The 57671-nt window shown below is 35.0% G+C and carries 48 protein-coding genes, 3 pseudogenes, 4 riboswitches and 1 other annotated feature (1 of these 56 cut by a window edge); of the genes and pseudogenes, 38 read left to right on the top strand and 13 right to left on the bottom strand.

Annotated elements, in window-relative coordinates; translation table 11 throughout:
* From G9F74_RS13720 to G9F74_RS13710, 3 genes are all read left to right on the top strand, one after another.
* Positions 1 to 1203, top strand: the 3' portion of a protein-coding gene (locus G9F74_RS13720; protein WP_016107438.1) for a hypothetical protein. It extends 63 nt beyond the left edge of the window; the window shows 1203 of its 1266 coding nt (coding positions 64–1266); the start codon falls outside the window, past its left edge; its stop codon occupies positions 1201 to 1203.
* A 142-nt stretch (positions 1204 to 1345) separates the two neighbouring features.
* Entirely contained in the window at positions 1346 to 2572 is a 1227-nt protein-coding gene (locus G9F74_RS13715; protein ID WP_001046090.1) for an ATP-binding protein, read from the top strand.
* A 221-nt stretch (positions 2573 to 2793) separates the two neighbouring features.
* On the top strand, positions 2794 to 3174 hold the full coding sequence (locus G9F74_RS13710) for a hypothetical protein (protein WP_016107439.1): 381 nt from the start codon (positions 2794 to 2796) through the stop codon (positions 3172 to 3174).
* Between the two features lie 28 nt (positions 3175 to 3202).
* Here G9F74_RS13710 and G9F74_RS13705 read toward each other — a convergent pair whose 3' ends face one another.
* On the bottom strand, positions 3203 to 3835 hold the full coding sequence (locus G9F74_RS13705; protein ID WP_000862992.1) for a cyclase family protein: 633 nt from the start codon (positions 3833 to 3835) through the stop codon (positions 3203 to 3205).
* Positions 3836 to 3920: 85 nt separating this feature from the next.
* Positions 3921 to 4033: riboswitch (SAM riboswitch) on the bottom strand.
* 150 nt (positions 4034 to 4183) lie between these two features.
* Here G9F74_RS13705 and G9F74_RS13700 point away from each other — a divergent pair.
* Positions 4184 to 5293, top strand: coding sequence for a PRK06851 family protein (locus G9F74_RS13700; protein WP_016107440.1), 1110 nt, complete (start codon positions 4184 to 4186; stop codon positions 5291 to 5293).
* A 111-nt stretch (positions 5294 to 5404) separates the two neighbouring features.
* A complete protein-coding gene (locus G9F74_RS13695; RefSeq protein ID WP_001208227.1) occupies positions 5405 to 6187 on the top strand; it encodes a nucleotidyltransferase domain-containing protein in 783 nt (260 codons plus the stop codon).
* Positions 6188 to 6303: 116 nt separating this feature from the next.
* On the opposite strand, the gene G9F74_RS13690 is transcribed toward G9F74_RS13695, so the two are convergent.
* Both G9F74_RS13690 and G9F74_RS13685 read right to left on the bottom strand, forming a co-directional pair.
* On the bottom strand, positions 6304 to 7605 hold the full coding sequence (locus tag G9F74_RS13690) for an MFS transporter (protein ID WP_001183101.1): 1302 nt from the start codon (positions 7603 to 7605) through the stop codon (positions 6304 to 6306).
* Between the two features lie 142 nt (positions 7606 to 7747).
* Complete coding sequence (locus G9F74_RS13685; RefSeq protein ID WP_016107441.1) at positions 7748 to 9274, bottom strand: FAD-dependent oxidoreductase; 1527 nt, start codon at positions 9272 to 9274, stop codon at positions 7748 to 7750.
* 581 nt (positions 9275 to 9855) lie between these two features.
* Between G9F74_RS13685 and desB the strand changes: the two genes are divergently transcribed.
* The gene (gene desB, locus G9F74_RS13680) at positions 9856 to 10941 is read left to right on the top strand and encodes a Delta(10) desaturase DesB (RefSeq protein WP_000661208.1); all 1086 of its coding nucleotides are present in this window, start codon (positions 9856 to 9858) and stop codon (positions 10939 to 10941) included.
* Positions 10942 to 10993: 52 nt separating this feature from the next.
* Here the strand turns inward: desB and G9F74_RS13675 are convergent, their stop codons facing one another.
* The 3 genes from G9F74_RS13675 to G9F74_RS13665 form a co-directional block, all read right to left on the bottom strand.
* Entirely contained in the window at positions 10994 to 11686 is a 693-nt protein-coding gene (locus tag G9F74_RS13675) for an amino acid ABC transporter permease (RefSeq protein ID WP_000461553.1), read from the bottom strand.
* A gap of 93 nt (positions 11687 to 11779) precedes the next feature.
* Positions 11780 to 12574 carry an ABC transporter substrate-binding protein gene (locus G9F74_RS13670; RefSeq protein ID WP_000823745.1) on the bottom strand — a complete coding sequence of 265 codons (795 nt, stop codon included), beginning with the start codon at positions 12572 to 12574 and terminating at the stop codon, positions 11780 to 11782.
* Between the two features lie 121 nt (positions 12575 to 12695).
* Positions 12696 to 13418, bottom strand: coding sequence for an amino acid ABC transporter ATP-binding protein (locus tag G9F74_RS13665; protein WP_000616919.1), 723 nt, complete (start codon positions 13416 to 13418; stop codon positions 12696 to 12698).
* Positions 13419 to 13629: 211 nt separating this feature from the next.
* Between G9F74_RS13665 and G9F74_RS30675 the strand changes: the two are divergent.
* From G9F74_RS30675 to G9F74_RS13625, 9 genes and pseudogenes are all read left to right on the top strand, one after another.
* A pseudogene (locus tag G9F74_RS30675) lies at positions 13630 to 13980 on the top strand (HAMP domain-containing protein); the annotation flags it as partial.
* On the top strand, positions 13972 to 14922 hold the full coding sequence (locus G9F74_RS13660; protein ID WP_412677988.1) for a methyl-accepting chemotaxis protein: 951 nt from the start codon (positions 13972 to 13974) through the stop codon (positions 14920 to 14922). The pseudogene G9F74_RS30675 and the gene G9F74_RS13660, both read left to right, overlap by 9 nt.
* A 146-nt stretch (positions 14923 to 15068) precedes the next feature.
* The gene (argR, locus tag G9F74_RS13655; protein ID WP_000711836.1) at positions 15069 to 15518 is read left to right on the top strand and encodes an arginine repressor; all 450 of its coding nucleotides are present in this window, start codon (positions 15069 to 15071) and stop codon (positions 15516 to 15518) included.
* Between the two features lie 269 nt (positions 15519 to 15787).
* The gene (gene arcA, locus G9F74_RS13650; RefSeq protein ID WP_000682324.1) at positions 15788 to 17020 is read left to right on the top strand and encodes an arginine deiminase; all 1233 of its coding nucleotides are present in this window, start codon (positions 15788 to 15790) and stop codon (positions 17018 to 17020) included.
* A 30-nt stretch (positions 17021 to 17050) separates the two neighbouring features.
* Entirely contained in the window at positions 17051 to 18049 is a 999-nt protein-coding gene (gene argF / locus G9F74_RS13645) for an ornithine carbamoyltransferase (RefSeq protein WP_000930304.1), read from the top strand.
* 99 nt (positions 18050 to 18148) lie between these two features.
* Positions 18149 to 19564: an arginine-ornithine antiporter gene (gene arcD / locus G9F74_RS13640; protein WP_000503405.1), complete on the top strand. Its 1416-nt coding sequence runs from the start codon at positions 18149 to 18151 to the stop codon at positions 19562 to 19564.
* A 37-nt stretch (positions 19565 to 19601) separates the two neighbouring features.
* A complete protein-coding gene (gene arcC, locus G9F74_RS13635; RefSeq protein ID WP_000113957.1) occupies positions 19602 to 20564 on the top strand; it encodes a carbamate kinase in 963 nt (320 codons plus the stop codon).
* 200 nt (positions 20565 to 20764) lie between these two features.
* Positions 20765 to 21454 carry a Crp/Fnr family transcriptional regulator gene (locus tag G9F74_RS13630; RefSeq protein WP_001081909.1) on the top strand — a complete coding sequence of 230 codons (690 nt, stop codon included), beginning with the start codon at positions 20765 to 20767 and terminating at the stop codon, positions 21452 to 21454.
* Positions 21455 to 21611: 157 nt separating this feature from the next.
* A complete protein-coding gene (locus tag G9F74_RS13625) occupies positions 21612 to 22295 on the top strand; it encodes a hypothetical protein (RefSeq protein WP_016107443.1) in 684 nt (227 codons plus the stop codon).
* A gap of 122 nt (positions 22296 to 22417) precedes the next feature.
* On the opposite strand, the gene G9F74_RS13620 is transcribed toward G9F74_RS13625, so the two are convergent.
* Entirely contained in the window at positions 22418 to 23752 is a 1335-nt protein-coding gene (locus G9F74_RS13620; protein WP_016107444.1) for an FAD-binding oxidoreductase, read from the bottom strand.
* A gap of 400 nt (positions 23753 to 24152) precedes the next feature.
* Here G9F74_RS13620 and G9F74_RS13615 point away from each other — a divergent pair, with 400 nt between their 5' ends.
* The 4 genes from G9F74_RS13615 to G9F74_RS13600 all read left to right on the top strand — a co-directional run bounded on the left by G9F74_RS13615 (position 24153) and on the right by G9F74_RS13600 (position 31588).
* Positions 24153 to 25817, top strand: coding sequence for a glycoside hydrolase family 13 protein (locus G9F74_RS13615; protein ID WP_016107445.1), 1665 nt, complete (start codon positions 24153 to 24155; stop codon positions 25815 to 25817).
* A 205-nt stretch (positions 25818 to 26022) separates the two neighbouring features.
* Entirely contained in the window at positions 26023 to 27660 is a 1638-nt protein-coding gene (locus G9F74_RS13610) for a PTS transporter subunit IIBC (protein ID WP_000705554.1), read from the top strand.
* Positions 27661 to 27664: 4 nt separating this feature from the next.
* Entirely contained in the window at positions 27665 to 28456 is a 792-nt protein-coding gene (locus tag G9F74_RS13605) for an endonuclease/exonuclease/phosphatase family protein (RefSeq protein ID WP_016107446.1), read from the top strand.
* Between the two features lie 306 nt (positions 28457 to 28762).
* On the top strand, positions 28763 to 31588 hold the full coding sequence (locus G9F74_RS13600) for a YhgE/Pip domain-containing protein (protein ID WP_016107447.1): 2826 nt from the start codon (positions 28763 to 28765) through the stop codon (positions 31586 to 31588).
* Between the two features lie 40 nt (positions 31589 to 31628).
* Here G9F74_RS13600 and topB read toward each other — a convergent pair whose 3' ends face one another.
* On the bottom strand, positions 31629 to 33818 hold the full coding sequence (topB, locus tag G9F74_RS13595; RefSeq protein ID WP_016107448.1) for a DNA topoisomerase III: 2190 nt from the start codon (positions 33816 to 33818) through the stop codon (positions 31629 to 31631).
* A gap of 190 nt (positions 33819 to 34008) precedes the next feature.
* A riboswitch (TPP riboswitch) is annotated at positions 34009 to 34118 on the top strand.
* 72 nt (positions 34119 to 34190) lie between these two features.
* Between topB and thiM the strand changes: the two genes are divergently transcribed.
* From thiM to ilvA, 3 genes are all read left to right on the top strand, one after another.
* The gene (gene thiM / locus G9F74_RS13590; RefSeq protein WP_016107449.1) at positions 34191 to 35000 is read left to right on the top strand and encodes a hydroxyethylthiazole kinase; all 810 of its coding nucleotides are present in this window, start codon (positions 34191 to 34193) and stop codon (positions 34998 to 35000) included.
* Positions 35001 to 35014: 14 nt separating this feature from the next.
* Positions 35015 to 35674, top strand: coding sequence for a thiamine phosphate synthase (gene thiE, locus G9F74_RS13585; RefSeq protein ID WP_016107450.1), 660 nt, complete (start codon positions 35015 to 35017; stop codon positions 35672 to 35674).
* 108 nt (positions 35675 to 35782) lie between these two features.
* Positions 35783 to 36991 carry a threonine ammonia-lyase gene (gene ilvA / locus G9F74_RS13580; protein ID WP_016107451.1) on the top strand — a complete coding sequence of 403 codons (1209 nt, stop codon included), beginning with the start codon at positions 35783 to 35785 and terminating at the stop codon, positions 36989 to 36991.
* A gap of 67 nt (positions 36992 to 37058) precedes the next feature.
* Here ilvA and G9F74_RS13575 read toward each other — a convergent pair whose 3' ends face one another.
* Positions 37059 to 38372 (bottom strand): anaerobic C4-dicarboxylate transporter family protein, encoded by a 1314-nt coding sequence (locus tag G9F74_RS13575; RefSeq protein ID WP_016107452.1) that lies wholly within the window; start codon positions 38370 to 38372, stop codon positions 37059 to 37061.
* Between the two features lie 282 nt (positions 38373 to 38654).
* A riboswitch (cyclic di-GMP riboswitch) is annotated at positions 38655 to 38739 on the top strand.
* 140 nt (positions 38740 to 38879) lie between these two features.
* On the opposite strand from G9F74_RS13575, the gene G9F74_RS13570 reads away from it, so the two are divergent.
* The 5 genes from G9F74_RS13570 (at position 38880) to G9F74_RS13550 (ending at position 43690) form a co-directional block, all read left to right on the top strand.
* Positions 38880 to 40619: a methyl-accepting chemotaxis protein gene (locus G9F74_RS13570; RefSeq protein ID WP_016107453.1), complete on the top strand. Its 1740-nt coding sequence runs from the start codon at positions 38880 to 38882 to the stop codon at positions 40617 to 40619.
* A 61-nt stretch (positions 40620 to 40680) separates the two neighbouring features.
* Positions 40681 to 40782, top strand: a riboswitch (TPP riboswitch).
* Between the two features lie 101 nt (positions 40783 to 40883).
* Positions 40884 to 41204, top strand: coding sequence for an MTH1187 family thiamine-binding protein (locus G9F74_RS13565; RefSeq protein ID WP_000082906.1), 321 nt, complete (start codon positions 40884 to 40886; stop codon positions 41202 to 41204).
* Complete coding sequence (locus G9F74_RS13560) at positions 41176 to 41949, top strand: ABC transporter permease (RefSeq protein WP_016107454.1); 774 nt, start codon at positions 41176 to 41178, stop codon at positions 41947 to 41949. Before G9F74_RS13565 ends, G9F74_RS13560 begins: the two co-directional genes overlap by 29 nt.
* Positions 41946 to 42944, top strand: coding sequence for an ABC transporter substrate-binding protein (locus G9F74_RS13555; protein ID WP_016107455.1), 999 nt, complete (start codon positions 41946 to 41948; stop codon positions 42942 to 42944). Before G9F74_RS13560 ends, G9F74_RS13555 begins: the two co-directional genes overlap by 4 nt.
* Positions 42941 to 43690 carry an ABC transporter ATP-binding protein gene (locus G9F74_RS13550; protein WP_000016055.1) on the top strand — a complete coding sequence of 250 codons (750 nt, stop codon included), beginning with the start codon at positions 42941 to 42943 and terminating at the stop codon, positions 43688 to 43690. The genes G9F74_RS13555 and G9F74_RS13550 overlap by 4 nt, the downstream gene beginning before the upstream one ends.
* A 518-nt stretch (positions 43691 to 44208) precedes the next feature.
* Here the strand turns inward: G9F74_RS13550 and G9F74_RS13545 are convergent.
* Entirely contained in the window at positions 44209 to 46233 is a 2025-nt protein-coding gene (locus tag G9F74_RS13545) for a glycosyl hydrolase family 18 protein (protein ID WP_016107456.1), read from the bottom strand.
* A gap of 371 nt (positions 46234 to 46604) precedes the next feature.
* On the opposite strand from G9F74_RS13545, the pseudogene G9F74_RS13540 reads away from it, so the two are divergent.
* The 8 genes and pseudogenes from G9F74_RS13540 (at position 46605) to G9F74_RS30095 (ending at position 50417) form a co-directional block, all read left to right on the top strand.
* A pseudogene (locus G9F74_RS13540) lies at positions 46605 to 46938 on the top strand (DnaJ family domain-containing protein).
* 15 nt (positions 46939 to 46953) lie between these two features.
* The gene (locus G9F74_RS13535) at positions 46954 to 47268 is read left to right on the top strand and encodes a thioredoxin family protein (protein ID WP_001091216.1); all 315 of its coding nucleotides are present in this window, start codon (positions 46954 to 46956) and stop codon (positions 47266 to 47268) included.
* A 12-nt stretch (positions 47269 to 47280) separates the two neighbouring features.
* Entirely contained in the window at positions 47281 to 47520 is a 240-nt protein-coding gene (locus tag G9F74_RS13530; protein WP_016107457.1) for a hypothetical protein, read from the top strand.
* A gap of 126 nt (positions 47521 to 47646) precedes the next feature.
* Complete coding sequence (locus tag G9F74_RS13525) at positions 47647 to 47790, top strand: hypothetical protein (protein WP_016107458.1); 144 nt, start codon at positions 47647 to 47649, stop codon at positions 47788 to 47790.
* An 80-nt stretch (positions 47791 to 47870) separates the two neighbouring features.
* Positions 47871 to 48452, top strand: a complete 582-nt coding sequence (locus tag G9F74_RS13520) for a TetR/AcrR family transcriptional regulator (protein ID WP_001231936.1) — start codon at positions 47871 to 47873, stop codon at positions 48450 to 48452.
* A 67-nt stretch (positions 48453 to 48519) separates the two neighbouring features.
* Positions 48520 to 49752 carry an MFS transporter gene (locus G9F74_RS13515; protein WP_000645356.1) on the top strand — a complete coding sequence of 411 codons (1233 nt, stop codon included), beginning with the start codon at positions 48520 to 48522 and terminating at the stop codon, positions 49750 to 49752.
* 56 nt (positions 49753 to 49808) lie between these two features.
* Positions 49809 to 50060, top strand: a complete 252-nt coding sequence (locus G9F74_RS13510; protein WP_080001328.1) for a helix-turn-helix transcriptional regulator — start codon at positions 49809 to 49811, stop codon at positions 50058 to 50060.
* Positions 50061 to 50108: 48 nt separating this feature from the next.
* A pseudogene (locus tag G9F74_RS30095) lies at positions 50109 to 50417 on the top strand (hypothetical protein).
* Positions 50418 to 50460: 43 nt separating this feature from the next.
* Here the strand turns inward: G9F74_RS30095 and G9F74_RS13500 are convergent.
* A complete protein-coding gene (locus tag G9F74_RS13500; protein ID WP_000738837.1) occupies positions 50461 to 51744 on the bottom strand; it encodes an MFS transporter in 1284 nt (427 codons plus the stop codon).
* A 107-nt stretch (positions 51745 to 51851) separates the two neighbouring features.
* Positions 51852 to 53165 (bottom strand): alkaline phosphatase family protein, encoded by a 1314-nt coding sequence (locus G9F74_RS13495; protein WP_000356455.1) that lies wholly within the window; start codon positions 53163 to 53165, stop codon positions 51852 to 51854.
* A gap of 153 nt (positions 53166 to 53318) precedes the next feature.
* On the opposite strand from G9F74_RS13495, the gene G9F74_RS13490 reads away from it, so the two are divergent.
* Positions 53319 to 53612 (top strand): YesK-like family protein, encoded by a 294-nt coding sequence (locus tag G9F74_RS13490; protein WP_000383863.1) that lies wholly within the window; start codon positions 53319 to 53321, stop codon positions 53610 to 53612.
* A gap of 93 nt (positions 53613 to 53705) precedes the next feature.
* Positions 53706 to 53911 (top strand) — a binding site (T-box leader).
* A gap of 47 nt (positions 53912 to 53958) precedes the next feature.
* Entirely contained in the window at positions 53959 to 55389 is a 1431-nt protein-coding gene (proS, locus tag G9F74_RS13485) for a proline--tRNA ligase (RefSeq protein ID WP_016107459.1), read from the top strand.
* 115 nt (positions 55390 to 55504) lie between these two features.
* Here proS and G9F74_RS13480 read toward each other — a convergent pair whose 3' ends face one another.
* A complete protein-coding gene (locus tag G9F74_RS13480; protein ID WP_131202420.1) occupies positions 55505 to 56275 on the bottom strand; it encodes an LPXTG cell wall anchor domain-containing protein in 771 nt (256 codons plus the stop codon).
* Between the two features lie 232 nt (positions 56276 to 56507).
* On the opposite strand from G9F74_RS13480, the gene G9F74_RS30090 reads away from it, so the two are divergent.
* On the top strand, positions 56508 to 57671 hold a 1164-nt coding region (locus tag G9F74_RS30090; protein ID WP_260407659.1), incomplete at its 3' end, for an SH3 domain-containing protein.

Raw genomic sequence — 57671 nt, 5'->3', positions numbered from 1 at the left:
GCAGTTTTAGCAATTTTAAATCAAGCGATAGCAAATGAAAAAGATCCAATTTATGAAGTGATAAAGAATGTTACATTTCATTTGGTTGATATAAAACAAAAAGATAGGGCTTATTATGATGAGTTGTTTCCAAATTTGAAAGGTCATTTGTCATTATATGAAATAGACCTTCAAGATGTAGTGAAATTTAAACAGCATTTAACAGAAAAAAGTACGAGTGTTGTTATTGATGTTTCGGGTGCAGATACGATCAGGGTACTGAGCTGTTGTAATGAACTTGGAATCTTTTATATTAATTCAGCTTTGGAAAATGAGGCGGTAGATCAGGACGATAGTTTACTTGGATTTCAGCTTACGGAACGATATACGAGGTTTGAGAAAGAGAAAGAAAAATTTACAAATACAAAAGCGATTATAGGTTCAGGTATGAATCCAGGTGTTGTTCAATGGATGGTTGTTGAACTTATGAAAGAACGGCCGAATGAACAGCCACAAGCATGCTATATTGTAGAACATGATACGTCGTTTTTGAATGATACGGCACTTATAAAGCCGTATACACTTTATACGTCATGGGCAGTAGAGCGATTTCTAGACGAAGCGATATGGAGTTATCCGATGTATATGAGTCATCATCGTCCTCTTTATTTTTATGAGGATGTATATGCTTCAGAGTATAAAGTGAAGTTAGGAGAAAGAGAGTTTTATGGTTGCTTAATGCCACATGAGGAAGTTTTAATTTTAGGGAAAAATTTCAACATGGAAGTTGGTTTTCTTTACCGAATTAATGAGTATACAACAAATGTAATTAGACAGAACTTAGATAAGGTAGAAGATTTATGGAACTGGAATCGTAAAGTATTCAATCCAGCGGAAGAAGAGGTTGCAGGAGAGGATCTAGTAGGTGTATTACTCGTTTATGAAAATGGCGAGACGTATATGTATAACGTAATGAATAGTAGCCAAGTTTTTCATAAATATAAAACGAATGCAACTTACTTCCAAGTAGGGTGCGGAATTTATGCAGGTTTGTGTAGTTTACTTTTAGATCACTTTGGACAAGGTGCTTATTATGTCGAGGAATTATTATTAAATACAGAAAGTAAGTACGGTGAATATTTAAATTTATATATGAAAGATTTTGTAATAGGGCATAATGATTTTACGGATGGACTGCTACATGATAGGGTCAGATGGATATAAGTTGTGACTAGAAAGGAAGGAGAAGTCTCCTTCCTTTCTAGTATTATAAGGTTACGTATTGCCCTGAAAGCAATTTCATACTTATAATTTAAGGAGATAACGGCGGGGATTTTTTTTCGTATCGATCAAGGGGAGTTTTTATATGAACAAATACAAGAGCTTGATTTATGAAGAAAGAAAAGCTTTAAAGGTATTTATATTATTATTCTATATTATATTCTTTTCATATGACGCTATATATTATTTTGTATATCCTGCTATGAATATTAATGGAACAACGGTAGGGTGGCCAGAAGGAAGCCTTGGGATAGGCGTATATATATTTGTAATAGCATTATTCCCTATTTCAATGTATCTTCAAAAAAGAGGTTATGTATATTCTATAAAATATTTATTTTTATTTGGGTACATGTTTATCAATCTTATAAATAATTTAATGATTTATTTGCGAACGGATAGAGCTTTTGAACATGGTAGTATGGTAGAAATGTTATTAATTTTATTTGCACCGGTTTTCGTGAACAGAAAATATTTTTATTTAGTTTCCTTTAGTGTAATTGGAAAGTACGTACTTTTTACATTGATACTACAAGATCTAAAAGTTGTGATTCCGCTTGTCTTATGTGTATTCTATTTCATTATTTCACATTCTTTGTTGAAACGATTTCAATCTTATGTAAGAACGGTTGTTGAAATGATGAACAATATGAAAGAGACAGAAAATTTAGCTGTAATTGGGACTATGTCTACAACAATTGCGCATGAAATCCGAAATCCATTAACGGCTTTGAAGGGGTTTACGCAAATGCAAAAAGAAAGAAACCCTGAAGATATGATGAGCTATGAAATAATGTTACAAGAAATTGAGAGAATTAACGGATTTGTTAGCGAATTGATGTTATTAGGAAAACCGAAACCAACAAATTATGAATGGTGTAACATACGGGAAATCCTTTTATATGTTGTGCAGTTAATGGAAAGTTATGCGAGTCAATATAAAGTGAAAGTTTATTTGCAAATAGATGGAAACTTACCCGTTATAAACGGTGATGATAAACAATTAAAACAAGTGTTGTTAAATATTATTAAAAACGGAATAGAATCAATGCCAGAAGGTGGGGATATTCATATTCGGGCATATGAAAAAACTAAGGGGTATTTGTGTATTGCTGTCGAGGATCAAGGATTTGGTATAGAGGCAGGAAAATTAGAGAAGATTGGAAAGGCTTTTTACACAACGAAGGAGAATGGTACAGGGCTTGGTTTAATGATTACATATAAAATTATTAAAGAACATCAAGGGAGTATCACGATTCAAAGTAGTATGGGTGTGGGAACGAAAGTGGAAATTTATTTACCGACGATGTAGCGAAGTAGAAGAAAATATTTTTCAGAAAAGTGTTCTTCTTGAAACATTTAATAAAATGTTTCAAGAAGGGTTTTTTTTATAAAATACTTCGTTTATAATGGAGGAAAATATCGACATGAGATTGGTTACTCATGTAACGGTTCGGTAGTGTTATGAAAAGAAAAGAAGGGGTGCCCGCGCATCCTTTTTTCTATGCAGATATGATGAAAGAGGTGGTATTGATGGAATTAACATTAAATTCGACTGTATGCTTACACACGATTCAATTTCGAAAAGAGCAAAAGAATTATATTGTAAAAGATACAATTACAGGAGAAAAATATGAAATGCCGCCACTTTGGATTGATGCATTGGCAATGATGCGTGACGGTTTTTTATTGGGAGAAATTGAGGAGAAATTAAAAGAAGAGTATCCAGCAGAAGAAGTAAATATACTAGCATTCACGAGGCAACTGTTAGAGCTAGAACTTGTTGGAATGGTAGATGGGGAAGAGATAGCTTGTACAAAGAAGAAAGAGAAAGATTATTTAGCTTGGGTACGTCTCCGGTTGGAACAATTTTTCCTTAATGTAAATAAAAAATATAGAAGCAAAGGTCAGTGATGATCTTTGCTTTTTTGTAGTCCATATTTTAAAAAATAACAGCGAATGCCCTTGCGAAAGCACCGTCACTATTTTTAATTTTTAAAGGTGCTGCTGAGAAAAAGAAACGTTTCGCTTTAATAGCATCTAGATTTGTTAAGTTTTCAATTAAGAAAATATTATTGCCTAACAGTATGTGATGAATGGGTGATGTTTCTGTCGTTACCTCATCGGGAGAAATAAAATCTAAACCGACTGATTTTACTTTTAATTCAACTAGTTCTTCAGCTAATTCTTCGGAAAGATAAAATGCTTCTTTCTCATAAGCTTCTGTATTCCATTTATTAGATAGATTAGAATGGAAAATGACAATATCGTCTTTTTTTATGTCGGCATTATGCAATACTTCTTTAGGGAGTTTTCTCTCTTGAACATGAGTGACATCGATGAGAACTGCTTCACCTACAAACTGATCAAGGGGCAATTGATCAATCGTTGTTGCACCAGAAATAAAATGCGCGGGAGCGTCGCAATGTGTACCGACATGAACGACCGAATGGAAATCTGTAACTTGATATCCCGTTTCTTCAACGCTTGTAATGGTTTCTAGTTGGATTGTTGGTGTTCCGGGAAATTGAGACATATTATTTTCAAACGTTTGTGATAGATCAATTACTTTCATTTTAAATACCTCCAATATATGTTTTTCAAATAATAAAAAGCCCATCTTTCATGATCAAGAAAGATGGGCTTTACATACTAGTTGCGTTTTATCTTCCAAAATGCAATGCATTTTGCAGGAATTAGCACCTATTCAGTTCTTATAAACTGAGGTTGCTGGGCTTCAAAGGGCCGGTCCCTCTGCCTCTCTTGATAAAGGTTTATTCAGTTTCGGAATTCGAAATATTCATGATATTTAAATTGTAATTCATTTCCTTTTTTCACGCAATACAAATTAGGTGTTCACCCAAATAAAGTTGCTCGCATATTGTAGCTTATGTAAGTAGACTGTTGCGAAGGAGTGAGTGCAGTGACAGGGAATGTGTTAAATTATTATGCTGGTGGTAATACAGCTAGAGGATTTCATAATTTATACGAAGAGAATTTAAAAGGGCTAGATAGGTTGTTTATTTTAAAGGGTGGTCCAGGAACGGGAAAATCTTCTTTAATTAAGGCAATAGGTCGTGAATGGGTTGAAAAAGGATATGATATTGAGCTTTTGCATTGTTCTTCTGATAATAAGTCGGTTGATGGGGTGATTATTCCGAAATTAAAAGTAGGAATTGTTGATGGAACATCACCGCATGTTATTGAGCCGAAAATGCCAGGAGTTATTGAAGAGTATATAAATTTAGGAGTTGCTTGGGACTCAGGTAAATTAAGAAAGCAGAAGGTAGAAATTGAACGGTTTGTATCAGAAGCGAGCAAGGCTTTCAAATCTGCTTACAGATGTTTTAAAGAGGCATTAGTTATACATGATGAGTGGGAGAAAATATATATTAATAACATTGATTTTAATAAAGCAAATGAACTAACAGATCAGCTAATTCAGAAATTATTTGCAGATAAAAAGGGGCAACAATCGATTGTGAAACATCGTTTTTTAGGAGCTGCTACACCGAAAGGAGCAGTTGATTTTGTTCCTAATTTAACAGAAGGATTGCCACATCGTTATTTTATAAAAGGACGCCCGGGCTCTGGAAAATCAACAATGCTCAAAAAGTTATCGAAGGCAGCAGAAGAAAAAGGTTTTGACGTTGAAGTATATCATTGCGGATTTGACCCGAATAGTCTTGATATGGTTATTGTAAGAGAATTAGGATTTGCAATTTTTGATAGTACCGCACCACATGAATATTTTCCAAGTCGCGTGGGTGATGAGATTATAGATATGTATGCTCTTATTGTTAAACCGGGGACGGATGAGAAGTATGCTACAGAAATTCGTGACGTTTCCATTCAATATAAAGCAAAAATGAATGAGGCGATGTCTTTCTTAGCAAAAGCAAAATCAGTTCGTGATAAATTAGAACGAATTTATATTGCTGCTATGGATTTTTCAAAAGTGGATGCATATAAAGAGGAAATTCAAAAAGAGTTTGAACGAATTACCGCTACTGTAATTGAAAAGAAAAAATAGTCTTTGTTAAACTGTCAGAAAAATTCTGGCAGTTATTTTAGTGTGTAGTAAAATTAATAGTATATTTGTCGAATTTCCAAGGAAATAATCAAAAAATGGGGATGGTATGAAATGAGAGAAAAAATTGAATTAGAGTTAGAAAGAATTGAAGAAGAGAATGATGTGAAAATTTTATTTGCAGTGGAATCGGGGAGTCGTGCTTGGGGATTTCCATCGAAAGATAGCGATTATGATGTTAGGTTTGTTTATATACATCCGGTAGAATGGTATTTATCAATTCATGATAAACGTGATGTAATTGAATATCCAATTAGTGATGACTTAGATATAAGTGGCTGGGATATTAAAAAGGCATTACAACTGTTTGCGAAGTCAAATCCAGCTTTACTTGAGTGGATTCGATCACCAATTTTTTATTCGAAAAACTCTAACTTTCCAGAGCAGCTTCAGCAAATGAGTGAAAAGAATTTTGATCCAAAAGCAACGATATATCATTACTTACATATGGCTTCAAAAAATTATCGTGAATTTTTGCAAGGCGAGAATGTAAAGTTGAAAAAGTACTTTTATGTATTACGTCCTATTTTAGCTTGTCAGTGGCTAGAAGAGAAAGGGACATTACCTCCAGTAGAATTTAATCGATTGATTACAGAACTATCTATAGAACGTAGTGTATTGAATGAGATTGAGAAGTTGTTAATAAAGAAAAAAGCGGGTACGGAATTAGATGTTGGATTGAAAATTCAAGTGTTAAATCAATTTTTAGAAGAACAAATTGATTATTATCAGCAATACGTGAAAGGGATTGAAAAGGGATTAGGGATTGATATTGAGAGTTTGAATACACTATTTAGAAATATGTTGTTTGAAGTAAATAAAAAAGAGCACAAGTAAATTTGTGCTCTTTTTTTATCCCGCTATTTGTGGGAGCCTTACTGCCCGTAAACGCCTGATTGGTGTGGACTAATAATCAGCTGGGGATGCACCTCAACACTGATTAAAGTTTCACTTTATTTTGTAGGAATAAAGAAAACAGATATAGCTGCGATAAGACCTGCAAAAGAGAATAAGTAAAAATTCCATGCTAAGTCATATTGCATTGTCATAATAATACCGACAAGAATAGGTCCAGCAATTGCACCAACTCGGCCAAGTCCAAGTCCCCAGCCTAAGGAGGTAGCTCGTATATGTGATGGGAAGTATTGTGTTACATAAGCATTTAATATTTGAGTAATACCGACTGATCCAATTCCAGCAAGACCAATTAAAAGATAAATGATTGTAACAGATGGTTTAATTGTTAGTAGTCCAATACATATGGCTGCCATAAGATAGGAGATGCTAATAACAATTTTTGCTCCTATACGATCGGCAATCGCCCCAGCAAATAATGCGCCGATAGCTGCAGTAATATTTAGCATAAGTAGAAATGATAAACTAGATCCAAGAGGATATCCTGCCTGACGCATCATCTGTGGTAACCAAGTATTTAAACCGTATATTAAAAACATTCCCATTATATAAGTGATCCAAAAAAGTAGCGTTGCTTTTATGTATTCTTTTGAGAATAACGTAAGAAATCCATTTTTCTTTTGTATATTAGATGGTGCTTCAGAAATTTCATCTTTTACATGGAATTCAATTTGAAAGCGATTAAGAATTTTGTTCACTTCTTCTTGTCGATTCCGCGATAATAAAAATTGAATGGACTCAGGTAAATAAAGAATAATGAAAGGAATGAGGAGTAGCGGAATCATTCCGATGCCAAACATAATTCTCCATCCGAAATCTTCTAACATAAACATGGATAAAATAGCACCTAACACGATACCTAAAGGATAGCCGGTAAACATAAGAGCATAAATAAAAGATTGCCGTTTTTTTGATGAATATTCAACAGTAAGTGCGGAAGCCGTTGGGATAACACCGCCTAATCCGATTCCTCCGATAAATCGAGATAGCCCAAATAATTCAGGAGAAGGAGCAATTGCAGCTAAGCCCATTGTGATAGAAAAAAGAGCTAAACAGCATATAAGTGTCCACTTTCGTCCAATTAAATCTGTAATGGTTCCGATTAGAATAGCGCCAATAAACATCCCAAATAGAGCATAGCTGGCAATTGTTCCAGCTTGAGCTGGTGATAGTGCCCAGCTGTTGTCTTCTAAAAGCTTTGGCAGAACGGCACCGTAAATACCTAAATCATATCCGTCAGCTAGAATGGCGAGCCAACAAATAAAAACAACAAGTTTTGTAATAGAGCTTGAAAAGATAGTTTCTGTAGATTCTAGATGAGGTGGAGCAGAAGGTTGCATAGTATTCACCCCTTTTATTTGTAGATGAATATATTATTTTATTTACTGTTAATATTCCCCTTCTTATGTCGAAATTTATATGAAAAGGTGTCATGAAAAACAAAGAAGTTCAACAGGATTCTTGTTGAACTTCTTTGTTTTTTTATTCGTTATCAACTCGTTTTAATGGTTGATCTGCTGGCCCTTCCATAACATCGCCATTAATTGAAAAACGAGAACCGTGGCAAGGACAATCCCAAGTACAATCACCGTTATTCCATTCAACTTCACAGCCGAGGTGTGTACAAGTCGTATCGACGATATGTAGTTTTCCTTCTTTATCTTTATAAGCACCTGCTCGTTTACCGTTGACATGTACAACGGATCCTTCGCCAACTTCAAGATCCTCTGGTTTACGTAATGCAGTTTCAAGTTTCCCTTCAATTAAATGTTTAGCAACATCAATGTTTTGAGAAAGGAATGTTTTTATATCTGGATTTGCATGAAAGCGTGATGGTGCAAACAGCTCTTTATATGGGCTGTGGACTTTTAGAATGGAATCCTTCAGTAAATGAGCTGCAGCAGTTCCTGTTGTCATTCCCCATTTGCGATATCCAGTTGCAACAAATATATTTGGATTGCTTTCGTTAATATGTCCGATATAAGGGAGCTTGTCTAGCGTAATCAAATCTTGCGCTGACCATCTATAGGGAACTTCATCTACTCCAAAAGTTGCTTCAGCAAAAGAATAGAGTGCTTCATAATGAAGCATCGTATTTATTCCCTGTCCCGTTTTATGGCTCTCTCCGCCAATCAAAATCAACTTTTCTCCATTGTTTGTTATATAGCGTAAGGAGCGTTTTGGATCATCAATACTTAAATACATGCCACCTGGATAATCTGTTTTTGCTTTTATTGCAAGAGCATAGGAGCGTTCTGCGTACATTCGCGTAAAGAAAAAGCTATTCGCATCATAAAAAGGAAAGTGAGAACAAGAGACGACATATTCACAAGTGATGCGATGCCCCTCTTTTGTAATTACTTGTGGATAATCTCCTTTTTCCACATCCATAGCTGTTGTTTGTTCATAGACCTTTCCTCCCATCTCCACAAACTTTTCTAAAAGTGTTTTCAAATAAAGGAGGGGGTGGAATTGCGCTTGATTTTTCATTACAAGTGCAGATTGTACTGGAATAGGAATCGATAGAGATTGAACATAGTCACAAGGTATATTTAATTTTTGATAAGCTTCATATTCTTTCGATAAATTTCTTAAACCGTTATCAGTAGTTGTATACAAGTATGAATCTTCATTTGAAAAATTACAGTCGATTTTATATGTTTGCACAGTGTCATTTATGAATTGTAGAGCATGATTATTTGATTCATAGTAAAGCCTGGCTTTTTCCACACCGAAATGATTTATTAATTCGTCGTAAATAAGATCATGTTGTGCTGTTACTTTTGCTGTTGTATGCCCAGTTGTTCCATTTAAAATAAGACCAGAATCAATTAAAACAACGTCGATGCCTTCTTTTGCAAGTAAATAGGCAGTAGTAATACCCGTAATACCAGCACCGATAACAGCAACTTTCGTCTTTATATTTTCGGATAAACGAGGAAAAGTAGGGAACGGAGTAGATTCAATCCAATAAGATAAGGGCAGTTGTGGAAATGTATCACTTGTCATTGTGGAAACCTCCTAATTTTAGAACAATTTTCCTTTTAATATTTCCATATTATATGAAATTCATGTGCGTTATTTTAGAAGGAGTCTATTTTTATTAAAAGAGGGATTAAATTATTTTAATATAATTAATTTGATTGGGCATTATGAAGAAGTAGCATGTATATAAAACTAAATTTAAGTGATTCCATTTATTGATTACATAGAGGATTCTTGAATGAGATAGAGTCCATGGTATTTAAGTATATGTATATATATAGTGGATAAATCCGTATGAAATCTATACTTTTTTTTTAGTGAAATAAAGTATGATTATAAAAATATAACCAACTTTTATTACTAGGTCATAAAAGTTGTTGACAATATAGAAATTCTATTGTTATGATTCATCATGTGGAAAGGTTGATAGAGAGTAAAAAGAGAAATGTTTTTCATTGATAATAAAAGCGAAAAATAAGTGACGATAGAGTGAGTATATTTTCCTTATAATAAATGCTTTTTGGATCACCTAGTAAAATCAATCTGGAAGCAAGAATTAATATATGCAAGTTGCGCAGGGCGCGGCATAAGAAAGGGGCAAAAGGATGAAGGAGCTTCATACGTTTGGGTGGTATGCAGCACGTGTATCACCACATTTGCCAAAAAAAGCATTTAAACCAGTTCCTACTCGTTTATTTGGTGGACTGGCTTATTTACTTGTGGCATTAGCGGGGTTAATAGCGATTGGTGTATTTGAATTGAATGTGTGGGCAAATCTAGGAATTGCGATTGTTCTCGGACTATGTTTTGCTTCACTTGGGTTTTTAGGGCATGAAATTTTACATGGGACAGTTGTAAGAAAGGCATGGCTTCGTGATTTCTTAGGCGCGATTGCATTTATGCCATTATCAACAGGACCAAAACTTTGGAGAAAGTGGCATAATGCAACGCATCATGTTCATACACAGCATGAAGAGAATGATCCAGATGCATGGCCGACACTTGAGAAGCTTAAAAAAAGTAAGTTTTTAAGTTGGGTATATCGTATGCCTCTTCATGTACGTTCATTCTTTAGTTTCCTGTCACTAACAATTCAATTTACATTGCATTCAACTCGAATGTTCTTTCATTTTATAAAAGAATTTAAGTCATCGAATCAAAAATCTGTATGGCTTCAACTTCTTTTGCCTTGGACAGTTTGGATTAGTTTATTATTTATTATGGGACCTGGAAAATGGTTATTTGCATATGTGATTCCGTTGTTAATTGCTAACTTTATTGTAATGGCATATATCGCAACAAATCACCGCTTAAATCCAATTGTTCCAGTAAATGATCCGTTAGCAAACTGTTTATCAGTAACAGTGCCGCGCTGGGTAGACGTTTTACATTTCAATTTCTCGTATCATACAGAACATCATCTGTTCCCTGCTATGAGCTCTAAATACTATCCGTTAGTAAAAGAGAAGATTAAAGAAATGTGGCCGGAACGCTATCACGAAATGCCGATGACAAAAGCATTGGCAGCACTTTGGAATACACCACGTGTGTATTATCACGGAAGTGAATTAGTTGATCCGCATAGAGAACATTTCTACGGTTCTTTAGGAAATGGATTAGACCCTCATAATATTTCATATCGTGAGGAACATATAGAAGAAAAAGAGAGTATTAAAAAAGTAAATCAGTAAAAGTTGATATATTTTGCAGTGAAAAAGCAAGCCATCTCAGGCTTGCTTTTTTTTATAAAGAAACTTCTTTTTTATTCTTTGTATGGACTTGGATAGAGTTTGTCTCTTTGCGCTGTAATCGTTTTTCTAAAAGGTTAACAAAATAAGTAAATAGGAGAACGAGTACGAGATAATATAAACCAACGATTACATATGTATCTAATTGTTGGAAGTTACTTGCGGCAATTGATAAACCCGATCCCCATAATTCGGACAGTCCTACGTAAGCAACAAGTGAGGAATCTTTCAATCCAATAATAAATTGATTACCTAGAGGAGGAAGAGATAGACGAAATGCTTGTGGTAATATAATTCGGCGCATCGCCAAAGGGTAAGGCATGCCTAAAGAGCGAGCAGCTTCTAATTGTCCACGGTCAACGGATTGAATGGATCCACGGAAAATTTCGGTAATATATGCACCGTTATGAATTGCTAAAGCAATTGCTCCTGCCCAAAAAGGGGTGAACACAACAACAGATGTAATACCAAAATAGAGAATTGCGATTTGAACAATTAAAGGTGTACCACGAATAATGGCGATGTAGACATGAGCGATACTATTTAGAACTTTATTGTTAGAGATTCGAAAGAAAGCGAATAGTAATCCAATTAATGAGCCGAGTACTAGGGAAGTTAATGTTAATTGTAATGTGACAATAGTAGCTTTTAAGAGTGTGGGGTAGGTAGAGATAAAAATTTCAAACATGCGTTTCACCTCATAGTGTATAGATTTTAGTAGGGAATGAAATACCCCACATAAAAAGTGGGGCATGATTTATGGAATCTTTGAATAGTTAACTTACTTCGTTTTTGCCTCTTCTCCAAGAATATTACGACCAAACCATTTTTTACTAATCTTTTCGTACGTACCATCTTTAATGATTTCATCTAAAGCTTTATTTACTTTTTTAACCATTTCTTTATCATCTTTGCGAATAGCAATTCCCATTTCATCAAGATTTAATGGTTTTCCAGCTTCTTTTATATTTGATTTACCTTCTTTAATCATTCGAAGACCAACCATTTGATCAGTGATTACTGCGTCCACACGCCCAGGCTCTAAGTCCATAAGAGCGGTAATATCACTATCGTATTCTGTAATTTGATCTGTATGTTTTGAAACAAGAGTTTTAAAGGTACTAGCTTTTACAACACCAATTTTCTTTCCTTTCAAATCTTCTGGAGAAGAGATAGACGTATTCTTTTTAGCTACGAAAATCTGGGCACCAGAGCGATAATATGGGTTTGAGAAACTAACAGCTTTTAATCGTTCTTCTGTAATGGCCATACTTCCTAATATCGCATCATATTTTTTTGATTGTAGACCTTGAATTAGCGTTTCCCACGGATTTGTAATAGGAGCGGGTTTCATTCCCATCTTTTTCGCGAGCGCCTCACCTATTTCTACATCAAATCCGGCAAGTTTTCCGTCATTTTCTTTATAGTTAAAAGGTTTGTATAATCCACTCATCGCATAACGAAATTCCTTTTCACCATTTGATGAAGTAGTCGAGCTTTCCTTACTACAGGCTCCTAGTATGAAGGATGTACATAGTGTAATACTCGCAACAATGGTTAATAGTTTTCTTTTCATAAAACCCCTCCTATATATTGATCATACGGATGGTTTTAAGTATGTTATCGAGATATTTTATTTGGACAATTAGTTGTGCACCGTATGAATGTATTTCTTTACGTTTGAAATAGAAGTTACATTATAAAACGTTACGTAAAAATTGTTTTGCTCGTTCATGTGATGGAGCTGAAAAGAATTGCGCTGGTGGAGCATCCTCTACAATTTTTCCGTCATCCATAAAGATGACGCGATCAGCTACATCTCTTGCGAAATTCATTTCATGAGTAACAATAACCATTGTCATTCCTTCTTCAGCAAGTTCTTTCATAACTTGCAATACTTCTCCAACGAGTTCAGGGTCTAAGGCTGAGGTAGGTTCATCAAATAGCATAATTTTAGGATTCATAGCAAGAGCTCGTGCAATCGCAACGCGTTGTTTTTGACCACCTGAAAGTAGGTGAGGAGTTACATCCGCCTTATCTTGTAGGCCGACTTTTTGTAGGAGTTGATTCCCAACATCCTTCGCGTCTGCTTTCTCCAATTTTTTTACGTGAATAGGTGCTTCTATGATGTTTTCTAGTGAGGTCATATGAGGAAAGAGGTTAAAGTGTTGAAAAACCATACCGACATTTTCACGGACTTTGTTTAAATTTGAATGCTTTGGATCAATTCGTTCACCTTGTAAGTGAATTTCACCTTCATCGTACATTTCTAAAAAGTTAAGACAGCGAAGTAATGTACTTTTGCCGGAACCACTGGCACCGATTAAAACAACAACTTCTTTTTCTTTTACTTCTAAATCAATTCCTTTTAAAACATCAAGTGAGCCAAATGATTTTACTAGATTTCGAACTTGAATCATACAAAACCCCCAGCCAAAAATATATTTTACAAATGTTGCCCCTTATTTCTGTTATTAGTCATAAATTGTCAGAATCCTTTATTTTTTTCAGGGGGATTTAATATTCAAAGAAATAATGATTTTTAAAATCCCTATATCTTTCTATAACGAAAATATGGATAATAATATATAGGTAGTACTTATATTGCTTATAAGAAGGGGGAAAGAAGAGATGGGAAAAGAAAGAAAAACATTTTCCTTTGGCTTGCGTATACAGCTTATGTTATTTACTACAGTTTTAGCTTTCATTACATATTCAACAAGTTTAATTTTCATTTACGTTATATATGATTATTTTCAAAGTTATGTAAGTCAAACTGTTTATAATATTATCGTTATGTTATTAGGTGTAGTATGGTCTGGAATTTTAGCGTATGGGGCAGCAATATTTTTAATTAAACCACTTCGAAAGTTGGAAGAAGCAGCAAGGAAAGCGGCTGAAGGTGATATTCGTGAAGATGTCCCATTGCCAAAGACCGATGATGAGATAAAATCTTTAAGTGTTGCATTTAATATGATGCTAGGGAACTTAAGGGGCATGGTAAAAAATATCGATACTACATTTTCGTATACAAATAATCAAGTTCAGCAAATTAGAAAACAAACAGGTGAAGCGACAAAGCAAGCACAAGGTGTGTCTGAAACCCTTGCGGAGATTTCTTCCGGTGCCGAGCAATCAGCAGCATCGATTCAAGCGATCGTTTCTACTGTTGATACAACGACTTCTATTGCAAATGAAGTAGAAGGAAAAGCAAAACAGTCTGACGAGTTGTCTTCAGAAATGGTTCAAGCTTTAGGACAAAGTACACGTGTCTTTACTTCTTTAATTCAAGGTATTCAAACATTGGCGAGAGAAAATGAAGATTCGATGGAAAATGTACAGAAATTAGAAGAGCGAATGAAACAAGTTGAACACATTGTTTCTGTTGTGAGTGAGATTGCTAGCCAAACAAATTTATTAGCACTCAACGCTTCTATTGAGGCAGCTCGTGCAGGGGAGCATGGAAGGGGCTTTGCGGTTGTAGCAGAAGAAGTACGTAAACTTGCTGATGAAAGTGATCATTCCGCAAGAAACATATCGCAGTTATTACGGAATATGCAAGATGAAGTACAGCAAGTCGCATTGAAAATGACAGAGCAGGTGAAGACAGCTAAAGAAGAGGCAAAACGCGGAGAAGCTACAGAATTAATTTTAAAAGAAATGTCATCAAGTGTTATGGAAGTAGCCGATGCAACTAAGCAAATTAGTAGTTATATGAATGAACAAGTGAATCACATTCATCAAACAGGAGCACAAACAAAGGCTGTAGCAGCAATTGCGGAAGAAACGTCAGCTGGTTCACAAGAAGTGGCACGTGTGACGTTGCAGCAGTCTAAAAATATGATAGCAATCGATCAATTATTAAAAGACTTAGAGAAGCAATCAGCGGATTTAAAACAAACAATTGAACGGTTTTCAATGTAAAAGGAAGAACAGAATGCTGTTCTTCTCTTTTTTATTTAGTTTGATTTAATATTTACAGTTAAACTATGAACGTTTCCGCAACATTCTTTTCTGTCCCTTTCGGATGAAAATTATAGCGAGCTATAATATTAAAAGGGGTGTCTTTTATGAAAAAAGAAAAAAGACAACGATTAATTAAACAATTTGTAAAGGAGTATGAAATAGAGAAGCAAGAAAGATTAGTAGAATTGTTAGCAAAAAAAGATGTATTAGTAACACAAGCTACAGTTTCTCGAGATATTCGTGAGTTAAATTTAACGAAGGTACCTTCTCAAGAAGGATTAATGATATATAAATTTTTCTCAGAAGAGCATTTACAAACTGATATAAAGTTAAAGAAAAAATTACGAGAGGTTGTTGTAAAAATTGATTGTGTAGATCAATTAATGGTTATTAAAACATTACCCGGTAATGCACATGTTATTGGTGTTTTGTTTGATGAGCTAGATTGGAAAGAAAAAATAGGATGTGTATGTGGAAATGATACATGCCTTATCATTTCTCAGTCAAAATCAGATAGGGAGATTTTAGAAGAAAGGTTAAATTTAATTATTTAGATGCAAAATCCTGTTTTTAATAAAAATTAAAAACAGGATTTTTGTTTAAATACGGAAGTTAAATATTCAACATATATGCGTAATATATGTGTTTTTTTATTGAAAAATCGGGATGAAGTGTTATAAAAATACAAATTCATATGATTTTAAAAAAATAACTTGTTTAATATTTCACAATGATAATGTGGATGCTTTCACAAAGATGAAGGCGCGTAGCATTTATTATGTACTTGTAAGACATCAAACATATTTAAAAGGAGGTACAACAAATGAAGCATCCGATACATGTTACTTCAGAGATTGGGGAATTACAAACAGTTTTATTAAAACGACCTGGTAAAGAAGTGGAAAACTTAACGCCAGATTATTTGCAACAATTATTATTTGACGATATTCCATACTTACCAATTATTCAAAAAGAGCATGATTATTTTGCACAAACATTACGCAATCGGGGTGTTGAAGTTCTTTATTTAGAAAAACTAGCTGCTGAGGCATTAGTAGATAAAAAACTTCGAGAAGAATTTGTTGATCGTATTTTAGAAGAAGGACAGGCTGACGTAAATGTTGCACATCAAACTTTAAAAGAATATTTACTTTCCTTTTCAAATGAAGAATTAATTCAAAAAATTATGGGTGGTGTACGGAAAAACGAGATTGAAACAAGTAAGAAGACACATTTATATGAATTAATGGAAGATCATTATCCGTTTTACTTAGACCCAATGCCTAATTTATATTTTACTCGTGATCCAGCAGCTAGCGTGGGCGATGGCTTAACGATAAATAAGATGAGAGAACCGGCGCGTAGACGTGAATCATTATTCATGGAGTACATCATTAAATATCATCCAAGATTTGCAAATCACAATGTACCAATTTGGCTAGATCGTGATTATAAGTTTCCAATTGAAGGTGGCGATGAGCTAATTTTAAATGAAGAAACAATTGCAATTGGAGTATCTGCCCGTACGTCAGCTAAAGCAATTGAACGTTTAGCTAAAAATCTTTTTAGTCGACAAAATAAAATTAAGAAAGTGTTAGCAATAGAAATTCCAAAATGCCGAGCATTTATGCATTTAGATACAGTGTTTACAATGGTTGATTATGACAAGTTTACAATTCACCCAGCCATTCAAGGGCCAAAAGGAAATATGAATATTTATATTTTAGAAAAAGGTCCAGATGTGGAAACTCTTAAAATTACACATCGCACTTCTTTAATGGAAGCATTAAAAGAGGTATTAGGTTTAAGTGAATTAGTTCTTATTCCTTGTGGAGGAGGAGATGCAATTGCTTCCGCTCGTGAACAATGGAATGATGGTTCTAATACATTAGCAATTGCGCCAGGTGTAGTTGTTACATATGATCGCAACTATGTATCCAATACGTTATTGCGGGAACATGGTATAGAAGTCATTGAGGTGCTAAGTTCGGAATTATCTCGTGGGCGTGGGGGTCCACGTTGCATGAGTATGCCAATTGTTCGTAAAGATATTTAGTATAAATAACGGAGAAAGTAGGGATGAAGTATGTTAATGACTAGACCAAATTTAAAAGGAAGAAGTTTTCTAGCTGAAAAAGATTTTACACAAGAAGAATTGCTATATTTTCTAGATTTAGCAGCAGAATTAAAAGAGAAAAAGAAAAACGGTGTCCCACATCATTATTTAGAAGGTAAAAATGTAGCGCTATTATTTGAAAAAACCTCTACTCGTACGCGATGTGCATTTACAGTAGCATGTACAGATTTAGGTGCGAACCCTGAATATTTAGGGAAAGGTGATATTCAGCTTGGAAAAAAAGAATCCGTTGAGGATACAGCAAAAGTGTTAGGACGTATGTTTGACGGAATTGAATTTCGTGGATTTAATCATGAAACTGTAGAATCTTTAGCACAAAATTCTGGTGTACCGGTTTGGAATGGATTAACAGATATGTGGCATCCAACACAAACACTTGCAGATTTATTAACAATTAGAGAACATGTAGGGAAATTAAAAAATGTGAAGCTTGTTTACGTTGGAGATGGACGAAATAATGTTGCTAATAGTTTACTAGTTGGTGGAGCGATTGTTGGAATGGATGTACGTATTTGTACACCGGAATCTTTATGGCCAGAGCAAGAAGTAATTGATTTAGCAAAAAAATATAATGAACAGGTAATGATAACAAGTAATGTGGAAGAAGCTGTTGCGAATGCAGATGTAATTTATACAGATGTATGGGTGTCTATGGGGGAAGAAGAAAAATTTGCTGAACGTGTTGAGTTATTGAAACCTTATCAAGTAAATATGAAAATGATTAAAGAAACAGGGAATGAAAACGTGATTTTCTTACATTGTTTACCCGCATTTCATGATGTGGAAACGATGTATGGTGAGGAAGTTTATGAGAAATATGGGTTGAGGGAAATGGAGGTAACTGACGAAGTATTCCGCAGTAAACATTCAAAAGTATTTGATCAGGCTGAAAATAGAATGCATACAATTAAAGCGGTTATGGCAGCTACTTTAGGAAACATGGAGTAAAGAAGAAAGGGAGTCTTCCTTTCTTCTTTCTCCTCCTTTAGACACTATCATTCACTATTGCTTTTGTATTGTTATTGCAATTAAAGAGAGGTGAGTGGAATGGGTGAAGATAAGAAATTAGGGTTGTTTACATTAACGGCGCTTGTAGTGGGGTCTATGATTGGCGGTGGAGCATTTAATTTAGCAAGTGATATGGCAAAAGGTGCTGGTGCTGGAGCCATTATTATTGGTTGGGTTATAACAGGAATTGGGATGATTGCGCTTGGATTATCTTTTCAAAATCTAACTGTAAAGCGGCCAGATTTAGATGGTGGTATTTTTAGTTATGCAAAAGCAGGATTTGGTAATTTTATGGGGTTTAATAGTGCGTGGGGATATTGGCTATCTGCCTGGCTTGGTAATGTAGCTTACGGCACATTATTGTTTTCTTCATTAGGTTATTTCTTCCCAATCTTTGAAGGCGGTCAAAATGTAGCATCCATTATTGGTGCAAGCGTATTATTATGGTGTGTTCACATGTTAATTTTACGTGGAGTTCAATCAGCGGCACTTGTGAATTTAGTAACTACAATCGCAAAATTAGTACCTGTATTTGTATTTATTGTCATAGGAATCTTCGCATTTCATATTGATACGTTCCTAGATGGATTTTGGGGACAAACTGGTTCTTTTTCATGGGGAGCAGTTGGCAGCCAAGTTAAAAGTACAATGCTTGTAACTTTATGGGTGTTCATTGGGGTAGAAGGGGCTGTTGTTTTATCTAGTCGAGCAAAAAATAGAAGTGATGTAGGGAAAGCAACGGTTATTGGCTTAATTGGTACACTCATCATTTACATTTTAATTACATTACTGTCTCTTGGACTTATGCAGCAAGCAGATATTGCTAATTTAAAAAATCCGTCTATGGCTTATTTATTTGAAAGTGTTGTTGGAAAATGGGGTGCTATCTTTATTAATTTAGGTTTAGTTATCTCTGTATTAGGTGCTTGGTTAGGTTGGACTTTACTCGCATCTGAAATTCCGTATTTGGCGGCTAAAGATGGAGTATTTCCAAAATGGTTTGCAAAAGAAAATAAAAATAAAGCTCCAATAAATTCATTATGGATAACAAATGGCTTAATTCAAATGTTCTTATTAACATTCGTCGTTTCCGATCAGGCGTATAACTTTGCATTCTCATTAGCATCTTCAGCTATTTTAATCCCATATGCTTTTTCAGCATTTTATCAACTGAAGCATAGCTTAAAGTCTGAAGAAGCGGATCGAAATAAAAATATAATAATTGGTTTGATAGCAAGTATGTACGGTGTGTGGTTAGTTTATGCAGCTGGTTTAGAGTATTTATTATTAACAATGACTTTATATGCGCCAGGTATTTTTATTTTTTACAATGTTCAAAGGCAAAAGAGTTCGAAGCAAATATTTACTCGAGTAGAATTAGCATCATCGGTAGCAATTGGTGCTTTAGCATTCTTTGCGATTTATGGATTAATTACAGGCAGTATTACTTTATAAAGCGTTGTGAAATCGAAATCAACTGGAGGGCTGAAATATGGCACGAAGAAAAATTGTAGTTGCACTAGGGGGAAATGCGATACAGTCTGGGAAAGCTACTGCGGGAGCACAGCAAGAAGCGTTAGAAAAAACAGCGGAACAACTTGTGAAAATAATGGAAAATGATGTAGATATAGTAATTGCGCATGGAAATGGTCCACAAGTGGGAAATATTTTATTACAGCAAAAAGCTGCAGAAACGGAAAAGACACCTGCAATGCCATTAGATACTTGTGGTGCAATGAGCCAAGGGATGATTGGATATTGGATGGAAAATGCGATTGAAAAGGCATTGAAAAAAAGGAATATAAAAAAAGATGTAGCAACGGTTATAACACGCGTTGTCGTGGATGAAAAAGATGAGGCATTTAAAAATCCAACTAAACCAATTGGTCCTTTTTATACAGAAGAAGAGGCCAGAAGATTAATGGAAGAAACAAAAGCAGTGTTTAAAGAAGATGCTGGCAGAGGGTGGAGACGTGTTGTTCCATCACCGAAGCCTGTAAGTATTCATGAACATAAAGTAATTAATTCTTTAGTTGAGGATGGAAATATAGTGATAGCTGTTGGTGGTGGTGGAATTCCAGTAATTGATTCTGAAGAAGGGTTAAAAGGAACTGAAGCGGTTATCGATAAAGATTTCGCTGCGCAGAAATTAGCTGAATTAGTAGATGCCGATACGCTCGTAATTTTAACTGCAGTTGATCATGTGTATGTAAATTATAATCAACTGAATCAAAAGAAATTAGAGCATGTCACAGTGAATCAATTAGAAGAATACATGGAAGAACAACAATTTGCTGCGGGAAGTATGCTTCCAAAAATTGAAGCTGCTATTAATTTTGTTAATACAAATCCAAAAAGAAAAACAATTATTACGTCTTTAGAAAAAGTATATGAAGCACTAGAAGAAAAAGCTGGTACTATTATTTCTAAACAGAATGTATGCATGTATGTTTAAATAATTATGTACGCTATTTATTAGTAAAAAAGAATGGAGTTAGTAACTTCATTCTTTTTATGTATTAATATTTTTTGTAATCATTGTTCATAAAGTTTTCATGATGAAATCTGAATATATAAGTTAGTTATGATAAAATTTAATTTGAATACGCTTTCTTGATTTTTCGCTCCAACATACAGCAAGAGAGAGGGAATCTTATGAATAGACGGAACGTAGTTAAAGATTTAAAGCAATTTGAATTATTTGCTCATTTAACAGAAAAGAAATTGAAAGGTTTGACGGAGTTTGTCTATTGGCGAACTTATAAAAAGGGTCAATTTTTATTTTTAGAAGGGGATTCAAGAGAAAGAATTTACTTCATGTTAGATGGTTTTGTAAAGTTAGAGCGGGTAAATCAAAGTGGAAATTTATTATATGATGACTATGTAAAGCGGTATTCTATTTTTCCTTATGGTGGTATGTTTACAGACAGAGGATATAACTATACGGCAGAAGCGATGACAGATGTAGAGGTATATTATATTCCGACAGTAATTTTTGAAGATATGGTGAAATCTAGTAGGACGCAATTAATGTACGTTGTTCAGCAATTATCATCAATATTAAAACTAAACGAAAATCGAGTGCAAAACATTACAATTCCTAATGCACAAGATCGAGTCATTCAAACATTAAATTATTTAATGCAAGATTTAGGAGAACAGAGTGGCGAAACGATTGTAATTTCATGCCCACTTACAACAATTGAAATATCGAAAATATCTGGTACGTCTCGAGAGACGGTTAGCGGCGTATTAAAACAATTAAAAAATGATAGTATTGTTACAATTCTGGATAAAAAAATTACAATACATAATCCAACATATTTTGAGGAAATCTCTATGTGAAAATTGCATATGGATTTTCTAATTCATACTGTATATTAATAAAGTTCTTTATATATTTATAAGGAGCTTTTTTACGTTATCCTCTATAAAAAGATTGTATAGCATGGTAATAATAGCTAAAATCGATAATAAAAAAGTAAGGGGAAGGAGAGAAAGAATGGTCCGAATTGAGTATGATCGATTAGTAGCTATTTGTTACAGTATAGGGGTTTTGTTATTATTAAAAATTCCAAACGATAATGAATTAATTGGGGAAAAACTATTCAATTTCTTTAATGTTCCGGTATATACATATACTTATATGGATTATAAAGTCTCAAATATAGTAATCGTTTCTTTCATACTACATGTAATCGCATTTATATTATTTGTAAAATGGTTAGTAAAAAAGAAAGCTAGTACATTTAGAACAATGAATAAGATAAAAGTAGTAGGCATTAGTATTTTGATTTTAATGATGCCTTTTATGCTAAATAACATCCTCCAGACATTGAATAAAACATGGTACTACGCAGGAAAAACAGGGGTAGAGGCGATAGAATATAAAAAAGAAGATAGTCAATGTAGAATGGAGAAGAATGGAGGGGATATTGAACAAAAGTGCATTGTTACTTTAAAAAATTATCGTAATCATTCACAAGCATTAAAAATTGTTTTATATGATAATGCAACAGAAACTTCCAAAAGTTATCCAGTACCGAAACCAGTCTATTTACAAAAACATGAGACAAAGCAATTGGAATTTCAAATTCCTGTTGCTTATAATAGCGGTATTGAAAAAGATAAAGTACCAAATATTAAATTACATTCATTGCATAAAAATGATGAGAAATACAATTAATCCGTAATTGAAAGTTTATGAGTAGGAGCAATAATTTGAAAAGATATAGAAAATCAACTTGAATCATCCAACATGCTGCGAGGTAACGGCATATTGGATGATTTTTTATTTTATCCCCTTTTTTACGTATGAAAGGGTGGGATACTTTGTTGAAAACGAAAAACATTGCAAGGATCATATATGGTTTTCACTTTACGTAATCTGTGAAAGTTAGAATTATAGTAACTAGTTTGCCAATTTTTAATGTCGATATCGGGCCAATTGACATAATCACCTAGTGTATAAGGATATAAGCTTTCTCTTAAATCTTTAACCCAGCGTATATTTCGATTTTCTTCATCATCGCATTTCCAAGAGGTAATGTATTCTTGCGCAATAATTGCTTTGCGATGGAAATAAGCTGTTTCAGTAGGCGAAATATTTTCCACAGCACCTACGAGCGATTGGTGCCAAATACTCGCATCTTTATTTGGTGCATGAGAAAGAAAATATTGCATAATCTGAATGCCTTTAAGAGGGATAGGTTTATATACGTAGGAACCGGAGCGCTTGAAGTTTTCAGGGATGTTACCACTGTTAAAAAATTCAACAGCCTTTATATAAGGAACTTCATCTATAAAGAGAGAGGGGGTACCGGTTTCAAGAAGTGGTGATAATAAGGAATGGAGTTCAGAGAGAGAGCCAACAAACTCACCTTGTGCTTCAATTTTATTTTGTTGCTTTGCGAATAATTCAATTGATGAAGTGAGACGTTCATCTATATAAGGCGCCCAGTTTTGCCAAGCTTGAAATGCAGCGATAAAATCTTCCCATTCCCATGTGATGGAGAAGATTGATACATTTTTTATAGGATGTACTCGAAAAGTTAAAGAAGTAACAATTCCGAAGTTTCCACCACCACCGCCGCGGCAAGCCCAAAACAAGTTAGGGTTTTCTTGTTCGTTTGCACGAATGATTTTTGCACCCAATTTACCGCATGCTTGTACCATTTCAACTTCTACTAATTGATCACATGTTAATCCAAATAAGCGTGAAAGCATACCGATACCACCACCAAGTGTTAATCCAACAATTCCAACACTTGCACTTGTACCAGCCGGTATTGTAACACCATAATTCCAAAGTTCTTTATAAACCGTACCAAGATTTGCACCAGCTTCAATTGTTGCTGTTAATTTATTTGTATTAACAGTAATGCGATGCATTTCACTCACATCAATAATAAGTCCTCTATTTAAAAGAGAAAAATTTTCATAGCTATGACGTCCGCTTCTTAAGCGAAATGGTATATGACGTTCACGTGCCCATTTTAAGGCATTACACACATCATTTTTATTTTGGCAAAAAACAATAATACAAGGGAGTTTTGGAATACTTAAATTTAAATTCATTCGGGCTACGTCATAGTCAGGATCTGAGGGAACAACGATACGACCTGTTAATTTTGTTTGTTTCAATTTATCACTCCTTTCTAAAATAAGCAGTGCTTTTTATTAATATATGAAAAGAGTATGTAACGTGCGTGGACAAGAGCAGGTAAGAATGAGATTTACCTTTGTGAGAAATAAATAAAGTGAAGGCTAATAATCAGTGGGAGTTTTGTTCCTCCCCCACTGATTATTAGCCTTCACCAATCGGACTTTAACGGGCAGCCCGATCCCCACCGAACTTCTTTGCTTTCGCTGAATTTTGAGGTGGGGTTCTTACTGCCCGGCCAATAGCGGGATAAAGCATAAGAATAAGGAATCTACATAGAGTTCAATGAAAACAGTTGCAAACTATTCATATTTTGTTATGATAGTGTTACGAAAACGTTTGCATAAAATTTCCGATGGGATGCAAAAGGAGAGAATGACTATGAATAAGACATGGTGGAAAGAAGCAGTTGCTTATCAAATTTATCCACGAAGCTTTATGGATTCAAATGGTGATGGTATTGGAGATTTACAAGGTATTATTGCAAAGCTGGATTATTTAAAAGATTTAGGTATAGATGTAATTTGGATTTGTCCAATGTATAAGTCTCCCAATGATGATAATGGTTATGATATTAGTGATTATCAAGATATTATGGATGAGTTTGGTACAATGGCGGATTTTGATGCTTTATTAGATGAAGTTCATAAGCGTGACATGAAGCTTATTATTGATTTAGTTATTAATCATACAAGTGATGAACATCCATGGTTTATTGAATCTCGTTCATCTAAAGACAATCCGAAGCGTGATTGGTACATTTGGCATGATGGTAAAGATGGTGCGGAACCAAACAACTGGGAAAGTATTTTTAATGGTTCGGCATGGGAATATGATGAAGTAACAGAACAATATTATTTACATTTATTCTCACGTAAACAACCAGATTTAAACTGGGAGAATAAAGAAGTTCGTGAAGTGTTATACGATACAGTTAATTGGTGGCTTGATAAGGGAATTGATGGTTTCCGTGTTGATGCAATTAGCCATATTAAAAAAGAAGATGGCTTCAACGATATGCCAAATCCAAAAGAATTAAAATATGTACCATCTTTTGATAAACATATGAATGTGGATGGTATTCAACCTTTATTAGAAGAGTTAAAAGAAAATACATTTTCTAAGTACGATATTATGACTGTTGGTGAAGCGAATGGCGTTAAGATTGAAGATGCTGAGCTTTGGGTTGGAGAAGAGCAAGGTAAATTCAATATGGTATTCCAGTTTGAACATTTAAGCTTATGGGATGCAGAAAAGAAGAAAGACCTTGATGTTGTAGGATTGAAAAAGGTATTAACGAAATGGCAAAAAGGATTAGAGAATAAAGGATGGAATGCTTTATATATCGAGAATCACGATAAGCCACGTATCGTTTCAACGTGGGGAGATGATAAACAATATTGGCGTGAAAGTGCAACAGCTCTAGGAGCGATGTATTTCTTTATGCACGGTACACCGTTTATTTATCAAGGACAAGAAATTGGTATGACAAATGTTCAGTTACCAAATATTGAAGATTACGATGATGTAGCAATTAAAAATTTATATCGAGAGAAAATTGCAGAAGGCGTATCACATCAAGATATGATGGAAATTATATGGGCTTCTTGCCGTGATAATTCACGTACACCTATGCAGTGGAACGATGAGATGAATGCTGGTTTCACAACAAGTGCACCTTGGTTTGGCATGAATCCAAATTACAAAGAAATTAATGTTGAAAAGCAAAAAAATGACGAAAAGTCTATTTTCAATTTCTATAAGACAATGATTGCCTTGAAAAAAGAGCACGATGTATTGAATTATGGTACGTACGATTTACTTTTAGAGGACGATCCACAAATTTATGCATATACACGTACGTTACAGGATGAAAAAGTCATTGTAATTAGTAATATCTCAAAAGAGGAAGCTGTGTATAATGAGCCTTTATTCGCACTAGAACGCAAACGTTTGCTTTTAAATAACTATGAAGTTGCGGAACATGAACAATTAACTACAATCACGTTAAAACCTTATGAAACAAGGGTTTATCGCATTTCATAATACAAAAGGATGCTCCTTGAGCATCTTTTTTTATGAAAAAAAATAAATTTCTATTGCAATGTGAAAACGCTTTTATTAAAATAGATTTATGAAAACGGTTGCGTAACAAAAAAGATAAAGCAATATGAGGAATCGTTTTCATAAGAGAAACAGAAATTATAATTTAAATCATTATGTTGTTATAAATAAAGGGGAGGAAGAACAGATGAAAATTACGTCTTTTGATTTTTGGCAAAAGTTCGGGAAAGCATTATTAGTTGTTGTAGCTGTAATGCCAGCAGCTGGTTTAATGATTTCCATCGGTAAGCTAATTGGAATGTCTGCTGGGGATATTAACGCAGTTCATACTATTGCTCGTGTAATGGAAGACATCGGTTGGGCAATTATTACAAATTTACACATTTTATTTGCAGTAGCAATTGGGGGATCTTGGGCGAAGGATCGCGCAGGTGGTGCATTTGCAGCACTATTAGCATTCGTCTTAACAAATCGAATTACAGGAGCAATATTTGGCGTAAACGCTCAAATGTTAGCGGATTCAAAAGCGACAGTTTCTTCAGTATTAGCAGGAGATTTAGTTGTAAAAGATTACTTTACTTCTGTACTTGGTGCACCAGCATTAAACATGGGAGTTTTCGTAGGGATTATCACAGGTTTCTTAGGAGCTACTTTATATAACAAATACTATAACTATAATAAACTGCCACAGGCATTAGCATTCTTTAATGGAAAACGATTCGTACCATTCGTTGTAATTGTTTGGTCTACAGTCACTGCGATTGTATTATCACTTTTATGGCCATTTATCCAAAGTGGATTAAATGAATTTGGTCGCTGGATTGCAGCATCTAAAGATAGTGCGCCAGTTGTTGCGCCATTTGTATATGGAACGTTAGAACGTTTATTATTACCATTCGGATTACATCATATGTTAACGATTCCGATGAATTACACAGAGCTAGGCGGAACATATACGATGTTAACTGGCTCAAAAGTTGGACAAATTGTAGCAGGACAAGATCCATTATGGCTTGCATGGATTACAGACTTAAATAATTTATTAGCAAGTGGAGATACGAAAGCATATAACGATTTATTAAATAACGTTGTACCAGCTCGTTTCAAAGCTGGACAAGTTATCGGCTCAACAGCAGCGTTAATGGGGATTGCTTTTGCGATGTTCCGTAATGTTGATAAAGAAAAACGTGCAAAATATAAACCAATGTTCTTATCAGCAGCATTAGCAGTATTTTTAACAGGTGTAACAGAACCAATTGAATTCATGTTCATGTTTATTGCACCAGTACTATATGTTGTATATGCTATTACAACAGGACTTGCATTTGCATTAGCAGATTTAATCAACTTACGTGTTCACGCATTTGGATTTATTGAGTTAATTACTCGTACACCGATGATGGTTAATGCAGGACTAACAAGAGATTTAATCAATTTCGTTATCGTTTCATTAGTATTCTTCGGTCTTAACTTTACATTATTCAATTTCTTAATTAAAAAGTTCAATTTACCAACACCAGGACGTGCAGGTAACTATATTGATAATGAAGATGAGTCATCAGAAGGAACAGGAAATGTACAAGATGGTTCATTAGCAACAAAAGTTATTGATTTATTAGGTGGAAAAGAAAATATTGCTGACGTAGATGCTTGTATGACGCGTTTACGTGTAACAGTAAAAGATTTAGATGTTGTTGCACCAGAAGCGCAGTGGAAACAAAATGGTGCTTTAGGACTGATCGTAAAAGATAAAGGTGTACAAGCAGTATATGGTCCGAAAGCTGACGTATTAAAGTCAGACATTCAAGATATGTTAGGTGCGTAATAATATGAAATTGCTAACTTTAAACTGTCACTCTTGGCAAGAAGAGAATCAAATGGAAAAGATAAAATATCTTGCTAAAGTCATTCAAGAAGAAGAGTACGATGTTATCGCATTGCAAGAAGTAAGTCAGTCTATACAAGCTGAAAATGTATGCGGTAACAAGAAAGAAGATAATTTTGGACTTTTACTATTAGAAGAGTTAAAAGCGTTGCATGTAAAAGATTACAATATTACTTGGGATTTCTCTCATATTGGTTATGATGTGTATGAAGAAGGATTAGCGATTCTAACGAAACATAATGTTATAAAAGAAGATATGTTTTTTGTATCAGAAAATAAGGATACAACGTATTGGAAAACACGCAAAATTGTAAGTGCAACAATTGCTTATAATGGTAAGAACATCACGTTTTACTCTTGCCACCTCGGTTGGTGGAATGACGAAGAAGAATCATTTAAAGATCAAGTGGATTGTTTGATGGAGCGTGTAGATAGCAATGAACTTTCCTTCTTAATGGGTGATTTTAATAATAACGCCCGTTTGCAAGGGGAGGGTTATGAATATATGATACAAAAAGGTTTGTATGACACATATGAACTAGCAATAGAGAAGGATGAAGGAACAACTGTCCAAGGTGAGATTGCTGGTTGGGATGAAAATAAACATAATTTGCGAATCGATCTAATATTGTGTAACCGAAGTGAAAAAGTTCGTTCTTCAAAAATTATTTTTAATGGTACAAATCGAAATGTAATTTCAGATCATTTCGGTGTAGAGGTTCAATTAGATATATAATAGAAGAAATCCTCACAGATGATGAAAAGCTGTGAGGATTTTTTTTAGGAATACAAGTATTTCCAAGAGAAAATACTTGTATTTTTTATGACATTTCCTATATATTTGTTATTATTGAATGTAAAACTAATTTGGTCATTTTGTATGCATACTTTTTTTACTTCGTTATATAATGAAGTAAGTGAAATATTTAATGGGAAAAATAGTGTGTTTTCGTTTAATCCACGATGTAGAAAGTGATATAATTGCAAAATGTATGTATCATTTTCTAAAGAAGGAAAAATATATAATTAGGTGATAACTTCTATGAAACAAATTTGGCGTATTTATAAGACAGATTTACGGAATGTAGCTAAACATTGGGCTGCAATTGTTATTGTTTTAGGGTTAATGATTTTACCATCGTTATATGCATGGTTTAACATTAAAGCTTCTTGGGATCCATATGGAAATACAAAAGAGGTTCCCATTGCAGTTTCTAACCAAGATGCAGGCTCTAATTTAAGAGGGAAAGATATCAATATCGGGGACGAGATTGTAGATTCTCTTAAGAAAAACAAAAATCTTGGCTGGAAATTTGTAGATGAAAAACAAGCAATTTACGGAGTTGAACGCGGGGATTACTATGCAAGTATTACAATTCCAAAAGACTTCTCTGAAAAGATTGCAACTGTTCTGGATGAAAATCCAAAGAAACCAGAACTGGATTACTATGTGAATGAAAAAGTAAATGCGATTGCACCGAAAATTACAGCAAAAGGTGCATCAGGTATTACAGAAGAAATTAGTAAAAACTTTGTTAAAACAGCAAACGGTGAGATTTTTAAAATTTTCAATGACCTTGGAATCGATTTAGAAACAAACTTACCAAGTATCGAGAAAGTAAAAGATCTTGTATTTAAGTTAGAAGCGCAGTTCCCAGAAATGAATACACTTATGGATAAGGCGTTAGATGATGCGACTCGAGCAGAAGATGTTGTGAAAGTGGCGCAAAAAGAGTTGCCGGTTGTAGAAAGTGTTATTAATGATGGTCAAGAAGCGTTAGGGAATTTAGATAAGTTCTTTGCAAACAACGATCAAACATTGCAAAATGCTCCTGGGACAATACGAAATCATTTAACAGCAGCTAAAGAGGTAATGGATAAAGCGAATGCTTTTACGGATTTTTTAATGCATCCGGGAATAGACTTTTCTGGTATGAAAGGATTGCCTGAAATTCCAGCGCGTCCGGATCTTTCAAAGTTGAACGATGAAGGTTATAAAAATATTGCAAGAAACATTAATCAAACAGTGAATAATGTTTTAAACTCAGCACGTGCAGGAACAACATACGGGAAAAGTGTTGTAAATGGATTGCAAAATGGACAGTTTGATCCGGAAAAGGCAAAGCAAGATCTTAATGCGGTTTCTGAGAATCTTCAAGGTCGTACAGATAGTATTGTGTATCTTATTAATGTATTTACTGAACTTCAAAAATCAGCGACGACTGATTTTGGTCAAAGCTTCTTCCAAGGGCGAGTGGATCGCTTAACTAGTCTTAAAGGCAAAATGGAAAATGCAAATAACGGTATTAAAGATATTGTAAATGTTATTGGCACAGGACAAGAAGTAAAGAAAGATGTAACAGATGCAGCAAATCAAAAATTAGATGCAGCAAATGGATTAATTGATCAAGCTGAAAAAGATTATAATGAAACATTTGTAGCAGATTATAAAAAAGCAGTTAGCACAGTTGATCAAGCGAAAGCTGATGCAAATGAAGCATACGATACTGTGAAAAATGAATATGATAAGTTTAAAAATGGTGTTGAAGATGCTAAAGCAAACATATCAAATAAAGGTGTTACTGATTTAGATTGGGCAAAAGTATCCTTAAAAGAATTAAATGGTCAATTACAAGCTACTAAGAATCTAATTGGTGATGCGATTCCGGTTCTAGAAAGCACAAATAAGGTATTAGCAGATGTAAATAGTGACAAAAACCTTAATAATGGAATTGCAAAATTGAATAAAGCACAAAATACTGTTCAAAAAGGTATAGATGCAACGAATAAGGCAACTACACTAATTAACAATGGACAGAAGCCTACAAAAGAGGTTGTAGAAAGTATTAATGAAGCAACTAAAAATGCCTCAGCTCAATTAGGAGATTTCTTAGCAACATATGATTCAGAAATCGTTCCAAACTTTAATACAGCAATTGAACGTACGAAACGTATGTCTAAAAACACAACTCAAATTTTAAGCGAAGCAGACAAAAAGCTTCCAGATGTTAAAAAATTACTAGAAGATTCATCAAAAGGCTTAGTAGACGGTAGAAAGAAATTAGCAGACATTAAAGCCGAAATGCCGGAGACTGAGAAAAAGATTAAAGAATTAGCAGATAAAATTCGTGATTTTGAATCTGAAGAAGATTTAAAAGACATCATACGCCTATTGAAAAATGATGTTGAAAAGCAAAGTGATTACTTTGCAAATCCAGTAAATTTAAAAGAGAATAAATTATTTGCGATGCCGAACTACGGTTCAGCGATGTCACCATTCTATACAGTGCTTGCATTATGGGTAGGCGCATTATTAATGGTTTCATTATTAACAGTAGAAGTACATGAAGAGGGCGCAAATTATAAGAGCCATGAAGTTTACTTCGGACGTTTATTAACATTCTTAACGATAGGTCTTTCACAAGCGTTTATCGTATCGATGGGAGATATATTCTTACTCGGTACGTACGTAGTCGATAAGTTCTGGTTTGTATTATTTAGTTTATTTATTGGTGGAGTCTTCGTCTGTATCGTATACTCACTCGTTTCTATTTTCGGAAACGTTGGGAAATCGATGGCGATCATTTTACTTGTACTGCAAGTAGCAGGGTCGGGCGGAACATTCCCAATTCAAATGACACCGGCGTTCTTCCAAGCACTTTATCCGTTCTTACCATTCACGTATGCAATTAGTGCAATTCGTGAAACAGTGGGTGGAATGCTTTGGGATATAGTAACGAGAGATTTACTTGTACTAAGTGCTTTCGTAGTAGTTATGATTGTTGCTGCATTATTACTGAAAACACCAATTAATAAATCAAGTGAAAAATTCGTTGAGAATGCAAAAGGAAGTAAAATCATTCACTAAAATAAAAGGTTCCTACCAATAGAGGTAGGAACCTTTTTGTTTAATCAAATTTTAATTTTTTTAATGCTTCTGCGAACGGGTTATTTAATGGTTCTTCTTCTTTGTTCTGTTGTTTCAAATATTTTTGAACGTCACGCTTATCAGCTTTGTTTCCAGATTCTTTTTTACGTCTCTCCTGGAATGTCGATAATTTTTCGCGATAGCCACATTTACATGCAAAGATTTGACCTTCACCTTCACCACGTAGTTCTAGTTTCTTCTTACATTGTGGACAACGAGCGTTTGTTGTACGAGATACATTTTTACGATGACCACATTCACGGTCTTGGCAAACGAGCATTTTTCCTTTTTTGCCGTTTACTTCTAGCATTGGTTTACCACAGTCTGGACAAGACTTCGTTGAAATGTTGTCATGTTTATATTTTTTATCACTTGATTTAATTTCAGAAACAATTTCTTTCGTATAGTTCTTCATTTCAGAAATGAAGACTTCTTTTTTCAGTTTACCCTTTGCGATAGCCTCAAGTTTTTGTTCCCATTCACCAGTTAGTGTAGGAGATTTTAACTCTTCTGGTACTAAATCAAGTAACTGACGGCCTTTTGATGTAATGTGAATATCTTTACCACGCTTTTCAAGTAAAAATGAATTGAAGAGTTTGTCGATAATATCTGCACGTGTCGCTACAGTGCCTAATCCACCAGTCGATTTTAACGTATCAGCAAGTTGTTTATTTTGCGTATCTATATATTTTGTAGGATTCTCCATTGCTGAAAGTAAAGTCGCTTCATTAAATCGTGCAGGAGGCTTTGTTTGACCTGATGTTTGCATAATTAACTTTACAGCTAATGTATCACCTTTTTCAATGTGAGGTAGAAGCTGCTCTTTTACGTCATCAGTTACATCATCGTCTTCAAAGCGATTTTCGTATACTTCTTTCCAACCAGCGTGTAAAACCGTTTTTCCGCGTGCAATGAACGTTTCATTACCAACTTTTGTGCGTAACGTTAGTTGCTCGTATTCGAATGCAGGGAATAAAACAGCTAAGAAACGTTTCACAACTAAATCATAAATTTTACGCTCTTTATCTGTAAAGGATGAGAAGTTAACGTATCCTTCTGTTGGAATAATTGCGTGATGATCGCTTACTTTACTATCATCAACAAATGATTTATTAGGCTTAATTGGCTTTTGTAGTACTTTATGTGCTAACGGACGATATTCCCCGACACCGCACGCTTTTAGACGTTCTGGAAGTGTTCCAACGATATCAGATGAAATGTAGCGTGAATCTGTACGAGGATACGTTAACACTTTATGTTGTTCATATAATTTCTGCATAATGTTTAATGTTTCTTTAGCAGAGTAACCAAACTTTTTATTTGCATCACGTTGTAATTCAGTTAAATCGTAAAGACCAGGAGAGAATGACTTCTTCTGTTTTTTATCAATTTCCACAACAGTGGCATTTTGTTTATCTAGATTTTTTACAATAACATCAATTTTTTCTTTATTAAAACTACGGCTATTACCGTTTGCATCTTGCCAAGTTAGTTTTAACTTATCAGTTGTTTGCGCTTCGATACCGTAGTAAGTTTGAGCTTTGAAGTTTTTTATTTCATCTTCACGACTAGCGATCATAGCAACAGTAGGTGTTTGTACACGACCACAATTTAGTTGAGCGTTAAAGCGAGTTGTTAAAGCTCGAGTCGCGTTAAGGCCGATATACCAGTCAGCTTCTGAACGCGCAACTGCTGAAGCGTATAAATTGTCATATGCCTTACCTGGTTTTAAATTTGCAAAACCATCTTTAATTGCTTTATCGGTTACAGAAGAAATCCATAAACGTTTAATTGGTTTATTTAGCTTAACTTTATCGATAATCCAGCGTGCGACTAATTCGCCTTCACGCCCTGCGTCTGTAGCGACAATAATTTCATTTACATCTTTTCTAAGTAGCTGGCTTTTCACAGCATTAAACTGTTTACCAGTTTGTTTAATAACCGTTAATTTCAAACGCTCCGGTAGCATCGGTAAATCTTCTAAATTCCACTTTTTATATTTCACATCATAGCTTTCTGGATCTGCTAATGTAACGAGGTGACCTAAAGCCCAAGTTACAATATATTTACTACCTTCAAGATAGCCGTTTCCTTTTTTATCACACTTCAGTACACGAGCAATATCTCGCGCAACGGAAGGTTTTTCAGCGATTACAACGCTTTTTGACATATTAAAAACATCCTTTCAAATTTCCATAAGTTAAATATAGCATACATTTTCTTGAGATTCAGTTTCGCTCGAGGTTTGAGCTGTTTTAGTGGAATGAACAAAACCCCCACTGATTAATGTTTCACTTTATACGGAAAAGTAAAGAACTTGTTATTTTACTAGAATAAGAGTAGACTTTGAAGTAGATGAATAACAAACACATGGGAGTTTGTGGATGCAAACTGAGAGTATGACTAATCCGTCATTGACCATTTGAACCTGTTGGATAATGCCAGCGTAGGGAGAGTGTAAAAGCACATGTTCAGGCACTTTGCATACGCGCAAAGTGCCTTTTTGTGTATCTCCCATCATTATAGTTAGGAGATGAAAAGGATGAATAGGAAAGAAATTAGTAAAGTAGTGGATTTAGTGAGGGAATCTAATCCCCTCGTTCATAATATTACAAATGTTGTTGTGACAAATTTTACGGCGAACGGTTTGTTAGCATTAGGGGCATCGCCTGTAATGGCGTATGCAAAAGAAGAAGTAGCAGAAATGGCTAGTATTGCGGGAGCGTTAGTATTAAATATGGGTACACTTCGTTCTGAAGAAGTAGAAGCGATGTTACTTGCTGGTAAATCAGCAAGTGTGAACAATGTACCGGTACTGTTTGATCCAGTTGGTGCAGGAGCAACATCGTACCGAACAGAAGTTGCGAGACATATTCCAGCTGAAATAGATCTAGCGATAATTCGTGGGAATGCAGCTGAAGTAGCTAACGTTATTAATGAGAGATGGGAAATTAAAGGGGTAGACGCTGGTACTGGCAATGGCAATGTTGTAAATATTGCAAAACAGGCAGCAGAGGGATTGAATACAGTTGCGGTCATTACTGGAAAAGAAGATGTCGTTACAGATGGAGAGCGAACGATTCTTATTCGAAACGGTCACTCTATTTTAACAAAGGTTACTGGAACGGGTTGTTTACTAACTTCTGTAATAGGAGCATTTGTTGCGGTAGAAAAAGATTATGTAAAGGCAGCAGTAGCAGCATTAATATTTTATGGTGTAGCTGCGGAACTAGCAGCTGCTAAGACGGTAGAGAAAGGGCCTGGTAGTTTCCAAATTGAATTTTTAAATCAATTAGCAAATACAACTTCAGATGATATTGAGAAGTATGGGAAGATTGAGGAGTTAGAGTAAGGGGGATGAAACACATGATGCGCATTGAAACCAAGAAAATGTCTAACCTATTACAAGTGTATTTTATTATGGGAAGCAATAATTGCACGAAGGATCCGTTAGCTATATTGAAAGAAGCATTAGACGGTGGAGTAACACTTTTTCAATTTCGTGAAAAGGGAGAAGGGGCTTTAACTGGAGAGGATAGAGTGCGTTTTGCAAAGAAATTGCAGGCGCTTTGCAAGGAATATGGTGTTCCTTTCATTGTAAATGATGATGTAGAATTGGCCATTGAATTAGATGCAGATGGTGTTCATGTGGGACAAGATGATGAAGGGATTACATCTGTTCGTGAAAAGATGGGAAATAAAATTATCGGTGTATCTACACATACAATTGAAGAAGCAAAATGGGCGATTGAAAACGGAGCTGATTATTTAGGCGTTGGTCCTATTTTCCCAACGAGTACGAAAAAAGATACGAAAGCTGTTCAAGGAACGAAAGGTTTAGCTCATTTTAGAGAACAAGGAATTACAGTGCCGATCGTTGGTATCGGTGGGATTACAATTGAAAATACTGCTACCGTTATAGAAGCGGGTGCGGATGGTGTTTCAGTTATTTCTGCAATTAGTTTAGCGGATTCTGCGTATGAAAGTACGAAGCGATTAGCTGAGGAAGTAAATAAGTGTTTGTAGATAAAAGACCATGTAGTATGAAAATACTGCGTGGTCTTTTGTCGTATAAAACAAAATATGCCGCCTAAACTAGTATGTATAAACATATATTGTTTCGGAGGCGAAGGCATGATTGTATTTCAGGATATTATAGCTGCTTATGAGAAAATGAAGGGCATTGTACATATGACGCCATTAGATTATTCAAGTACATTTAGTGAGTTATCACAGAATGAAGTGTATTTAAAGCTGGAGAATTTACAAAAGACAGGCTCTTTTAAAGTACGTGGTTCTTATAATAAAATGGTTTCTCTTGAGAAAGGTGATTTAGAAAATGGTGTTGTTGCGGCATCTGCTGGAAATCATGCGCAAGGAGTCGCTTATTCTAGTAATATGCTTAGTATTCCTTGTACGATTGTGATGCCAAAAGGTGCTCCGTTAAGTAAGGTGCTTGCGACAAAAAGGTACGGTGCACATGTAGAATTACAAGGTGCTGTATTTGATGATGCATTAGCTTATGCACTAGATTTAAAAGAGAAGACAGGAGCGAAATTTGTACATCCATTTGATGATGAAGCAGTAATTGCTGGTCAAGGTACAGTCGGTCTGGAAATATTACAACAGTTGGAAGATGTAGAGGCTGTTATTTGTCCTATTGGAGGTGGAGGATTAATTGCAGGAGTTGCGATGGCAATTAAAGAACAAAAGCCATCAGTAAAAATATACGGGGTGCAGACACTTGCTTGTCCGGGAATGAAACAGTCACTTGAGGAAAAGAAGGTAATAACAGTAGAGTCGACACCAACTATGGCGGATGGAATCGCGGTTAAGAGGCCAGGTGATTTGACATTTGAACTTGTACAACGTTATGTGGACGATGTGTTTTGTGTAGATGAAATGGAAATTGCACGAACGATGTTAATGCTTCTTGAACGGAATAAATTGTTGGTTGAAGGGTCTGGTGCGAGCTCATTAGCTTCTTTGCTTTATCACAAAATCCCAATAAGAGAAAAGAAAGTCGTATCCGTACTAAGTGGTGGAAATGTCGATGTAAACTTTATTTCGCGTATTATTGAGCATGGAATGGTTGAAGCAGGACGCTTCATTCACATCGCGACAATGATTAAAGATAAGCCAGGCTATTTGCACCATTTGCTCGAGATTGTAACAAATTTTGAAGCAAATGTATTAAATATACATTTAGAACGGATTGGTACAAAGGTATTTCCAGGATATGCGCAATTGCACTTGTCATTAGAAACGAAAGATAGAAATCATATTGAAGAAATATTGAGTGGTTTAAAAAAGAAAGGGTATGTTGTAGAAGTTATTGATTGAAAAAATTAAACAAACGTTTAAATAAAAAAGCACAAACCTTTTAAAATTATAGGTTTGTGCTTTTTATTTAAAACATAATTGAAATTAAGAGCATTCCAATTCCGATAGAAGTAAAGGTTGCGATTAGGCCGGGAATCATGAAGCTATGATTTAAAACGTATTTACCGATACCTGTTGTACCAGTGCGGTCGAAGTTAATGGCAGCAACGATTGTTCCATAGTTTGGAATGAAGAAGTATCCGTTTACTGCAGGGAACATAGCAATCAGTAATGCTGGCGGAATACCAAGAGATAGTCCAAGTGGCATTAAAGCACGAACTGTTGCTGCTTGGCTGTACAGTAAAATAGATAGAATGAATAATGCGATAGCAAATAGCCATGGTGCACTTGTAACTAAGTGCTGAATTGATCCTTGAATCATATTTAAGTTTCCGTTAAAGAAAGTATCTCCCATCCAAGCGATACCGAAAATAGCAACAACTGCTGTTGCTCCAGCTTTAAAGACGTTACCAGACACAATGCTTTCTACATTTGGTTTACAGAAAATAATAATAAGAGCTGCGATGGTTAACATAACCATTTCAATTGTGTTTGGCATGGAAAGACGAATTAACTTCCCGTCAACCATCCATCCCGGACGAAGTGCTTCAAATGAACCAAGAAGTACGACAAGGAAAGTTCCTACTAGGAAAAGAATAACTGATAATTTAGCGCCTTTTACACCTACAAATTCTTTTTTCTCTTCAAGTTTAGGAATCATACCTTCTTTTAATCGTTTTAAGTATTCAGGGTCTTCATTTAGTTCTTTCCCCATTTTACTAGCAACGAATGCAGCTACCATACAAGCGATGAAAGTAGAAGGGATACTTACTTTTAAAATATCTAATAAAGTAATTTTATAGTCAGCTAACATTGCTAAAAGGGCAACTGTGGCAGCTGAAATGGGACTAGCTGTAATTGCTTGTTGAGAAGCGATTACGGCAATTGACATTGGTCGTTCGGGTCTAATTCCCGATTCACGAGAGACTTCTGCGATAACAGGAAGTACAGAATAGGCAACGTGACCAGTGCCAGCACATAGTGTGAACAAATAAGTAACAATTGGAGCGAAAAATGTAATGCGCTTTGGATTTTTTCGTAAAGCTTTCTCAGCTAGATGAACAAGATAGTCCATTCCTCCAGCGGCTTGCAAAGCACCAGCAGCAGTAATTACTGCTAAAATCATAAGCATTACATCGATAGGAGGAGCGGTTGGTTGTAAGTGGAAGACAAAAACGAGTATTGCCATACCAACTCCACCCATTACTCCTAAGCCAACTCCGCCTAGGCGTGCACCAATAAAAATGCAGAGTAATAAGGTAAGAAATTGTAGCCAAAACATGATAAATTACCTCCGAAATTCATAAGTTAAGATATATTCGAATAATTTAATTTAAATGAAAATTAATGAAATATCCGAAGGAATCTTTGGTTTATATACGTTTTTTATTATATAACATAAAAAAAGTAACATTCACGTATTTTGTTAAATTATTTCGAAAAAATAATACATTGGAATTTTATATTTATATCTCTAAATAAGTAGACATTTTAATTTGAATGTTGTAACCTTGGAAAGAGAATAATTTAATTCTCATAGAACTCCCATATCGTTCAACTCGTTCAGCGAGAAAGGCAAACTGATGGAAACATGAGTACGCAAAACTACAGGAGCTAAGGCCGAAAGGCTATGCTAGCCAGTTACCGGACGGATAGGGTTGCTCTTGACCAATGCTCTTTTCATTGGTCTTTTTTTTATTTGTAAACAAATGAGAATCATTGTCATTTGTTGGGATTTATATTTTAATAGTTTTACTTTATATTATATTAATTAAGAAAGGTGATGTTGATGAAAAAGTATTGGCATAAGTTGTCGTTTCTTCAAAAGAATGTATTGTTAACTGTGTTAGTTATTTTGACGCTTGTTGGTACTATGGGAGCGTTAAGTTTTAACATGTTTCAAAATAGTATGATGTCTATATTTGAAAGACATTCTTTTGAAACAGGAGATACGGTATTACATAAATTAGACGAAGAAATAGTGAGAGATGTTACAAAAGACCCAGTGGCACAAAGAGAAAAGAGAGAGAAGTTAACAGACAAATTAGATGAAGCAACGGAAGAATTGAATAGTGTTGGACAAACCTATATTGTTGGAGCAAAAAAAAATGAAAAAGGTGAGTTACTAATCGTCGATTTGGCTACAGGGTTAGCAAAGGTTGTTGAAGTAAGGCCGGGAGAATATTATAAACAACCAGATCTTTGGATGAAAGCATATGATAAAGTAATGAACACGAAAAAAGCGAACATGACAGAAGTATATGAAGATCAATTAGGGTCATGGGTAACGATATTAGAGCCAATTAAAGATGGAGACGGAAATATTGTGGCACTTGTTGCAGCTGATGTAGATGCCTCTATTGTTCCTAGTACAAAGGAAAAGTTCATTATACAAGGTTTAATGTTTATTTGTATTTCTGTTTTAATTGCAACTGTTATTCAATTCTTAATTGTACGTAACGCACTTGCTCCATTGCGAGATTTACGTGAAGGATTGCGCAAAGTCGGTGAAGGTGATTTAAGTATTAAATTAGAGGAAAGACCAGATGATATTGGTATTATTAATGCGTATTTTAATAATACCATCGAGAAGTTTAAAGGAATTGTAGATAAAGTGAAGCAGACAGCAGAACAGGTTTCCTCATCTTCAAAAGAATTGTCAGTGAGTACGAAAGAGAATAGCATGGCAGTTCAAGAAATCGTAAGTTCTATGGTTGGGTTAAGAGCTGGCGCTCAGTCACAAGAAACTTCAGTACCACAGTATTTAGGTATTGTATATGAAATGGAAGAAAAGATAGAAGAGATAAAAAATGCTGCAGAACAAATGGCGAAAGAGTCTGAAGGTATGGAGCATCATTCAGTAAAAGGAAATAGTGTTATTGAACAGGTGATGAATCAAATGAACATAATACAAAATGCAGTACAGGATGTATCTTCTATCATCTATTCATTGGAAACAAGATCAAAAGAAATTAGTGATATTGTAACTGTAATTACAGGTATTTCTAATCAAACTAATTCGTTAGCTTTACATGCTTCTATTGAAGCTTCACGTGCTGAGGCAACCGGAAAGGGATTTGCTGTTGTTGCTGATGAAGTGAGTAAATTAGCAGAGCAGACGAAAGCACCAGCAAAAGATATAGCAAAATTAATAGGGGAAACACAAGCTGAAATGAAAGAAGCTGTTGTTTTAATGCAAAAGGCTTCAAAAGAAGTAGAATCTGGAATTAAATTTGTTCAAAGTAGTGATGCTTTCTTTGAACAAATTTCAAAATCAGCACAATCTGTTACCAATCAAGTTAGAGCTGTTTCTAGCAATTCAAGTGATATATTGCAAAATAGCAAAAATATTGTTCGTGTTGTAAATGAACTATCACATATCGCAAATATGTATGCGAATGGTAGTAGTAATATTGAAGCGAGTATGAAAGAACAGGAAATGTCTGTACAAGATATTGCTGAATTAGCGAGTTCTTTAAGCTGGCTTTCACAGGAGTTACAAGAGTTAATTGGGGAATTTAAAAGTTAAATGAAATGATTATACATGCTTTTGTTTGTTCAATAAAATAAATCATGCTACAATGAGAACGAATTAAGAACCGGGGAGCCAATTGGCTGAGAGGATGTAAGTATACATCGACCCTCAACCTGATCTGGATAATGCCAGCGTAGGGAGTTACTTTAAAGTGATGTAGCATAAGTTATTATAGAATAACTTGTATACAAGGCTTTCCTACATGGTAGGAAAGCCTTTTCTTTTTTGGGAAACATATTTTATAAGGGGGATTTTATTATGTCACAACAAGTTACAATGTCATTTTCAGTAGTACCGCAAGCAAAAACAAAAGATGTATATTCTGTTGTTGATAAAGCAATTGAAGTTGTACAACAATCGGGAGTTCGTTATGAAGTAGGAGCAATGGAAACAACGTTGGAAGGAGAATTAGATGTACTTCTTGATGTCGTGAAACGTGCGCAGCAAGCTTGCGTCGATGCTGGAGCTGAAGAAGTGATTACTTCTATTAAAATCCATTATCGTCCAAGCACTGGTGTAACGATAGATGAAAAGGTTTGGAAGTACCGTGATGAATATGCAAAACCAGAAGCAATCTAAACTTATTACAACAATTTGGCTTATCCTTCTCATTGTGATATGGGAAGGATCTGTTTCATTATTTAAAATCGAACCGTGGATTTTACCAAAGCCTTCTGCCATTGTTCAAGAATTAATTGGAATGAAGGATTTACTATTACCAAATACGATGCAAACACTGCAGGAAGTTATAATCGGACTATTTTTTGCGATTTTACTTGGGACGAGCATTGCAATTATTATGGACGTGATACCTTTATTTCGTATTTTAATAAATCCGTTGCTCGTTATTTCGCAAACGATTCCAATCGTTGTACTTGCACCGTTATTTATTATTTGGTTTGGATATGGGATGTTGCCGAAAGTAATGGTCGTCATACTCGTTTGTTTCTTCCCAATTGCGCTTAGTATTTTAGAAGGTTTTCAAACTGTAGATAAAAATATGTTGAAATTGTTGCAAACAATGAAAGCAACGAAATGGCAAGTTTACCAGAAAGTAAAGTTTCCGGCAGTGCTCCCATACTTTTTCTCGGGTTTAAAAATTGCAGTTACATATAGCGTGATGGGGGCAATTATCGGAGAATGGCTCGGTGCAAGTGAAGGGTTAGGGGTTATGCTTACGAGAGCTACAAAATCCTTTTTAACTGCTCGAGTATTTGGTGTTGCAGCAATTATCGTCATGGTGACATTATGCCTGTATTTTATCGTGGAGTTTATGGCAAGAATAACAGCACCATGGATATATAGAAAGGACGGCAGAAAATGAAAAAAGGTTTAAAAATTATGTTAGCTGCTTTATTAGCAGTAAGTGTGGCTGGGTGTAATCCGGCGAAGAAAGAAGAAAGTGCAAGTAAAGATAAAAAAGTAAAAGTTGTTTTAGATTGGTTTCCAAATACGAATCATACTGGCTTATATGTAGCGAAAACGAAAGATTATTACAAAAAACAAGGGCTTGATGTAGAAATTATCCAGCCTGGTGATAATGTAACAGCAGAGCAGATGATTGCTTCTGGGAAAGCAGATTTTGCGATAAGTGCACAGGAAAATGTAACATTAGCTCGTGTTGAAGGAATCCCAGTTGTTTCTGTTGGTGCAATTATTCAGCATAATACCTCTGCTTTTGCATCACTAAAAAAAGATAATATGACGTCACCGAAAGACTTTGAAGGTAAACGTTATGGCGGCTGGGGAGGTCCAGCAGAAGAAGCGACGTTAAAAACAATTATGGAGAAAAATCAAGCTGATTTTAATAAAGTCGAAAAAATCATCTTAGGACAAACAGACTTCTTCAAATCAATCGGTCGTGATGCGGACTTTGAATGGATTTATTATGGATGGGATGGCATTGAAGCGAAGCGTCAAGGAAAAGAGTTAAATACGATTATGGTGAAAGACTTAGATCCAGCGCTTGATTTCTATAGTCCTGTTATTATTACGAGTGAAAAACATACGAAGCAAGATAAAGACTTCGTGAAAAAGTTTATGACTGCAACGACAGAAGGTTATAATTTTGCAATTAAAGAGCCGAAAGAAGCTGCTGATATTTTAATTAAAGCTGTTCCAGATGTGAATAAGGAATTAGTACAAGAAAGTCAAAAGTGGTTAAGTACGAAGTATCAAGATGATGCAAAAGCGTGGGGAGTACAGAAGGAAGAAGTTTGGACGAATTACATGAATTTCTTATACGACAACAAAGTTATTAAAAAGAAAATTGATGTAAAAGATGCTTTTACAAATGAATTCCTTCCAAGTGAAAAATGAGCGGATTACAAATAAAAGATATTGTGAAATCTTTCGATGGAAAGAATGTATTAGCAAATATTAGTGCCTCTATACAGGAGGGAGAGTTTGTCTCTTTTGTCGGTCCAAGTGGTTGTGGGAAAAGCACATTGTTAAATATGATTGCGAGTGTTGAAGAGCCAACGAGTGGAGAGGTATTTTATAACGAGGAACATGTGAGAAAACAAGATGTTGTAAGCTATATGCCACAACAAGATTTATTATTACCGTGGCGATCGGCTTTACAAAATATTGTTCTTCCATTAGAAATTGAGGGGAAATCTAAAAAACAAAGGTTAACAGAAGGAATGGAAGCATTAAAGCAGTTTGAGTTAGATGAATATGCGGATCATTATCCTGATGCATTATCTGGTGGTATGCGCCAAAGAATTAGCTTTCTTCGTACATACTTATGTGAGAAGCCAATTATGCTACTTGATGAGCCTTTTGGAAAATTAGATGCATTTACAAAAATGGAAGTACACAGTTGGCTTTTAAATTCTTGGCATCAAGAAAAGCAAACAATTGTTATGGTTACACACGACTTAGATGAAGCAATTTTGCTTTCTGATCGCGTATTTATTTTATCTCAAAGACCAGCATCAATAGTTGGTGAAGTGCAAGTGAAATTACCTCGTCCTCGAACGATGGATATGTTAACATCATTGGAGTTAAAGAAGGATAAGGAAGAAATTTTAAGTGTATTAGCTCCTTATATGAAAAAATAGAAAAAGTCTTTTAACAGTTTTAATCGTTTCACATGAGCTTCTTTCTATGAAACGTGGATAACGAAAGTATGGAATATCGAAGAATGGAACGTTTAAAAATAATCACAAAGAAAAGGCCGTAGCTTATATAAGCTACGGCCTTTTCTTTGTGATTAACATGATTTTCGAGAACTCTTACATGAGAATTGTATGAAGAAGCACTCTTATGGTGCGCTTATAAGCGTGCTTTTTCTGCGATTATGTTTATATTTATAATAATATTAGACGCCTTTCCCTAATAGGCAACTATCTTTTTTGTATATATAGATAGCTTGAAATGGAATAAAAATTATTCCTATATATAAAGAATAAGGTGATTAGTATGGGAAGACAATAGAAATTAAAGGAAATTCATGTAAAATTCAGATGAACTTCACGCAAACTTCATATTGAAAACTAAATATAATTATAATCGGTTATTGTAATTTTAATTTGTGATTTTTCGCAAACTTTAGTGAAACAATTAAAGAATGTTACGTCTAGTTTTCGCTAATAACGGCATTTAAAAGTTCGGCAGGGTTACCTGTTCCTGCACCTCCTATTGTAATGGATCCACCAGGAGGAATTTCACCGTTCCATCCGGCATTTGTAATTACATAATGATTATTTGTTTTACTACTAATTTTAGAATCCCAAACTTGTGTTAAATTGCCGTTATAATCAAATTCTAACTTCCAGTTTTTAATAGGGCTTGTGCCGTTATTTTTAATTACAATTGAGAAGTTATAGCCACTTCCCCAATTTGAAGTAACTGAAAATGTAGCCTTACCATTACCATCAGGAGGCGTTGTGTTAGCATCATCAGTTTTTACAATAATAGAATTAGGTTGTGATTTATTCCCGGCAGCGTCCTTTGCTAGTATTGAAAAAGTGTATTCCGTATTAGGTTTCAAATTTTTAATTGTAATGCTATTTGATGTTGTACTCCATTTTTCTTCCCCAGCAGTAACTTCATATTCAGTAACTCCCACATTATCAGTAGATGCAGTCCAGCTTAATTGGACTGAGCTTGAGGTTTTATTAGTAACCACAATGTTTTTTACGTTCGTTGGTGATTCAGTATCTTTTTGACTGATAGGTCCACCAAGTAATTCGGTTACTAACGTATCAAGCAATTTTGGACCACTACAGCTATATTTTGGACTTGTGCGACAGTCACCACTAAGTTCCCAAAACATTGCTCCACTTAAACCTTTCGTTTTTATATAATCTGTTTTATATTTCATAGATTCATTGTCATCGTAGCTAATAAATGTGTCTGTAGTAGCATTGTATAAATAAGGTACTTTAGCTGTATCATTCCAATAGCGTACAAAACCATTTTTGTTTACGTAATTCGCTGCTAAATCACCGTAATCATAAACACCCGTATCACCAGTAGAATAATCATCCCAAGTACCTTTAGATGCTAGTTTGCCATCACTACCTGGTTTACATGGTTGATATTGCCCATTATTATCTTTTCCACAACTTTTCCAACCACGTCCGTAAAATGGTACGCCTAATACGAGTTTATCAGCTGGTACACCTTCATTTTTATAAACGTCAATAGCTCCATCTACGTAAAATTTCGTATCAGCTGCTGGATCATTCGGATCTTTATATAATGCGGCATTATGGTTAGAAGTTGCTTCCCAACCGCCGTGGAAATCATATGTCATAATATTAATCCAATCGAGTATTTGAGAGATTTTCTTTAACTCTGTATGATCGGCATAACGTTGACTTGCCCCTGAAGCAATTGTTAATAAATATTGTTTTCCATCTTCAGTACCGGCTTTATTTAAAGCATTTCGGACATCTTGAAGAAGGAGCGTGAAATTTTGTTTATCTTCAGGACGGTAACTACCACCAGGAATCGTTTCAACACCTGGATATTCCCAGTCTAAATCGACGCCGTCAAATCCGTATGCACGTAGGAAATCGACTGTTGATTCTGCGAATACTTTTCTAGTTTTTTCATCAGCTGCCATATCAGAAAATCGATTAGACCAAGTCCAGCCTCCGACGGAAATAATGGTTTTTAAATGAGGGTATTTAGCTTTTAGTCGTTTTAATTCTCCGAAGTTGCCACAACGGGCATATTTATCACAATCTTCCCAAGTTGTACCTGATCCTGGATAAAATTTTGTGACATCAGCCCAGGGCTCACCTAATACGAGAGTACCATTAGGAACTTCTTTATTTTGCAACGGTACACCAGATTCTTTACAGTTCCATGTTTGTTTATTTGGATTATCGGGATGTGTAGAAGGATTTCCATGTTTTCCATTCCAGCAAATATCAGCAAACGCATAGTTTAAATGAGTGAGCTTTGATGCATCGATGTCTGCAACTTGATAATTACGTCCGTAGATGCCCCACGAAGGAAAGTACCCAATAATTTTTTGGTTTTGCGTTGGTGAATTTGCTGATGCGAGATTTGGAGTAATAAAATTTGCGAGAAAAAGAGGTAAGAAGAGTAGTAGAGATAGCAATAGTAATGTGAATTTTTTTGACCTCATAGTCATTTCCCCTTTCAAGGTAAAAGATATATTTAAAGGCATTTGCCGATAAATCAAAGTGAATCTAGACGTATGAAACGTCTAGATAAAAATGATCAGACATCACGAAGTCTATACAAGGGAGCTGGGGTGATTAAATCGTAACAAATGTAAGATTTAGTGTAAACGCTTTATTGTATGAAGAAAGACTTTCTCAATACAAAAAGGCTTTAATACAAACTGCATATGAAAATGAAAGACCGGTGAGGAAGAAAATAGCTTATTATAAATAAATTTGAGAAAAAATTGTATGAAGTCAACTTGTAATGGTGTGGTAAGATGGTGAAATTTCATATAAAATAATAGTAAAAATATGTAAGTGAGAGGATAGTGTGGATGTGTTTTTGAACATTGCTGAAGAAAAGGTTCGACAAGCAATCTGGAATGGTGATCTGGATTATATTTCGAGAAAAGGAAAACCACTACAATTAGAAGATCTTTTAATGGTACCTCTAGAGTTAAGGATGAGCTATAAAATTTAAAAAATGCGGGAATGATTCCAGCAGAAATGGAATTACAAAAGATATATTAAAAATAGAAGATTTAATTGCTTGCTGTTATGATGAAGTAGAGAGGAAAAAATTACAAGAAGGGTTAACAGCAAAAACGTTGTGTTTTCAGCAGGTAATGGAAAAGAGAAAGATAGTTCAGCATTTCGTAAATTAAGTTAAGAGGGATAAGATGAATACATTTGAAACGATAGAAGAATTAGCAACATATATTGAAGAACAGCAATTAGTACTTCTATTTATTAAAACAGAAAATTGTGGTGTTTGTGATGTCATGTTAAGGAAAGTAAATTACGTATTAGAGAATTATGATTACGTAGAGAAAATAGAGATATTACTACAAGACATGCAAGAAGTTGCGGGGCGATATGCAGTATTTACAGGGCCGACAATTTTGTTATTTCATAATGGAAAAGAGATCCTTCGTGAATCGCGCTTTATTTCACTTGAAAATTTAGAGAGAACCATTCAATTATTCGAGAATTAGGGAGGTTTTTATATGGAATTTATTATTGTCATACTATTATTTGTTGTCATTGGAATAATTGTAATAGCTGTTCGATCAAACAAAAAGAAAGTAAACCTTACGAAACAAAATAACATACATAATTCGTCTAATAACTCATCACCGCTTTTTTTCTTTGCTGGATCTGATAATAATGACAGCTCACATGATAGCAGTTCACATGACTGTGGAGGGTCTTTTGGAGGAGATAGTGGAGGTAGTTGCGGTGATTGATAAGAATACGCCTTATATAGGCGTATTTCTTTTTTAAACAAACGTTTGATTAGTTGGCTTACATACGCACACTAACAGTTAAATAAACGTTTGTTTAATATTTTTAACATGATAAGGAGAATGGAAATGGGAAGGGAACCGAAAATGAAAAATAAAGGGAAAGTAGCATTGTTTTTATTAGTTGCTGGAGGTGTATTTCTTGTTAAACTTGGATTTAAATTTGGAACAATACATATGATCCGAACTTGGTTTGAAAGTACGTTTTCGTAAATAAGGAATATAGCCTCTTGCGAAAGAGGTTTTTCATTTGTTATCATTAGACTGAACGGTCGGTTTAAAGGGGTGTGAGTATGAGAAAAAGCGCAGAAGAGATAAAGAAGGAAATTGCATACAAAGCAGAAAATCTGTTTTCACAAAAAGGCTATGCAGCCACATCTATGGAAGATATTTGTGAAATTACAGAGCGAAGTAAAGGGAGTATTTATTACCATTTTAAAAGTAAAGAAGAATTATTTTTATTTGTAGTAAAACAGCATACGTATGATTGGCTTGAAAAATGGAATGAAAAAGAGAAGTTGTATAGTACTAGTATTGAAAAATTATATGGTCTCGCAGAATATTATGTAGAGGATATACAACAACCTATTTCGAGTGCAATAGAGGAATTTTCTATGAGCCAAGTTGTGAGCAAAGAGGTTCTAGATGAATTATTAGCTTTAACTAGAGAATCATATGTTATGTTTGAGAGATTAATCGAAACAGGTATACAGTCTGGAGAGTTTCGTGAAGAAAATGCGCGCGATTTGATGTATATTGTACATGGCTTATTATCAGGGCTTGGAGTGCTTTACTATGAGCTAGATTATAACGAGTTAAAGCGAGTTTATAAAAAGGCAATAGATGTATTGTTAAAAGGGATGGCAGCTGAATAATAAGTCAGCGGCTTTTCTTTTAAAATGAATTAGACCGAATGGTCGGTTTATAAAAGGAGGAGCGGAAATGAAAGCTTTATTTAAAAATCGAGCATTTATGCTCGTTATGGCATCCGATATTTTACAACAATTTGCGATTTGGATCAGAAATATGGCCCTATTGTATTTCATAATGGAGCGGACGAATAATGATCCAGTTTCAGTCTCACTATTATCGGTCATGGAATATGCACCTATTTTTATTTTTTCTTTCATTGGTGGCGCGTTAGCAGATCGCTGGAACCCGAAAAGAACAATGGTTGCTGGGGATGTGTTAAGTGTACTGTCTATTATAGGGATTGTTTTATTGTTAAAGATTGATTACTGGCAGGCAATATTTTTTGCGACACTCGTTTCCGCAATTGTAGGTCAGTTTTCTCAGCCTTCATCTTCACGCATATTTAAGCGCTATGTAAAGGAAGAACAGGTAGCAAATGCGATTGCATTTAACCAAACATTACAGTCATTGTTTATGATTTTCGGACCAGTTGTAGGATCGCTTGTGTATACACAACTTGGTTTATTTACGTCACTATATAGTTTAATCATTTTATTTTTATTATCTGCTATCGCCCTTTCATTTTTACCGAAATGGATTGAACAAGAGCAAGCAGTGAAGGGATCATTAAAAAATGATATAAAAGAAGGATGGAAATACGTTCTTCATACGAAAAATTTACGTATGATTACGATCACTTTCACAATTATGGGCTTAGCTGTTGGATTAACGAATCCATTAGAGGTGTTTCTTGTAATAGAACGTCTTGGAATGGAAAAGGAAGCAGTTCAATATTTAGCAGCAGCGGATGGAATAGGTATGCTAATCGGTGGTATTGTTGCTGCGGTTTTCGCTTCAAAAGTAAATCCGAAAAAGATGTTTGTATTTGGTATGAGTATATTAGCAATCTCATTTTTAGTCGAAGGGTTGTCCACATCATTTTGGATTACTAGTTTGATGCGATTTGGAACAGGTATTTGTTTAGCTTGTGTTAATATCGTTGTCGGTACGCTTATGATTCAACTTGTACCAGAAAATATGATTGGAAGAGTAAATGGAACCATTTTACCAATGTTTATGGGGGCAATGTTAATTGGAACATCACTAGCTGGAGGATTGAAGGAAATGACTTCATTAGTTATTGTATTTTGTATAGCGATGTCACTTATTTTATTAGCGATTGGACCAGTTCTACGCATGCAAATAAATAAAGAAGATGTCGCTAATAAAGAGGAACTAACAAATTCGTTAGCCTCGAAATAACCATTGTAAGGGAGCAGAATTGCTCCCTTTTCTTGTGGCAGTCTTTTGACAATGAAATGTACCGATTATATACTAATGTTGTAAAAACGATTTTACATGTTAGGAGAAAAGATGTGAAAAATCAAATTTATGAATTACGCACTGAAAATAATATTTCACAAGGTGCATTAGCTGATAAGTGTAGCGTATCAAGACAGACGATAAATGCAATTGAGAATAATAAATATGATCCAAGCTTAGCGTTAGCTTTTCGTTTAGCGGAAGTATTGGGAACAACTGTTGATAAACTATTTTTGTATAAGCTGTAGGGGAAAGAGAAAATAAGTCTTTTAGTTACGACATTAGTAGTTATAAGTATGCTAGCATTTGCACTTTACTATTGGTTAATTGAACTTCAAGTAAACTGGTATGCACTATTTATTTGTAGCATCGCATAATGTTGAAGGGCAAATGAGGAGAAGAAAGATTTAGAAAAACATGTATGAAAAACAAGTGCAAATGTTACATATTATGTACGCATTGTATTTATTTTTTGGTTTTTTTTCGCATCGGTAGGTTTTAATAAATGGATAGATTTTCATGATGTACCGCTTTTACTTACGTTATGTGCCGCTAGAGTTGTAAAGCCAGCTGTAGAGTTTTTACTTGTAAAGCGTTATCGTTAAAAATAAAGAAAGATCCTCTTCTTGTGTGAAGGGGATCTTCTTTTTATAGCGTTTTAGTTTTCGGATTAGGTGGTGTAACGGGTGTATCATTTTCAGGAACTCTAGTTAATAAGAATCCACCTATAATAAACAATACGATAATACTAAGGACACCAGCGTTTGTTTTTCCCGTTAATTGCGTTGTAACACCGACTAATACTGGACCCATGATCGCGGCAAACTTGCCAAATATATTATAAAATCCGAAGAATTCATTTGCCGATTCTTTAGGTACTAGTTTTGCAAAATAGGAACGACTAAGTGCTTGAATACCACCTTGAGAAGTGGCAACTAACATTGCTAAAATCCAGAAATCGAGTGTCGTTTTTAAGAAATAAGCATATGTGCAAATGATGATATAAATAATAATACCAACATATAGCATTTTTTTCCCTGTAAATGTTTCTGATAATTTTCCGTATAATAAAGCGAATGGACAAGCTACAATTTGTGTGACAAATAAGATGATTAATAGATTCGTTGCACTAATACCGAGATCTGTTCCGTAAGCGGTAGACATAGTAATAATTGTATCGACCCCGTCAATGTAGAAGAAATAGGCGATTAGGAACATAAAGACTGTTTTATATTCTTTAATATTTTTAAAAGTATCAGCAAGGCGTTTGAAGCTCATTGCAATTGGTCTTGGATGGCGTTCAATATAATGTGTTTGCTCTACGTTTTTTAGCATTGGAATTGTAAATAATCCCCACCAAAGAGCTGTTATTGCGAATGAAATTTGACTGGCAATGCCGACTGATAAAGGGATAGTGCCTTTTTGAGCAAGAATAATAAGAGCGATACAACCGATAAAAGGAATTGTGCTCCCAATATAGCCTAATGCAAAGCCTCGTGTAGAAATTCGATCCATTCTATCTTTAGAGGTAACATCTACTAAAAATGCATCATAAAAAATGTTTGCTCCAGCAAAACCGACTAGTGCTAGCATATAGCAACCTAGTAATAAGTACCACTGGGATGTTGGGACGACTGCTAGCATACTTGTAAATACGATGCCGAGTCCAAAGAAGAATGTGAAAAATCGTTTTTTAAACCCTTTATAATCAGCAACTGTGCCGAGAATAGGAGCAAGTATAGAAATTAAAAGTGTAGCGAATGAGTTTGCATATCCCCAATATGCTGTTGAAGTTGCACCAGATAGTCCAGCTTCTTTTGCAGCTGCTTTAAAGTAAATTGGGAATAGTGCAGTTGTAATGACGAGCGAATATACCGAATTCGCCCAATCATATAATATCCAGCTTTTTTCTTGTCTGGACATTTTTTTCATATAATGTTCCCCCTTAAATTGTTCTACTAACAGTGTACAAAAATAAAAATTATAAAAAGAGAAACAGTGATGATTTTTACATAACTTTTACAAATATACACAGTTCTTTACAATTGTAGTAAATCCTCTATAATGGATCCGTCTGTTTCGCCTAAGTGCAAACCGAGTAATCTTGCGATAGTCGGACCTTCATCAATAAGTCTCATATACGGGATTGTAACGCCACTTTGAATACCTTTTCCAGCAGCGATAAAAATTGTTTCATAGTTAGGCTTTGTTGGGGAGTAACCATGAGTTCCAAATGTATATTTTTTACTAGAAGTAACATCTTTTTTAGTAATTTCTTTTATAAAATCACCGGTATAATTTTCAGTGAAATAATACCCCTCTTGTGCTTCCAACATAAATAAACAATTACCATCTGCACCGGATTCTTTCGCCGCTTCATCATGAAGTATAAATTCAATGCCATTTTGTTTATTTTGAAGCAGTTCTTCAAGAAGTAGTTGTACTTCCCGAATGGTATCCGTATCGTTTTTGTCTTTCACATATACATAGGCAGAACCGTCGCAACTTTGACAGTAGGCCTTCCAGTCTACTAATTTACCTTCTTTATTTAGAGATATAAGCTCTTTTTGATGGAATAGCACATTTAATTGAATTGATTTGTTTTCACTTAAAGCGCTATGATCACCAAGGGCAATAATTGTACTTTCTTCGTATATTCCACTTTCTTTTAATGCATGAATAATTTTTCCTAGACGTTCGTCGTGCCTATGGATAGCTGCTATTGTTTCGTTAGATTCAAAGCCATGATAGTGTCTTTGTGTGTCTAAATCAGTGAAATGCACAAACATGACATTAGGCCTTTTTGTAAGGATTGTATGTACAGCAGAAGCAAGAACGAAATCATCGAGTTCAGGTTGTGATAATCCATTTCGTATATGACCGAACCGTCGATTTAAATCTAATTGGTATAGCGGGCTACCGCTAAATAATGAAACTAAAATTTGATTTTGCCACGGTCTATTTGGAAAGATTTCCGGTAAATTGTAATCAATGTTTGCTCTTCCAGTAACAGGCCAAAGAAGGGCTGCTGTCGTTAAATTTGCTTTGCGTGCTTCATCATATAATGTTGTTCCTTTTATCGATTTCCGGTACCAATGCCAATCTGGTGATTCACGTCCTGGTTGAAGTAAAGTATTGGTAACAACACCATGTTTATTAGGGTAGTTTCCAGTAACGATTGTTGAGTGGCTTGGATATGTTACAGAAGGATAAATTGGTTCTACTTTTTCTACAACCGCGCCCTTTTTTATTAGAGATTGGAAGTTAGGTAATTTTTGTAGTATAGGAAAATCTAAAGCTGATAAACAGTCGAATGATAAAATAATGACACGATTAGTTAATGCTTTATCCATAAAGTAATCCTCCTAATTATATAAAACCTATTCTTATATATTACTATTAATACCTAGTAATAAAAATATGTTTCTGAATAAAATTTATTATTTATTTTCAGAAAAATTAAACATATAATAAGTATAAGGGATTGAATGAAAGGAGGGAATACTATGGACTGGCTAGATGGATTTGGTATTTTTTACATCATTGGTGGAATCACGATTCTCCTAGTATTTGCTATTTCATATTTACTAAAGAAACGTTTTCCAGACAAACAGTTTGATATTATATTTTCACTTAGTTTAGTACTTCTTTGTTTAGCTTTCTTTCCTGTAACAATGATAGCTATTGGTGGGTGGGAAGGAATGGGATATGGATTTATTTGTTTCTTCGTTCTACTTGGTACACTTATCGGTATGGTTGCACATCAACTTGTGAAAATCGTTCGAAAGAGCTACGTATAAAACTACAAAAAATGAAAAGAATATATAAAAATAAGAAAATTAGCTATTGTTTTAAAAAAGAATTTGTATTATGATAATCAACAAATTTATTTCGTTATAACGCTGAAAAAGGACTAGTACATGTCCAACCTTTTTTGCAGAGAGAGAATCCGTTTGGCTGAAAGATTCTTAAAGGGCGATATGGAACCTACCTTTGAGTTCTGCATATGCAGCGGGAAATTCCCGTTATCAAAAAGAGAGCATATACAATTTTTGTGTATGAATCAGGGTGGTAACGCCGGCAAAGCTCGGTCCCTATTTAGGGGCGCGGGCTTTTTTGTATTTTCTAAAAGGAGGAAGACTGACTATGGCAAAAGAACAAGTGCAAGCCATTACGAAGATGGAAGAGGACTTTGCGCAGTGGTATACCGATATTGTAAAAAAAGCTGAACTTGTTGACTATTCAAGTGTAAAAGGGTGTATGATTCTGCGTCCGTACGGTTATGCCTTATGGGAGAATATGCAGAAAGTGATGGATGAAGAGTTAAAGGAAACTGGTCATGAGAATGTGTATATGCCAATGTTTATCCCAGAGAGTTTATTGCAAAAAGAGAAGGATCATGTTGAAGGATTTGCTCCTGAAGTAGCATGGGTTACGCATGGCGGGGATGAAAAGTTAGCGGAAAGACTTTGTGTACGTCCTACATCGGAAACTTTATTCTGTGAGCATTTCTCAAAGATTGTTCAATCATATAATGATTTGCCAAAGTTATATAATCAGTGGTGTTCAGTAGTTCGTTGGGAAAAGACAACGAGACCATTCCTTCGTACGACTGAATTTTTATGGCAAGAAGGCCATACGATTCATGAAACGGCAGAAGAATCGCAAGCTGAAACGTTAAATATTTTAAATCTATATGCCTCTTTCTGTGGGGAATACTTAGCGATACCAGTAATTAAAGGACAAAAAACAGAAAAAGAAAAGTTTGCGGGAGCGAAGGCAACTTATACGATTGAAAGTTTAGTGCATGATGGAAAAGCACTTCAAACAGGAACATCTCATAACTTTGGAACGAATTTCTCTGAAGCATTTGATATTAAGTTTTTAGATCGTAACGGTAAGTGGCAATATGTACACCAGACTTCGTGGGGTGTATCAACGAGAATGATAGGTGGACTTATTATGGTCCATAGTGATAATAACGGACTTGTAATGCCGCCCAAAGTCGCTCCAGTACAAGTTGTTATTGTACCTATTGCTCAGCATAAAGAAGGTGTGTTAGAAAAAGCAACAGAGTTACAAGGACGTATTCAGAAGGTTGCGCGTGTAAAAATAGATGCTAGCACTAAAACACCGGGCTGGAAATTTAATGAGTATGAAATGAAGGGAATTCCAATTCGATTAGAAGTGGGTCCAAAGGATATTGAAAAGAATCAAGTTGTACTTGTAAGAAGAGATACGAAAGAAAAAGAATGTATATCAATGGATCAATTAGAAGAACGCATTCCATCATTACTGGAGGAAATTCATCATTCTTTATTTAATAAAGCAAAAGTATTTCGCGATGAGAATACGTATAGTGTGACGAATTTCGAAGAGATGAAAAAAGCAGCTGATGAAAAGCAAGGGTTTATTAAGGCGATGTGGTGTGGAGAACTAGCTTGTGAAGAGAAATTAAAAGAAGAAGTTGGAGTATCTTCACGTTGTATGCCTTTTGAGCAAGAACATTTAGCTGACGAATGTATTTGCTGTAGTAAAGAAGCAAAGCACATGGTCTATTGGGGAAAAGCATATTAATACGCTTTCTGATAGATGCCAAAAGGACTTTGGGTTGCATAATAAACTGCAATCCAAAGCCCTTTTTAGTTTTATATTGGTTTCATGTATTTTTTAGATGGAAGGATGTTGGTCTTTATTTTGCATTTTTACGGCGAATAAACAATAACATACCAATTAGGAATGTTGAAAGTCCTATTAAAATAGATGCAGGATAATGTGCTGCAGTATTAGGTAACTTATCACCTTGTTTTGTCGCATTATCTTTTACGTTACCACCTTGTGAACTGCTATCCCCTTTAACTCGATTGCCATCTTGGGAGCCTTTGCCATCTTGCAAACTGCTATCGCCCTTAACTCGATTGCCACCAGAACCGTTGCCACTAGAGCCGTTGCCACCGGAACCACTGCCATCAGAACCGTTGCCACCGGAACCATTGCCATCAGAACCGTTGTCACCAGAACCGCTACCGCCAGAACCGTTGCCATCAGAGCCGCTGCCACCAGAACCGTTACCACCAGAACCACTGCCACCAGAACCACTGCCATCAGAGCCGCTGTCACCAGAGCCGCTACCACCAGAACCGTTGCTACCAGAGCCGCTGCCACCAGAACCACTGCCATCAGAGCCGCTGCCACCAGAACCGTTACCACCAGAACCACTGCCACCAGAACCACTACCATCAGAGCCGCTGCCACCAGAACCGCTGTCATCAGAACCGCTACCACCAGAACCGTTGCTTCCTGGAGGTTTATTATTATCTTTTGAGTTTCCTTCTGCTAAATGATCGCTGTTTTGTACAATAGCGTTTGTTGGAGAGAAGTTTTCCGTGGCTGCATTACCGATATTCAAGCCGCTAAAAAAAGATAAAGAAAGTGTTGATGCTAAAATGAAGATTTTCGTCATTGTTTTCCTCCTGAAAAATTAATATTCCATCTAAAATACATCCCTTTGTAATATTTCATAGGAGATATAGTTTTATGCAAAAAACTATATAGATAAGATGTTCACAAATTTTATGGCTATATTTAGATATTCAAAATAAATATTTCGGAATGATATGTTAAGATTAATAGTAAGAAGAATAAAAAAGGGAGGGCTGAAGAATATAGGATTTCTTATATTCTTATAAAAAATTATGAAACAAACAACAAAACAAATAATAACAGGTACATTTCTAGCGACAGCAACATCTTTTATTTCGACGCATGCCTTTGCAGAAAGTGATAATTTAGCGACAGTAAATGCAACAAATTTAAATATACGTGAACAACCTACAACTCAAGGGAAAGTTATAGGAACAGTAAAAAAGGGAACAAATGTACAAGTTTTAAGTAAGGAAAAAGAATGGGCTAAAATTTCTCATGATGGAAAAGAGGGGTATGTCACATTACAATTTTTAGGATTTTCGAATGGAAATCCAAACGTTGAACAAAAACAACAATTAACGATTAATAATGGACAAAAAGAAGAGGGAATTGTTACGGCAACTCGTTTGAATGTACGTAATAGTCCAACTCTAGGTAGTTCAATGATTGGCTATGTTCAAAAAAATGAAAAAGTAACGGTATTAGGAAAAGCGAACGGCTGGGCAAAGATTGAATATAAAGGAAAAGAGGGATATGTATCTTTAGAGTTTTTAAAATTTGGAGATGCAATTCAAACACCTGACACTTCTGGCCAAAAGCAACTGCAACCAACAATCAAAAATGGAGCACAAGAAGTAGGAACAATCAATGCAACAAGCTTACGAGTAAGAAGCGCAGCGAATACAAGTAGCTCGGTTTTAGGGAACCTAAAAAATGGTGAAAAAGTAACAGTACTAGGAAAAGCGAATGGTTGGGCAAAAATAAGCTATCAAGGAAAAGAAGGGTATGTATCGTTAGAGTTTGTGAAAATTGATGGCAACACAGAAGAGATAAAAAAGCCGGAACAACCGAAAACATCAGATGCAACGATTAAAAATGGAACGCAAGAAGTAGGAACGATCAATGCGACAAGTCTCCGAGTAAGAAGCGCGGCGAATACAAGTAGCTCGGTTCTAGGAAACTTAAAAAATGGTGAAAAAGTAACAGTACTAGGAAAAGCAAATGGCTGGGCGAAAATCAGCTATCAAGGAAAAGAAGGGTATGTGTCGTTAGAGTTTGTGAAGTTAGAAGCAGGAAAACAAGAAGAAAAGCCAGCGGAAAACATTACGAATGGAACGCAAGAAGTAGGAACGATTAATGCGACAAGTCTCCGAGTAAGAAGTGCGGCAAATACAAGTAGCTCGGTTCTAGGAAACTTAAAAAATGGTGAAAAA

Origin of the sequence: Bacillus sp. EKM202B, from assembly GCF_011066025.1 — a bacterium.
GTDB lineage: Bacteria > Bacillota > Bacilli > Bacillales > Bacillaceae_G > Bacillus_A > Bacillus_A toyonensis.
Note: the sequence above shows the minus strand (reverse complement) of the source record. Positions and strands in the feature narration are given on the sequence as shown.

Coding starts and splice junctions, on each gene's coding strand:
- G9F74_RS13500 (WP_000738837.1), bottom strand. CDS start 51,744: ATGAAAAAAATGTCCAGACAAGAAAAAAGCTGGATATTATATGATTGG.
- thiE (WP_016107450.1), top strand. CDS start 35,015: ATGATGCGCATTGAAACCAAGAAAATGTCTAACCTATTACAAGTGTAT.
- thiM (WP_016107449.1), top strand. CDS start 34,191: ATGAATAGGAAAGAAATTAGTAAAGTAGTGGATTTAGTGAGGGAATCT.
- arcC (WP_000113957.1), top strand. CDS start 19,602: ATGGCACGAAGAAAAATTGTAGTTGCACTAGGGGGAAATGCGATACAG.
- G9F74_RS13560 (WP_016107454.1), top strand. CDS start 41,176: ATGAATATGCAAAACCAGAAGCAATCTAAACTTATTACAACAATTTGG.
- G9F74_RS13670 (WP_000823745.1), bottom strand. CDS start 12,574: ATGAAAAGAAAACTATTAACCATTGTTGCGAGTATTACACTATGTACA.
- G9F74_RS13555 (WP_016107455.1), top strand. CDS start 41,946: ATGAAAAAAGGTTTAAAAATTATGTTAGCTGCTTTATTAGCAGTAAGT.
- argF (WP_000930304.1), top strand. CDS start 17,051: ATGTTAATGACTAGACCAAATTTAAAAGGAAGAAGTTTTCTAGCTGAA.
- G9F74_RS13710 (WP_016107439.1), top strand. CDS start 2,794: ATGGAATTAACATTAAATTCGACTGTATGCTTACACACGATTCAATTT.
- G9F74_RS13605 (WP_016107446.1), top strand. CDS start 27,665: ATGAAATTGCTAACTTTAAACTGTCACTCTTGGCAAGAAGAGAATCAA.
- arcA (WP_000682324.1), top strand. CDS start 15,788: ATGAAGCATCCGATACATGTTACTTCAGAGATTGGGGAATTACAAACA.
- G9F74_RS13675 (WP_000461553.1), bottom strand. CDS start 11,686: ATGTTTGAAATTTTTATCTCTACCTACCCCACACTCTTAAAAGCTACT.
- G9F74_RS13615 (WP_016107445.1), top strand. CDS start 24,153: ATGAATAAGACATGGTGGAAAGAAGCAGTTGCTTATCAAATTTATCCA.
- G9F74_RS13715 (WP_001046090.1), top strand. CDS start 1,346: ATGAACAAATACAAGAGCTTGATTTATGAAGAAAGAAAAGCTTTAAAG.
- G9F74_RS13515 (WP_000645356.1), top strand. CDS start 48,520: ATGAAAGCTTTATTTAAAAATCGAGCATTTATGCTCGTTATGGCATCC.
- G9F74_RS13630 (WP_001081909.1), top strand. CDS start 20,765: ATGAATAGACGGAACGTAGTTAAAGATTTAAAGCAATTTGAATTATTT.
- arcD (WP_000503405.1), top strand. CDS start 18,149: ATGGGTGAAGATAAGAAATTAGGGTTGTTTACATTAACGGCGCTTGTA.
- G9F74_RS13600 (WP_016107447.1), top strand. CDS start 28,763: ATGAAACAAATTTGGCGTATTTATAAGACAGATTTACGGAATGTAGCT.
- G9F74_RS13570 (WP_016107453.1), top strand. CDS start 38,880: ATGAAAAAGTATTGGCATAAGTTGTCGTTTCTTCAAAAGAATGTATTG.
- G9F74_RS13565 (WP_000082906.1), top strand. CDS start 40,884: ATGTCACAACAAGTTACAATGTCATTTTCAGTAGTACCGCAAGCAAAA.
- G9F74_RS13495 (WP_000356455.1), bottom strand. CDS start 53,165: ATGGATAAAGCATTAACTAATCGTGTCATTATTTTATCATTCGACTGT.
- ilvA (WP_016107451.1), top strand. CDS start 35,783: ATGATTGTATTTCAGGATATTATAGCTGCTTATGAGAAAATGAAGGGC.
- G9F74_RS13550 (WP_000016055.1), top strand. CDS start 42,941: ATGAGCGGATTACAAATAAAAGATATTGTGAAATCTTTCGATGGAAAG.
- G9F74_RS13690 (WP_001183101.1), bottom strand. CDS start 7,605: ATGCAACCTTCTGCTCCACCTCATCTAGAATCTACAGAAACTATCTTT.
- G9F74_RS13665 (WP_000616919.1), bottom strand. CDS start 13,418: ATGATTCAAGTTCGAAATCTAGTAAAATCATTTGGCTCACTTGATGTT.
- G9F74_RS13480 (WP_131202420.1), bottom strand. CDS start 56,275: ATGACGAAAATCTTCATTTTAGCATCAACACTTTCTTTATCTTTTTTT.
- argR (WP_000711836.1), top strand. CDS start 15,069: ATGAAAAAAGAAAAAAGACAACGATTAATTAAACAATTTGTAAAGGAG.
- G9F74_RS13525 (WP_016107458.1), top strand. CDS start 47,647: ATGGGAAGGGAACCGAAAATGAAAAATAAAGGGAAAGTAGCATTGTTT.
- G9F74_RS13695 (WP_001208227.1), top strand. CDS start 5,405: ATGAGAGAAAAAATTGAATTAGAGTTAGAAAGAATTGAAGAAGAGAAT.
- G9F74_RS13520 (WP_001231936.1), top strand. CDS start 47,871: ATGAGAAAAAGCGCAGAAGAGATAAAGAAGGAAATTGCATACAAAGCA.
- G9F74_RS13535 (WP_001091216.1), top strand. CDS start 46,954: ATGAATACATTTGAAACGATAGAAGAATTAGCAACATATATTGAAGAA.
- G9F74_RS13625 (WP_016107443.1), top strand. CDS start 21,612: ATGGTCCGAATTGAGTATGATCGATTAGTAGCTATTTGTTACAGTATA.
- G9F74_RS13660 (WP_412677988.1), top strand. CDS start 13,972: ATGATGCTAGGGAACTTAAGGGGCATGGTAAAAAATATCGATACTACA.
- desB (WP_000661208.1), top strand. CDS start 9,856: ATGAAGGAGCTTCATACGTTTGGGTGGTATGCAGCACGTGTATCACCA.
- G9F74_RS13490 (WP_000383863.1), top strand. CDS start 53,319: ATGGACTGGCTAGATGGATTTGGTATTTTTTACATCATTGGTGGAATC.
- G9F74_RS13530 (WP_016107457.1), top strand. CDS start 47,281: ATGGAATTTATTATTGTCATACTATTATTTGTTGTCATTGGAATAATT.
- G9F74_RS13510 (WP_080001328.1), top strand. CDS start 49,809: ATGTACCGATTATATACTAATGTTGTAAAAACGATTTTACATGTTAGG.
- proS (WP_016107459.1), top strand. CDS start 53,959: ATGGCAAAAGAACAAGTGCAAGCCATTACGAAGATGGAAGAGGACTTT.
- G9F74_RS13610 (WP_000705554.1), top strand. CDS start 26,023: ATGAAAATTACGTCTTTTGATTTTTGGCAAAAGTTCGGGAAAGCATTA.
- G9F74_RS13545 (WP_016107456.1), bottom strand. CDS start 46,233: ATGAGGTCAAAAAAATTCACATTACTATTGCTATCTCTACTACTCTTC.
- topB (WP_016107448.1), bottom strand. CDS start 33,818: ATGTCAAAAAGCGTTGTAATCGCTGAAAAACCTTCCGTTGCGCGAGAT.
- G9F74_RS13705 (WP_000862992.1), bottom strand. CDS start 3,835: ATGAAAGTAATTGATCTATCACAAACGTTTGAAAATAATATGTCTCAA.
- G9F74_RS13575 (WP_016107452.1), bottom strand. CDS start 38,372: ATGTTTTGGCTACAATTTCTTACCTTATTACTCTGCATTTTTATTGGT.
- G9F74_RS13685 (WP_016107441.1), bottom strand. CDS start 9,274: ATGACAAGTGATACATTTCCACAACTGCCCTTATCTTATTGGATTGAA.